This is a genomic window from Streptomyces sp. NPDC026394, from assembly GCF_055567735.1.
This window is the reverse complement of sequence record NZ_JBVHPX010000017.1, coordinates 55,393-113,063: the sequence shown is the minus strand read 5'-3', so window position 1 is coordinate 113,063 and position 57,671 is coordinate 55,393. Positions and strand designations below refer to the sequence as shown.

Here is a 57,671-nt window from a genome sequence, read left to right as displayed (position 1 = left end):
GTGCCGAGGGTGCAGACGTTTTGCCCGATACGCTTCATTCGTCCTGATCGTCAGTCAAGTGCGCGCCCGACGCCACGGAGAGGGGTTCCGCGGTGGACCCGAACGCCCAGCACCCACCCGCCCGGCCGCCGGACACCGAGCCCTCGCGCCAAGCCGGCCCCGCCCCCGGGGGCGTCCCCCCGGACCTGCGTTCCGCATCCCCGGGCGCCCGTTGCGCACCTCAGGGCGCCGACGACCTGGAAGCCGCCGTCGACCGCCTGATGCCCGGCATCCGCGACGACCTCAAGCGGCTCGCGGCGATCCCCTCGGTCGCCTTCCCCGGCCACCCGCCCGAGCCGGTCCTCGCGGCACGCGACGAACTCCTCGCCCTGCTGCGCGCCGCCGGCGTCACCGACCTCGGACAGCTCGACCTGCCCGGCACCGCGCCGGTCGTCACGGGCACCGTTCCGCCGCCTTCCCCGGACGCCCCCACCGTCCTCCTGTACGGCCACTACGACGTCCAGCCCGCGGGCGACCCCGGCCTGTGGACGTCACCGCCCTTCGAACCCACCGACTTCGACGACCCGCACGGCGGCCCCGCCATCCGGGCCCGCGGCATCGCCGACTGCAAGGCGAACCTCCTCGTCCACCTCGGCTCGCTGCGCGCCCACGGCGGCCGTCCCCCGGTCGGCATCAAGATCGTCTTCGAGGGCCAGGAGGAGTACGGCAGCCCCTTCGACGACTACCCGCCCACCGACCCCGGGCGCTTCGCCTGCGACGCGATGGTCATCGCCGACGCGGGCAACCTCCGCGCCGGTACGCCCACGCTCGTCACCGGCCTGCGCGGCGCCGCCGAACTGACCGTCGAGGTGCGCACCCTCGACGAGGCCGTGCACAGCGGCGAATACGGCGGCGCCGCCCCGGACGCGCTGCTCGTCCTCCTCAACGCCCTGGCCACCCTGCACGACGTGCACGGCGACGTCGCCGTCGAAGGGCTGCGCCGCGAACCGTGGACCGGCACGTCCCCCACCGAGGCCGAGTTCCGCGAACTGGCCGGTGTGCGGGCGGGACTGCCGCTCCTCGGCTCCGGCAGCCTCGGCGAACGCCTCTGGAGCGGCTCGGCCATCACGGTCATGGGCCTGGACGCTCCCTCGGTGGACCAGGCCGCCTCGGCGGTCGTGCCCTACGCCCGTGCCAAGCTCAACCTGCGCTGCCACCCGCGCCAGGACCCGAAGGAAGCGCTCGACGCACTCGTACGGCATCTGGAGCGGCTGTGTCCGTTCGGCGTCCCGCTGACCGTGACACCCGGCGACGCGGGCGCCGGCTTCGAGGCCCGTACCGGCGGGCCCGCCTACCGCGCCGCCGAGGCCGCGATGCGCCGGGCGTGGGGCGCCGAACCCGTACACACCGCGGGCGGCGGCTCCATCCCGCTGGTCAACGGCCTCGCGCGCGCCGTACCGGAAGCCGAGGTGCTGATCTTCGGCGCCGAGGACAAGCAGTGCAATCTGCACGCGCCCGACGAACGTGTGCTGCTCTCGGAACTGCGCGCCGCCGTCCTGGCGGAGGCCGTCTTCCTGCGCGAGTACGCCGCCGCCTTCCGTACCGGAGCCGCCGCGTGAACGTCCCGATGCCCGACGAGAACCCCCGGCCCGCCGAGGACTCCCGGACCACCGCTACGGCCGACGCCGGCCACGACGACGGGCCGCGACGCCCCCGGCGCGGGTTCACCTTCCCCAGCGCCCTGACCGTCCTGGTCGTCGTGACCCTGGCCGTCTGGCTCCTGGCCTTCTTCATCCCCTCCGGCACCTACGACCGCGACGGCGACGGCACCCCGCAGCAGGGCACCTACCACCGCACCCCCTCCGGCCAGTCCTTCACCGACCGCCTCAACGACCTCTTCCTCTCGCCGGTCAACGGCCTCTACGGAGTGCAGGACACCAAGACCGGGCAGGTCGGCCCGACCCTGGCGGGCGAACTGTACGGCAGCGCGGGCGTGTTCCTGTTCGTGCTGGCCATCGGCGCGTTCATCACGGTCGTCTTCTCCACCGGGGCCCTGGACCGCGGCATCGGCCGGCTGGCCCACCGCCTCCGCCACCGCGGCGCGCTGCTGATCGCCGGGGTCATGGCGGTCTTCTCGCTGCTCGGCACCGTCGAGGGGTTCGCCGAGGAGACGCTCGGCTTCTACGGCCTGGTCGTACCGCTGATGCTGGCGCTCGGGTACGACCGGATGGTGGCCACCGCGACGATCATCCTCGGGGCCGGCATCGGTGTCCTGTGCTCGACCGTCAACCCCTTCGCCACCGGCGTCGCCTCCTCCGCCGCGGACATCTCGCTCGGCGACGGCATCGCGCTGCGGGTGGTGATGTGGCTGGTGCTGACCGCCGTCACCATCGGCTACGTGGTGCGCTACGCGCGGCGTGTACGGGCCGACCCGGACCGCTCCCTCGTCGGCTTCCTGCCCGGCGACCGGGACCGCGCGCGGGCCGCCGACGACGACGCGGTCGAACCACCCCCGCTGACCGGGCTGCACAAGACCGTGCTGATCACCGTCGCGCTGGTGTTCGCCTTCATGATCTTCTCGGTGATCCCGTGGGCCGGGGCGCTCACCGGGGACGCCGACGCCGCGCCGTACGCCTTCGAACTGGGCTGGTCCTTCCCCCAACTGGCTGCGTTGTTCGTCGCGGCCTCGATCCTCGTCGGGATCATCGCGCGGATGGGCGAACAGAAGCTCAGCTCGACGTTCGTGCAGGGGGTCGCCGAGTTCATCTCACCGGCCCTGGTGATCGTGCTCGCCCGGGGGGTGACGACCATCATGAACAACTCGCGCATCACGGACACCGTCCTGCATGCCGTCGAGGGCGCCGTCTCCGGTACCCCGTCGGCCCTGTTCGGCATCATGGTCTACGTCGTCAACCTGCCGCTGGCCTTCCTCATCCCCTCCACCTCCGGCCACGCCACCCTCGCCATGCCGATCCTGGCCCCGCTGGCCGACTTCGCGCACGTCTCGCGCGCGGTGGTCGTCACGGCCTGGCAGGCGGCCAGCGGGTGGATGAACCTGTGGGTGCCGACCACCGCCGTCATCATGGGCGGCGTCTCGCTGGCCAAGGTCGGCTACGACAAGTACCTGCGTTTCGTCTGGCCCCTGCTCGCCCTCCTCGCCGTTCTCATCTGCGGCTTCGTGGGGCTGGGAGCGGCGATGACCTGAGCCGGCCGGCCCGCGCGTCACAGGAGAGCGGTCGGCTCCGGCGACGCGGGCCGCGGCTTGCAGGTGAAGCCGAGCCGGCGCAGCGCCCGCACCATCTCCCCGGCGCTGAAGTCCCGCGGATCCTGGCCGGTGACGATACGGCCCACCTGCTTGACGGGGTAGGCGACGGATCCGACGAGCACGGAGTCCCCGTGAATGGGCTCCGGTTCGACCGCGCTCATCTTCTGCTCCACCTCGATCGCCTGAAGGTAGAAGAAGACGCCGGCGATGGTGACACGCATGCTGCCTCGACAAGGGTGAGCAGGAATGGAGCCGAGCCCCCACCTTCTCATGTGGCCCGCCCGTCCGGTGGTCCGATCGCCGCCGGTTCCGGGTCACGCCGAACGCGTGTCCCCGTCTTCGGCTCCGCGCACCCGCAGCCCGGCGATCTCGGTGTGCGGCGGCCGGTCCCCGGCCAGCAGCAGGGTGGTGATGCGGTCGGCGGGGCCGGCGGCGAAGTGCACCCGGCCGCCTTCGAGCGGTACGACGGTGCCGCTCGCGTCCACCGGGATGCCGGTGAGCGCGCCGAGCCAGGCGGCGGCACCGTGCGGGTCGGGCGTCTCGACGACGAACCCGGCGAGGTCGAAGGCGCCGCGGTCGACGCGGCCGGACGCCTCGTGCTCGCGGCGCAGCGCGGGGTCGGCGTGGACGGTGATGAAGAACGGCGCCCAGGGCGGGACGCCGGAGCCCGTCAGCATCACCTCCTGGAAGGTGACCCGGCCCGCCAGGAAGGAGAAGTCGTGCACGTCGGTGCCGTGGCCGGCGCGGCGCAGCCGCTCGGCCGTGGCGGTGGAGTCCGCGACGTGCACCGCGAAGTTCAGCGGGCCGCCGCCGGCCGCCAGGAGCGCGTCGATACGGGACTGCCACGGGGCCGTGGCCCGGCCGAACGCGGAACGCGCGTACGTCTCCGGGGCGACGACGGTGAGGATTTCGACGTACCGGTCGTCCAGCCGCCAGGCACCGTTCTGGAAGCCCTCGTGCACCGGATTGGTGTGCGCGGGCAGTCCGGCCGCCGTGTAGTCGCGTACGGCGGCGGCCACGTCGGGCACGCAGTGCAGCAGATGGTCGAAGCGCGGTGCTTCGGTCGGGCGGAGATCCGGGGTGCGGATCGGCTGTGTGGCGGTCATGGACACCCTCCCCGAGTTGGTAAGGGCAGCCTAACCGTACCGGGTTGAGGGATCGTACGGGGGTGCGGACCCCTGGGGGAGGTGGCTGCCTCGCGGGGCAGCCACCTGCGGGGCGACCGGGGTCAGTCCAGCAGTTCGTACGCCGGCAGGGTCAGGAACGCGGCGTAGTCGGTGTCCAGGGCGACCTTCAGGAGGAGGTCGTGGGCCTGCTGCCAGCAACCGGCGGCGAAGGACTCGTCGCCGGTCTCGGCGCGGATCGCGGCCAGTTCCTCGTCGGCGATCCTGCGGACCAGGTCGGCGGTGGCCTTCTCGCCGTTCTCGAACACGACACCCGCGTCCACCCACTGCCAGATCTGCGACCGGGAGATCTCGGCGGTGGCCGCGTCCTCCATCAGCCCGAAGATGGCGACCGCGCCGAGGCCGCGCAGCCATGCCTCGATGTAGCGGGTGCCGACCCGGACCGCGTCCACCAGGCCCTGGTAAGTGGGCTTGGCGTCCAGGGAGTCGACGGCGATGAGGTCGGCGGCCGAGACCGCGACGTCCTCGCGCAGCCGGTCCTTCTGGTGCGGCCGGTCACCGAGCACCGCGTCGAAGGAGGCGCGGGCGACCGGGACCAGATCGGGGTGGGCGACCCAGGAGCCGTCGAAGCCGTCCCCGGCCTCGCGGTCCTTGTCGGCGCGGACCTTGGCCAGTGCCGTCTCGTTGGCCTCGGGGTCGCGGCGGTTGGGGATGAACGCCGCCATGCCGCCGATGGCGTGTGCGCCGCGCTTGTGGCAGGTGCGGACGAGGAGTTCGGTGTACGCGCGCATGAACGGCGCGGTCATGGTGACCGCGTTGCGGTCCGGCAGCACGAACTTCTCGCCGCCGTCGCGGAAGTTCTTCACGATGGAGAACAGGTAGTCCCAGCGGCCGGCGTTCAGCCCCGAGGCGTGGTCGCGCAGCTCGTAGAGGATCTCCTCCATCTCGTACGCGGCGGTGATGGTCTCGATGAGGACGGTGGCGCGAATGGTGCCCTGCGCGATGCCGACGTAGTCCTGCGCGAAGACGAAGATGTCGTTCCAGAGACGCGCCTCCAGGTGCGACTCGGTCTTCGGCAGATAGAAGTACGGGCCCTTGCCGAGGTCCAGCAGGCGCTGGGCGTTGTGGAAGAAGTACAGGCCGAAGTCGACCAGCGCGCCCGGGACCGGCGTGCCGTCGAGCCGGAGGTGCCGCTCGTCGAGGTGCCAGCCGCGCGGGCGGACGACGACGGTCGCCAGTTCCTCGGCGGGCTTCAGGGCGTACGACTTGCCGCTCCCCGGGTCGGTGAAGTCGATCCGGCGCTCGTAGGCGTCGATCAGGTTCACCTGGCCGCCGATGACGTTCGCCCAGGTGGGGGCGGAGGCGTCCTCGAAGTCCGCGAGCCAGACCTTCGCGCCGGAGTTGAGCGCGTTGATGGTCATCTTGCGGTCGGTGGGGCCGGTGATCTCCACCCGGCGGTCGTCCAGCGCGGCAGGCGCCGGGGCGACGCGCCAGCTTTCGTCGTCGCGGACGTGGGCGGTCTCCGGCAGGAAGTCCAGGCTGCTGGTGCGGGCGATCTCGGCGCGGCGCGCGTCGCGGCGGGCGAGCAGTTCGTCGCGGCGCGGGGTGAACCGGCGGTGGAGTTCGGCGACGAAGGCCAGCGCGGCCTCCGTGAGGATCTCGTCCTGGCGGGCGGGGGCCTTGCCGGGGTCGACGTCGGTGATGGCCAGCGGGGACGGCGCTGGTGCGGACATGAGCTGTCACTCCATTCAGCGGCGGAGCCCGGGCGGCCGCCGGGCGGGTGCGCGGCACGGGGTGCCGCGGGCCGCAGCCGGCGGTGGCGGGCGCCGTTCGGGTGCAGGGCGCTTCTGACCAGTGGAGAGTAGTTTCCTTATCGCGGAACTTCAATGGTTTGTTGACGTCGAGATTCTCTCCGTCGACAGAAGCGGGGACCGGATGACTCGGAGCGCCACCACGGTCACTGCCCCTCGCCTGCCCGGGGCGCGCCCGGTGACGCCAGACGGAACAGATCCCGCGGCGTGTCGATGTCGTACGGCTCGGCCACGTCCGCGCACTCGACGAGGGTGAGGGCGGCCGCGTGCTCCTCCAGGTACGCACGCGCCCCGCGGTCGCCCGAGGCGCCCGCCGCGACCGCCGCCCACCGGTCCGCCCCGAACAGCACCGGATGCCCGCGCTTCCCGCCGTACGCGGCCGCGACCAGCCCGGCCCCGCCCTCGTACGCGGCGATCACCCGCGCCACCGCCGCCGCGCCGATGCCCGGCTGGTCCACCAGCGAGACCAGTGCGGCGCCCGCCCCGGAGCCCGCCAGGGCGGCCAGTCCGACGCGCAGCGAGGACCCCATGCCCTGCGTCCAGTCCGGATTCTCGGCCGTCTCGTACGCCGCGAGGTCGGCCCGCTCCCGTACTGTTGCGGCCGCCGCGCCCAGGACGATGTGCACCGGGCCGCAGCCGCCCTCCCGCAGGACCCGGGCCGCGTTCTCGACCAGCGGCCGCCCGCGGAAATCCAGCAGGGCCTTGGGGCGGCCGCCCAGCCGTCGCCCGCCGCCCGCGGCGAGGAGCAGTCCGGCGACCGGGCGGCGTACAGGTGGGGCGTCCGAGGCGGGAGGTGAGATGTGTGCCATGGGGTCTGCTTACCTCATGGCCGGGGCCCGCGGGGTGGTGTGGGGCCGGTCGCGGCGGCGGGGAGCGGGGGCGGGCCGAGAACGGTACCGCACGACGGCCGCCGGTGCGCACCGGAATTCGGTGATCCTGATTTCGCTCTCCGTATGGCGCGGACCGCGCAGGGTGGCGTTAACTGGCCCGCGTCGTGGAGCGGGGCCAACGGCCGTGGAGGGTACCGTCGTTGTGGAGCAGAGGCAGAAGCACAGGCGAGTCGCAGGAGCCGAGGGCGACCCGCGGGCCGTCGCCCTGTGCGGGGCGGTGGCCCGGTTGCGCCGTGAACTGGCCGTTCTCCCGGCGGAGTTGCCCGACCGCGCTGCCGCCGACGACGAACTGGCCGCGCTGCACGCCCTGGTGAGCGCCGGTGACCCCGAGGTGCCCCGGCTGCGCCGTTCCCTGCTGCTGATCGCGGGAGCGGTCGGCTCGGTCAGCGCGCTGGCGCCCGCACTCGCGGACGTGCGCGACCTGATCGGTATGTACGGGGAGGCGCCGCGCCGGTTCTGAGCCCCGGCCGGGGCGGGGAGCCGTACGGCCTGCCCCGCGCCCCGGCCGGAACGTCACGCCGGGTTCTGGTTGGCCAGCGCCACGGACAGTTCGGCCGCGATCTCCTGGAGCACCGGAACGATCGTGCCGATGGACGCCTCGGTCACCCGGCCGGTCGGGCCGGAGATGGAGATGGCCGCCGCGGTGGGGGAGTCGGGCACCGGCACCGCGATGCAGCGGACGCCGATCTCCTGCTCGTTGTCGTCCATCGCGTACCCGAGCCGGCGGACCTCTTCGAGGGCGTCCAGGAAGCTGTCCGGGTCGGTGATGGTCTTCTCGGTCGCGGCCGGCATGCCCGTACGGCCGAGCAGCGCACGCACCTCCTCCGGCGGATGGCCCGCCAGCAGCGCCTTGCCCACGCCCGTGGAGTGCGGCAGCACCCGGCGGCCGACCTCGGTGAACATCCGCACCGCGTGCCGGGACGGCACCTGCGCCACGTACACGATCTCGTCGCCGTCCAGCAGCGCCATGTTGGCGGTCTCGCCGGTCTCCTCGACCGCGCGCGCCAGGTAGGGCCGGGCCCAGGTGCCGAGAAGGCGCGAGGCGCTCTCGCCGAGGCGGATCAGCCGGGGGCCGAGCGCGTACCGGCGGTTCGGCTGCTGGCGGACGTAGCCGCAGGCCACGAGGGTGCGCATCAGCCGGTGGATGGTGGGCAGCGGCAGCCCGCTGCTCGTCGACAGCTCGCTCAGACCGACCTCGCCACCGGCGTCGGCCATCCGCTCCAGCAGGTCGAAGGCGCGCTCAAGGGACTGGACGCCACCGCCGGCGGCTGCGGGTTTGGCGGCGGAAGTGCTGGCGCTGGACGGCGGCACGACGCGTTCCTTTCGGGGCAGGTGGTGGCGGGCTCGGCGCAGGGCTGGGTGTTCGGGTGCCGGGACCGACCCGGAGCAGCCTACCGGTCCCCTCCGGTGGACACACGGTCTGTCGCACACTCGTTCCCGCCGGTCAGGACCCGTCCTCGACCTGCGCCCGGCCGGCATCCGGGCGCTACCGGCCCGCGCCGGTCCGGGCCAGTGGTCGGAGCTACATTCTGCTGACCGAAAGTCCGTATCCATTCCGTGGAATCCTCCAGTCGTCCGCTCGGGGGGGCATGATCGCGCCATGAACCCGCACCCGCCGCTCCCCCCTTCCGGCGCGATCTGTGCCACCGCCCCGTGTCCGGCAGGGTCTTGACGGGCCGCGACGCCGGGGGAAGACTCCTTCAACAGAAAGTTGAATTCCGTGGTGCGGAAGCCCACGGGGACCGCACGAGGAGGGGACCGGGTGTCCGAGATCGATCTGGTGCTGCGCTCCACGCGCGTCGTCACCCCCCGGGGGACACGCGCGGCGACCGTCACCGTCCGGGACGGGAAGATCGTGGAGCTGCTCCCGCACGGCGCCCCCGCCCCGGCCGGGGCGCGGGTCGAGGACTTCGGCGACGACGTCCTGCTGCCCGGCCTGGTCGACACCCACGTCCATGTGAACGACCCCGGCCGCACCGAGTGGGAAGGCTTCTGGACCGCCACCCGCGCGGCCGCGGCCGGCGGCATCACCACCCTCGTCGACATGCCCCTCAACAGCCTGCCGCCCACCACCACCGAGGCGAACCTGCACACCAAGCGCGAGGTCGCGCGCTCCAAGGCGCACATCGACGTCGGCTTCTGGGGCGGCGCCGTCCCCGGCAACATCAAGGACCTGCGGCCGCTGCACGACGCCGGCGTCTTCGGCTTCAAGTGCTTCCTGTCCCCGTCCGGCGTGGAGGAGTTCCCGGAACTGGACCAGGAGCAGTTGGCCGCCGCACTCGGCGAGATCGCCGGCTTCGGCGGCCTGCTCATCGTGCACGCCGAGGACCCGGTCCACCTGGAGGCCGCGCCGCAGCCGCACGGCCCCAAGTACGCCGACTTCCTCGCCTCCCGCCCCCGGGTGTCCGAGAACGACGCGATCGCCGGGCTGATCGCGCTCGCCCGGCGGCTGAGCGCGCGGGTGCACATCCTGCACCTGTCCTCCTCGGACGCCCTGCCGCTGATCGCCGACGCCCGCGCCGAGGGCGTACGGGTCACGGTCGAGACCTGCCCGCACTTCCTCACCCTGACCGCCGAGGAGATACCGGACGGCGCCACCGAGTTCAAGTGCTGCCCGCCGATCCGCGAGGCCGCCAACCAGGACGCCCTCTGGCAGGGCCTCGCCGACGGCACGATCGACTGCGTCGTCTCCGACCACTCCCCCTCCACCGCCGACCTGAAGACCCCCGACTTCGGCGACGCCTGGGGCGGCATCTCCTCCCTCCAGCTCGGCCTGCCCGCCGTCTGGACCGCCGCCCGCGAACGCGGCCACACCCTCGACGACGTCGCCCGCTGGATGGCCACCGCCCCGGCCGCACTGGTGGGCCTGCACCACAAGGGCGCCATCGAACCCGGCCGCGACGCGGACTTCGCCGTGCTCGACCCGGACGCCACGTTCACCGTCGACCCGGCAGGTCTGCAACACCGCAACAAGATCACGGCCTACGCCGGGCGCACCCTGCACGGCGTCGTACGGTCCACCTGGCTGCGCGGCCGGCGGATCAACGACGGCGGGACGCCGGCCGAGCCTGCGGGGCAGTTGCTGGACCGGCCGTAGGCAGTGTCCGGCGCGCCCCTCAGGGGCGCCACCCGGTCTCCGCGGCCCATGCCTCCGCGACCTCGGCCACCAGGTCCACGACCGGGTCCTTGACCTCCGCGTAGCTGCCCAGGTCCGCGGTCCGCTGGGCGAGTTCACGCTTGAAGCGCGCGTACGCCGGTACCGCCTCCGGGTGGGCGCGGAACCAGTCGCGGAACAGCAGCGCCAGCCGCTCGTTGGGCGAACCCGCGCGCCGCACGTGCAGGTTGACGTCCGGCCCGGGGCCGCCCCGCCGCGACCACAGCCGCTTCGCCCACCGGGCCGGATCGTCGTCCCGGCCCGCCGGTACGTGGTCGCTCTCGTACCGTGAGCGGACGAAGCCCCGGGCCGCCAGCGGCGCCTCGAAGGTGTCCGCGGCCTCCGCCAGGTCGGCCACGCTCACCTGGAGGTCGAAAACGGGCTTGGCGGCCATGCCGGGCACGGACGTGCTCCCGATGTGCTCGGCCCGCCGGGCCACCGGGGCGAGCAGCGCCAGCAACTCCTCGGTGAGCGCGTTTCCTGCGGCCGCCCACCCCGGGTGGGCGTCGACCAGCAGGGCCCGCGCCTCATGATCCTCCCCGGACTCCGCCACCACCTCCAGGAACGCGTCGTGCAGCGGCCCGCCCGTGATCAGCACCGTGCCGTCCCCCGCCAGGACGGGCGCTCCGGTGAGGTCCGTGATCCGCCCACCGCCCTCCGCGACGATCACGGGCAGCGGCGCGATGTCCTCGTACCGCATCGCGGGGCCCGCGATCACCCAGGCGTCCGCCCGGCCGGCGAGGACGTCCACCACACCGCCGCCGGTCGGTACGAGCGTCACCCGCCGGTGCAGCGCCGTCAGCAACGACTCCGGCCAGCCCGCGATGTTGTGCGCCTGCGTCCTGGCCCCGCTCAGTTCCGTACGGCCGTGGACGTGCAGCCGTCCGTGCCCCGAGCACAGCGCTTCCAGCGGGTCCGGGTCCTCGCCCAGCAGCAGCCAGCAGCCGAGACCGCGCCCGGCCGCCACCGTCTGCCGGCTCATCGGCAGGTGCACCACGCCGATCGCGGGCCCGTGCTCGTCCTCGTACGCCAGGTCGCAGGAGAAGGTCGGCACCCGGTTGGTGAGCTGCTGGGTGCCGTTGACCGGGTCGATCACCCAGCGCCGCCCGGACGTCCCGGCCCGCAGCCCGGCCTCCTCGCCGAGCACCGCGTCCGCGGGACACGCCGCCGCCAGTTCCTTGCGCACGAGATCCTCGACGGCGAGGTCCACCGAGGTCATCTCGGTGCCGTCCACCTTGCGTCCGGACGACCAGCCGCCGAGGAACCCCTCGGCGCTCAGCCGTCCGGCGCGCGTGGCCAGACGGACGGCGAAGTCGAACAACTCTCGGGAGACGGGCGGGGTGCCGGTGAAGTGATCCATGGGGCGAGCCTGCCACACCCTCTGGCGCGCCCTGGCGGCGGCGGAGGAAGGTGTGCGCACGGTGTCCGTCCGGCACCGGGCAGTGGCCCGGCCGGGGGAGGAGAGCGGTATGGAACACGAGGAGTTGCGACGGCGGTTCGCGGCGCTGACCACGGCTCATCTGGCGGACGCGTGCCTGCGCGCCCGGATGCCGGTGCGCTGTGCGCCGCCGCCGCTGCGGGCGTTGGTGCCGGGTGCCCGGCTGGTCGGTCGGGTGTTGCCTGCCCGGCACGTGGGCAGTGTGGATGTCTTTCTCGAAGCGCTGGAATCTGCCGCTCCCGGCGACGTGCTGGTGGCCGACAACGGCGGCCGGGCCGACGAGAGTTGCGTCGGCGACCTCGTCGCGCTGGAGGCGCAGGCCGCCGGGCTGGACGGCATCGTCATCTGGGGACTGCACCGCGACACGGCCGACCTGCGGGAGATCGGCCTGCCGGTCTTCAGCCTGGGTGCGACACCGACCGGGCCGCGGCGCCTGGACGCCCGTCCGGACGGTGCGCTGGACAGTGCCACGGTAGGGGAATGGACCGTCGGCCGTGCGGACCTGGTGTGCGGTGACGACGACGGGGTGCTCTTCCTGCCCGCCGCGGACGCCGGTGAACTCTTCGCGCTCGCGGAGTCGGTCCGTGCCACCGAACGCCGGCAGGCCGACCGCATCCGGGGCGGCGAGCCGCTGCGCCGGCAGTTGGCGTTCGCCGCCTATCTGGCCGGGCGGCGGCGCGATCCCGCGCTGACCTTCCGCGCGCATCTGCGGGCCGTGGGCGGAGCCGTGGAGGAATGACGGCCCCGCGCCGCAGCACACGGAATGTGTGCGGCGGGGAAGGTCCGCGCGGTCAATTCTTCGGGCACAGATGGGTGTGCACGGCCTGCAGAATCTTCTCCGCCTGCTCCGGCGTGAATTGGGTCGCCCCGGAGAAACGCTGCCGGGTCAGATCCACCTGCTTGGCATGGTCCTTCGGGAAGGAGTGGATCGTGCCGCAGGTGCTTCTGCCACGGCTCACCGCGCGCTCCGGTTTCCCGTTCACGATCTCCCGGGAAATCGCGTCGAGGGCGGCGGTGTAGCGCCGCTGGGTCGCGGCGTCGGGCTTCGGGGGGATGCCCAGCCGCGCTTCCGCGTCGGCGATCGCCTTGGACGGCGCCTGCTCCGACGGAGCACCGGAACCCGACGGCGCGGCGGACGTCCGGCTCTCGCTCTTGGTGCTGCCACCGCACGCGGTGAGTCCCGCGGTGGCGATGAGGGCGGCGGACCAGGCGACGGCGGTGCGGTGTTTCACGATTCTCCCTGACCGGATGACGGAACGGCCGATGACCGATGACCGAATGACCGGTGACCGGAGATCGATGACCGGTGGACATGAGCGGTCATTCTGACAGGGAAAGCGCCTGGTGCTAAGGGGGGTTGGGAAAAAGATTGAAGTTCTCTGTTTCCGGAGCCCCGGTGTGTGCCGCGCGCGGTCATTCCGCGAGCGCCGTCCAGAACATCAGCTCGTACTCCTGGAGCAGCCGACCGTAGCGGTGCGCGAGGCGGGGCGTGACCCGCGAGGCGTCGAGGCCGTGCCGTACCGCGCCGTGGGCCAGGACGGCGAGTTCCGCGGCGGGTTCGGCGAAGAAGTCGAAGAAGGCGCACGCCGCGTCGGGAAAGCCGTAGCGGCTGCGCAGGGCGTGCGCGACGGTGGCGCAGCAGCCGCGCCAGGCCGCGAAGTTGGCGGTCAGGGCGATCACCACGTCGGCGGGCTCCGCCTCCAGCGCCAGCCGCGCCACGTACGAGGGGTACGCCTGGCACCCGGCGCGCGGCTCGTGCTCCCGTAGCGCGTCGGCATCGAGGCCGCAGGTCTCCTCCAGCCCGCTCAGCGCGCCGAGCGCCATCGACTCGCCCTCGGCCACCGCCTCGAAGAAGGCCGCCACCGGCGGGTCGCCGTCGGCACGCCGCGCCAGGTGCCGGAAGCTGCCCCGGTCGGCGGTGATGATCTGGTGCTGTTCCAGGGCGAGCACGGTGAACACCTCGCGCGGCGCCTCGCCCGCGGCGATCCGCGCCACGAGCGGGATGTCCGCCGCGCCGGGAGCCTGCTCCCGTACCGCTGCTGCCAGGATGCCGTCGGCGGTGGGCGTGTCCGCCCGCCCTGGGGCGGACGCGTCGTTCTCACGGGCCATGAGCGTGCCTCCCCGCGTGCGGGCTGGTGGGGCGGATCTGCTGGGGCGCGTACGTACCGGGAGCCTGGAGCCCCGTACGGCCCGCGCGGGGGAGGTCCGCCGGTCAGTGGAGGGGCGCGCTGCCTCGCGTACGGTCCTGCCGGGCGGTCGTGCCGTGTCCGCGTCCCTCGTGTTCGGCGATGGCGTCCGCGACGAAGGTGTCCACCACGCCGTCGGCGACGAGGACCGGTACGCGCTTGCCGTTCATGTCGACATAGACGTACGACTTCGCGACCGCGACCTGTGCCGCGAGCCGGGTGCGCAGCCGCTGGGCCGTCGCGTCGTCACCCGCGCGCGACGCCTGGACCATGCGCAGCGCCGTGCGGGCGGCGCCGCCCCACGCGGCGGTCGCGTCGAGCCAGGGCCCGCTGTCGGCGATGAAGCCGCGGTCCGGGAGGGAGTCGCGCAGCACTCCCGGCGCGCGCTGGAGCGCACGCAGGGTCGCGTCCAGGGACTTCACGCTCCCGCCCTCCCAGAAACGGCCGATGGCAGCGGCCAGTTCGGGCGATTGCTCGGGGTTGAGGGCGGAGCCGTAGTGGGCGTCGGCGAAGGTGCGGAGGGCCCGTTCGGTGCGCGCGGAACCGCCGGAGAGTTCCTTGAGCGCCGCCGCCCAGGAGGTACGGGCGTCGTAGGCGCCGTCGTTCCACGCGTAGTCGGCGACCGTGAACAGGGCGATCTTGGAGGCGGCGGGCTGGATCATCGGGTTGGCGGTGATCCCCGCCAGCCGCCCGGGCAGCCCCTTCTCGCGTCCGTTGAAGGGCCCGAGCAGCAGCCGGTTGGTGACGTAGTCGTTGACGGGATAGTTGTCCCAGGTCAGGATCGGGTGCCCGAAGACCTGCCGGGCCGCGTCCGCCTGGGCGACGGTCATCACCGGCGCGATGACCCCCACGCCGGTCCACTCCACGAGCACGTCCGGGTCGAGCCGTTCCCTCAGCGCCGCCTTGTAGGGCGTCGCCTTCACGTCGTAGTACTCGGTCGGCACCATCTGGAGCGGCTGTGCCCCCGCGTCCCGGTGGGCGGCGATGAACTCGCGGTTCACCCGGTTGAGGAGATGCGCCTGGGCGGTGCCGGCGGCGCCTCCGCCGGTGCCGAACCGTTCCTTGTCGGCGGCGCAGTTCCAGTCCGTGTAGCTGATGTCGTCCAGCGGCACCGCGAAGGTCCGTACGCCGATGTCCCAGAGTGCCTGGAACTTGCCGGTCAGCGCCTTGAGGTCGGCGTCCGAGCTGTAGCAGACGGACAGGCCGGGAGAGAGGGCGTAGCTGAACTCGACGTGCCGGGCCCGCGCGCGGTCCACCAGCTCCTTGAGCTGCGCGAGCTGCTCTGCCGGGTAGGGGGAGCGCCACTTCTCCCGCAGGTACGGGTCGTCCTTCGGTGAGTAGACGTACGTGTTCATCTTGTGCGCGCCGTAGAAGTCGAGCTGGTCCAGGCGCGCGGCGTGCGACCAGGGGGTGCCGTAGAAACCCTCGATGACGCCGCGCAGCGGGGTGGCGGGCCAGTCGCGTACGGCGGTGCCGCGGATGCGGGCGCCGGGGCGGTCGCGGTGCGGGAGGAGCTGGCGCAGCGACTGGGCGGCGTAGTACGTGCCGGTGGCGTCCGCGCCGGCCAGGGCGATCCGGCCGTCGCCGACGGCGAGCGCGTACCCTTCGGCGGGCAGCCCGGCGGTGCCGCGCGCGCCGAGGTCCGCCAGGGTGCGGTCGGCGCCCGGGCCGTCCACGTACACGGTCAGGCCGCGGCCTGCCTTTCCGGCCCGTACGACCCGGTCGGCGCCGGCCCGCTTCAGTGACCGCTCGACGACCTCCAGCGCCGGTCCGTCGGCCTTCGGGCCGGCGACGACCGTGACGGTCGGGGTGATGGTGACCCGGCCGCCGAGGGCGCGGACGGACTGCGGTGCCGGGGTGATGGCGGGCCCGGCGGACGGCGGTCTGTCCCGTCCGCCGTCGTCCTGCCGACCGGCGGCCCCGGCGGGCGGGCCGGTCAGCGGGACGGCGGCCAGGGCCAAGGCGAGGGCGGCGGTGGCGACGGTGCGCGTACGGTGCATCCTTCGAGTCCTCCTCGGTGCCACGAGGTGCGCGGATCAGCCGTGGTGCGTGCGCTGCGAGCGACAGCAGGGTTCACCCGTCGCGGGCGGAGGACAATGGACTTTTGCGCCGGGTGGTGGGACGTTCCGGTGGCGGTGCCCCGCTCGGGGGCGCCGGGCGGCGCCTCTCGGTGGTCCCGGGCGGCGGCGCCTCAGCGGCACCGCGCGGCGGCGCCTCAGCGGTTCTTCGCGATGATGAAGATGATGCTCATGAAGGCCAGCAGGACGTGGGTGGCCACGACGTAGATGAAGACGCGCACGTAGACGCCGCGCGGCGGCTTGTTCTCCACGTACTTGCGCGCGGGGGCGGGGGCGGTTTCGGGGAGGGCCTGGGGGGTCGGGTCGTCGGACATGGCAGAGGTTCCTTCCTCGGTCACAGGCCGCGGCGCGGAACGGCGTCGCCGAGGCACAGCTCGGCCGCGCCGCTCTGCAGCAGCGTGTGGACGAACAGCAGCTCCGTGCCGCCGCGGGTGGCGGCGGCGATGCGGTGCGGGGTCAGCGAGTCGAAGTGGGCGGCGTCGCCGGGGTCGAGGACGTGGGCCGTCTCGCCGAGCGTGAGCCGCAGCCGCCCCTTGAGGACGTAGAGCCACTCCTCGCCCGGGTGCACCCGCACCAGGTCGCCCTGCGCGCGCTGCGGCACGTGCACCCGCAGGGCCTGCATGGCCCGTCCGGCGCCGCCCAGGGTCCAGTACGTCCAGCCGCCCGCCTCGGACGGCTCGGCGCGGCCGGCCCGGACGATCGGGTCCCGTTCCGGCGCCGCCTCGCCCAGCAGATCGGATACCGTTGTCCCGTACATACGTGCCAGGGCGAGCAGCATCGGCAGCGACGGCTGGCGCTGGTTGGTCTCCAGCCGGGACAGGTGCGCGGGCGACAGGCCCACCCGCCGGGCGGCCGTCTCCAGCGTGAGACCGGTACGGCGCCGCAGCTCGCGCAGCCGGGGCGCGACGGAGGGCAGGTCCTCGGGCAGCTCGCCAGGGGCGGGCTCGGCAGCGGTGTCGCTCATGCAACCGGTATAGCCAGGTTTCGCCTCTCGGGCAAAAGTTTTGCCTCACAGGCAAGTGGATCATTTCCGGGCATTGCGCTCACCCGGTCGGGTGGTCTCCGGTGAACTCGCGGGAAACATCCGCCCCTTGGCATTGACAGGTACCTGTCTACGCGCGTCATGCTGGGTCCATGAAGATCCCCCCACGCATCACCCGGTTCGGCGCCGTCGGCGCCCTCGCGTCGGCCCTCCTCGTCGGCGGGCCCGCCATCGCGGCCACACCCACCACGACGGCCGCCGCCCCTGTGGCGCACACGGCCACCGTCCGCCCCGCCGCGCACATCAACGCGGTCGGCGACATCTGCTACTCGAAGCTGCCCTCGCAGGCCCACGACACCTTGGACCTGATCGCCAAGGGCGGCCCTTTCCCGTACCCGAAGGACGGCACGGTCTTCAGCAACCGGGAGGGCGTCCTCCCCAAGCAGCAGAGCGGCTACTACCACGAGTACACCGTGAAGACGCCGGGCTCCCCGGACCGCGGTGCCCGGCGCATCGTGACCGGTGAGAAGAAGAACGAGGACTACTACACCGCCGACCACTACCGGTCGTTCGACCTGGTCGACCGGAGCTGCTGAAACGATCGGTCAGTGGTCGCGGAAACGATCAGCCGGTAGCTGCCGAAGCGACCAGCGGGTAGCTGCGGAAACGATCAGATGGTGGGCGCGGCGGAGGTCGGGGCGGTGTCCCGGTCTCCGCCGTCGTCCGTCCCGCCGACCCGCGCCCCCTTTCCGGCGGGCTGGTTCCACGCGCCCTTCACTTGGCCGTCTGCCGCTGCGCCTTGGTCAAGCGCTGCTCGACGGAGTCCGTGGTGACCGGGCGGCCCGCCGCGGCGTCCGCGAACAGCTCCTTGACCGCCGTGCCGACGAGCGCCTCGAACCGGCTCTCCTCGGGGCCTGGGGGAGCGGCGCGGCATGGCGTCGAGTGCGGCGCGCTGCATGGCCTGCTCGGGCGCGTCGAACGCGGGGCCCTACTGTGCCCCCTCGACCGGTGGCAGCGACCCGGAGGCGGAGTCGGCGCGGCGATCTTCTCCTCCGCGATGAGGCCGGCGTACTGCTTGTCCAGCTCTTCTGGCCGAGACCGCCGAGCACTCGGCGCGGGTCCCCGACCGACCTTCGAGCGCACCGTCATCGAACCGGGGCGGCTCGGGCGGCTCGGCCCGGAAGCCGTCACCGTAGGTGCCGCGGCCCTGCGGCCGGGCCGGTTCCCGGCGTTCGGCAGGCGCCGTGACGTACCCCCGCGAGAGGATTGTCAGCGGTCCCCGGTAGCGTTTCGGTAGAAACGACGAATGGGCGGGCAACGGCGGCAAAGGGACCAGGAGGTGTGGTCACCTGCGACGCGGCACGGCCCAGGAGACGCCGTGTGCCCGGCCGTTCCGCGGGCGTACCGCGACGGGTTTGGCGATAGAGACAAGGAAGGCGGCGAACTGCCGTGTACCGCTGGGAGATCACCCGGGCCGCTCTGGCGCAGCGTGTTTTCGCCGTCGTCCGCAGCGAGACCTACGACGAGGCCAGCGCCACCGCTGACACCCTGCTGTCCGCCGGGATCACCAGCCTGGAGATATCGCTGACCACGCCGTTCGCGCTGGAGGCGGTCACCACCCTCAGCCGCGAGCTGGGCAACGACGCCGTCATCGGCGCCGGCACGGTCCTGGACGCCGTCTCGGCGCGGATGGCGGTGGACGCCGGCGCCCGCTTCCTGGTCTCGCCCAGCCTCGACGCCGAGGTCATCCGCACCGGCCACCGCTACGGCGTACCGGTCTTCCCGGGCGTCGCCACCCCCACCGAGATGGTGCGCGCCCTGGAGCTGGGCGCCGACGCGCTCAAGCTCTTCCCCGCCTCGGCGCACCGCCCGGACTGGCTCCGTGACGTACGCGCCGCCCTGCCGCAGGCACCGGTGCTGCCCACCGGCGGTGTGACGGTCGAGACGGCGCCCGAGTGGATAGCCGCCGGCGCGGTGGCCGTGGGCATGGGCTCGGCGCTCTCGGAAGGCGACCGCGAGACGGTCGCCAAGCGCGCCACCGACCTGCTCGCCCGCCTCGCCGACGCCGCGCCGCAGCCGCCGGCCGGCCCGGGGACGCCGGGCCTCTACGAGGTCTGAGGCCGCCCCGACCGCGGCAGTACCGCAGGCGAAGCACTCCGTACGGAGGATGCCGGGACTCCCGGCTCCTCCGTGGGGCCGATGCCGCCCGCCCCCGGCGAACGTACGGTGACGAAAACGTCTACGAGGGGCGGACAGACCATGCCGGACATCATCGACCTGGGCGCGTACGGCCCGGATTTCGTCGCCGACCCCCACCCGTACTACGCCAAGCTGCGTGCCCAGGCACCGGTCCACCGGGTCCGCGTCCCCGAAGCCGACACCATGGACGTATGGCTCGTGGTCGGGTACGAGGAGGTGCGGGCCGCACTGGCCGACGCCCGGCTCGCCAAGGACTGGACCCGCTCCGCCGCTCCGCTCCTGGGCCCCGACGAGGACGCCGAGTGGCAGCTCATGAACATGCTCGACGCCGACCCGCCGCAGCACACCCGGCTGCGCAAGCTGGTGGCCCGCGAGTTCACCTCCCGCCGCGTCGAGGCGCTGCGCCCGCGCGTCCAGCAGATCACCGACGAACTCCTGGACACCATGCTGGCCGCCCCCGACGGCCGCGCCGACCTCGTCGAGGCGCTCGCCTTCCCGCTCCCGATGACCGTCATCTGCGAACTGCTCGGCGTACCCGACATCGAGCGGGAGACCTTCCGCGTCTGGTCCAACGAACTGGTCTCACCGACCAGCCACGAGGCGACGATGACCGCCGCCCGCGACATGGCCGCGTACCTGGACGGCCTGATCGAGGCCAAGCGGCGGTCACCGGGCGAGGACCTGCTGAGCGCCCTGGTGCGGACGAGCGACGAGGACGGCGACCAGCTCTCCCATCAGGAACTCCTCGGCATGGCTTTCCTTCTCCTGGTGGCCGGCCACGAGACCACCGTCAACCTGATCTCCAACGGTGTGCGCGCACTGCTCCGGCACCCCGCGCAACTGGCCGCCCTGCGCGACGGCTTCTCCCTCCTCGACAACGCCGTGGAGGAAATGCTGCGCTACGACGGCCCCGTGGAGAACTCCACCTGGCGCTTCGCCACCGAGCCCGTCGAGATCGGCGGCAAGGTCATCCCGGCCGGGGACGTCGTCATCGTCGGCCTGGCGGCGGCCGGCCGCGACGCCGAACGCTTCGAGGCCCCCGACACCTTCGACATCACCCGCGAGACGCGCGGCCACGTCGCCTTCGGCCACGGCATCCACTTCTGCCTAGGCGCCCCACTGGCCCGTATGGAAGGCCGCATCGCGATCCGCACCCTCCTGGAACGCTGCCCCGGCCTGGCACTGGACGCCGACAACGACGCGCTGACCTGGCGTCCCGGCATGACGATCCGCGGGCCGCAGCAACTGCCGGTGCGCTGGCGCTAGGTGCGCCGTTCGGGCAGGTGCGGGCCCCGCGGTGAGCGGAGCGGCGGGCCCTGCGCCGGCGCGACCGCTGCGTCTCGATCGGGCCCAGGTACTCCGGCGCCCAGGTCTCCTGGAACTCGGGCTTCGGCGGTACGAGCGTGATCCGCGCGCCGCGGTGCCCGGCACGCAGGGCGAGTCCCTTGTCCGACAGGATCTCGACGCCGCCGATGACGGGTTGAGGCGGTCGGTGATGACGGGAGCACCGTGTTGGACGGCGTACTCGGTGGCCGTCAGCAGGCTGCTGGGACCGATGATGTGCGCGTGCATCTTGTCCTTGCCGGGCTTGGCCGGGATCGGAGCCAGGGACGGACGCCCTCTCCGGCGGAGCGCGCCCTCTCTCACGGAGTGCGTCGAGCGATGACTGCGTACAAACGGCACACGCTTCCCGCCCCTGCCACGCAGCAGCCCGGCACAAAGGGGGGAATGCGGCCAAGCCGACTGCGGCGCGGTCTGGTCGGTCACAGGTGCCCGCGCGGTGGTGTGCTGTCGGGTGTACGGCTGGGCGGCGTCTCGGCCCGGCGTGCCCGCTGCGCCCGTACGCCGGGCCGCAGGCGCGCACCGATCGGGACGGAGAGCGCGATCAGTGCCGCAACGGCCCCGAACGCGCCACCGGGCCCCAGCCAGGGCGCGACCAGCCCGACACCGGCCGAACCGAGTCCGGTGCCGCCGTCGTACGCCGTGTTCCACGCGGTGCCCGCGGCGCCGCTGCCGTGCGGCCCGGCCCGCCGGAACATCAGCACCAGGGTCTCGTTCTGCAGAGCGCCGTCGGCCAGCCCGTACAGCGCCACCATCGCGAGCGCCACCGGTACGGTCGCCTCGTGCCCGGCCGTCAGGGCGAGGACGGCGACGGCCGGTGCGCAGACCGCCGCGGCCGGCAGCACCAGCCGCCCCGGGCCCCGCCGGTCGCTCCACACCCCCGCCGCCCACCGGCCCGCGATCATCGCGACGAAGAGCCCGAGCAGCGCGGTGGGCGCGAGTTCCGGGCGCGCCAGCACGAACGGCAGGAAGGACGTGAGCCCGCCGAGCGCCACCGAAGCGGCGGCCAGCAGGAGCGCCGGGCGGAGCAGTGGACGGTGGCTTTCGGACGCCGGCGGCTCCGGGGGCCGGGACGGCGCCGGAGACGGTCGCAGGGACGCCGCAGGCCGCCCGGACATCGTCGCCACCAGCGGCACCGCCGCCACGCTCAGCGCGCCCGCCGCCGCGAAGACGGCGCCGAAGTGCCCGTCGGCGGCGAGCCACGCCCCCAGCGGCAGCAGCACCACCTGGGGCAGTCCCACCGCGACGCCGTACCAGCCGACGGCCCGCCCGCGCTGCTCCGGCGGCACCAGTTCGGCGACCAGCGCGCTGCCTGTCACCGCCACCACGCCGAAGCCCACACCCCGTACGGCGGAGACCGCCAGCACCCACGCGAGCCCGGACGACAGCACGTAACCGAACGTCGGCAGGCCGAGCAGCAGCGCACCCGCGCCCAGCAGACGGCGCAGGGAGAAGCGCCGCGTCAGCCACCCCATGCACAGTTGGACGGCCACGGTCGTCGCCATCGTGACGGCGGTCGCCGCGCCCGCCACGCCCTCGCCCGCCGCGCCGCGGGCGGTCCACAGCGGGACGACGGTCAGCATGGGCGCGTAGTTCGCGAAGGTGCCGAGGGTCGCGAGCAGCAGGAGCAGGAAGTCCCGGCCGGCCAGACCCGTCGCCGGCCGCCGGTCCCGGTGTGGCGGCCGCTGCCGGCGCCCGGACGGGAAGAGGGAGGTGAACGCAGCCATGCCTGCCGTTCTACGGGCCCCGGAACCATCGCGTCCAACGAATGTTTCCGATCCGGAGCATCGCGGCAGCCGATCGATGGCCCGCCGCCCTGCTGTCCCGCACTCCCGGTCCGGCTCCTGCGGCCCGCCCTACGATCCGCTCATGGAACTGAAGCATCTGACGACCTTCCTGGCGGTGGCCCGGCACCTGAGTTTCACCCGCGCCGCCCAGGAACTCGGCTATGTCCAGTCCAGCGTCACCGCGCAGATCAAAGCGCTGGAGAACGACCTCGGTACGCGCCTCTTCGAACGGCTCGGCCGACGCGTCACCCTCACCGAGGCAGGGCGCGAACTGCGCGGTCACGCCCGCAGGATGCTCGCGTACGCGGACGAGGCCCGGGACGCCGTACGCGGCGCCGGCGACCCGGCGCAGGTCCGCGGCACCCTGCACATCGCCGCCCCCGAGACGCTGTGCGCGTACCGCCTGCCGCCCGTGCTGCGCGCACTCCAGGACCGCTTCCCGCGCCTGCGCGTCGTCTTCGGCCCCGACAGCAGGACGACGCTGCTCGCCAACCTCCGCGACGGCGCCCTGGACGCGGGGTTCCTGCTGGAGGAGTCCGTACGGGACCCGGTGGCGCGCGCGGAACGCCTCACGGACGAACCGATGGTCCTGATCGCCCACCCCGACCACGCGCTGGCGCGCCGTACCCGCGTCCGTACCGCCGACCTGGCCACGCAGACCCTCCTGCTGATGGACCACACCTGTGCCCAACGCGAGCTGATGGAACGGGAATTGCGGTCGGCGGGTGTCCGGCCGGCCGTGATGGAGTTTTTGAGCGTGGAGGCTCTCAAGCGCTGCGCCGCCGCCGGTCTCGGTGTGGCGCTGCTGCCCGCCGTGGCGGTGGCGGACGAGGTGGCGCGTGGCGAGGTGGCCGTTCTGCCGTGGACCTGCCGGCCCGCGCTCGGCGTCCATCTCGTACGGCACAAGGACCGGAGTCCGACCGCGGCCCTCGCCGCCCTGGCCGGCATCGCCCGCGCACACTGGGCCGCCGACGCGCAGTGACGGCCGGTGCCCCGTCCCGCCCACCGGCCCCGCTCTCAACTCCCGTCCCGCCCACCGGCCCCGGCCTTCACTCCCGCCCCGCCCACCAGTCACGCCCTTCACTCCCGACAGCCGATCACGCCCTTCAGCCCCCGTCCCATCAGCCGGTCACGCCCTTCACTCCCGTCCGGCCCTCTGCCACGCTGACGGCCCGATCCGCGTGTTCCGCCCGTCGCCCGCCCCTCGCCGCGTACAGGAGCCGCCCCATGCGCCGCGCCGTAGCCCTCTCCGCCCTGGCCTGCGTCCTCGCCCTCACCATGGCCGCACCGGCGACTGCCCCGCCGATCGCCCCGTCGGCCGCCCCAGCGGCCCAGGCCGCCCGCCCGGACCGGCCGGCCACCGCCGGGCACCCCACGACGCACCCCGCTCCCGGCCCCGCCTCCCTCCTCGACACCGTTCCCCGCCGGGGTGTCCTCCGCGTCTGCACCACCGGCGACTACCGCCCCTTCACCCACCGCGACCCGGCGTCCGGGGCGTACCGCGGTGTGGACATCTCGATGGCCCGCGACCTGGCCCGGAGCCTGGACGCCAAGCCCACGTACGTGCCCACGACCTGGGCGAAACTGGTCGACGACCTGGCGGCGGGGCGCTGCGACATCGCCATGGGCGGCGTGTCGATCACCCTGCCGCGCGCCCGGAAGGCGGCCTTCAGCGAGCCGGTCCGCACCGACGGGAAGACCCCCGTCGTCCGCTGCGCGGACCGGGACAAGTACCGGACGCTGGACGAGATCGACCGTCCGGGCACCACGGTGATCGTCAACCCGGGCGGCACCAACGAACAGTTCACCCGGTCCGTCATCAAGCGCGCGACCATCAAGGCGCACCCCGACAACACCACCATCTTCGACGAGATCATCGCGGGCCGGGCGGACGTGATGATGACCGACGCGAGCGAGACCCGCTACCAGTCCAAGATCCACCCCGAGCTGTGCGCGGTCCACCCCGACCGGCCCTTCACCTTCTCCGAGAAGGCGTACGCCGTACCGCGCGCCGACTTCCCGTTCAAGGCGTACGTCGACCAGTGGGTCCACCTGGCGAAGCACGACGGCACGTACAAGAAGTACGAGGACGCCTGGATGGCGAAGTGAAGGGGACACCGGCCACGGTGCCGGTGATGACGGTGGCTGAAACCGTTGGTACGTACCAGCCCCTGACGTGATTGTCCGGACAATGTGACCTCCGGACTTCCCGTCATCATCGCGGCCGGATACGCTCCCGCCCGTGGGGAAACGCGATACAGACTCCGAGGGAACCGAGAGCCCCGTCCAGTTCAGTGTGGACCGGAGCAGCCCGGTCCCGCTGTACTTCCAGCTGTCCCAGCAACTGGAAGCGGCGATCGAGACCGGCAGGCTGGCTCCGGGCAGCCTGCTCGGCAACGAGATCGAGCTGGCCGGACGCCTCGGGCTGTCCCGGCCCACGGTCCGCCAGGCCATCCAGTCGCTGGTGGACAAGGGGCTGCTGGTGCGGCGCCGCGGCATCGGTACGCAGGTCGTGCACAGCCAGGTCAAGCGCCCGCTGGAGCTGAGCAGCCTCTACGACGACCTGGAGGCCGCCGGGCAGAAGCCCGCCACCCGCGTGCTCCTCAACACCACCACCGAAGCCACCGCCGAGGTCGCCGCCGCGCTCGGGGTCGCGGAGGGGGCCGAGGTCGCGCTCGTCGAGCGGCTGCGGCTCGCGCACGGTGAACCCGTCGCCCACCTGCGCAACCACCTGCCCGCCGGACTGCTCGATCTCGGTACCGAGCGGCTGGAGGAGACCGGCCTGTACCGCCTGATGCGGGCGGCCGGCATCACCCTGCACAGCGCCCGCCAGTCCGTCGGCGCGCGCGCCGCGACGGCCGGGGAGGGGGAGCGCCTGGGGGAGCCCGAGGGTGCCCCGCTGCTGACGATGCAGCGTACGACCTTCGACGACACGGGCCGAGCGGTCGAATTCGGCTCGCACGTCTACCGGGCCTCGCGGTACGCCTTCGAGTTCCAGTTGCTCGTACGGCCCTGAGGGCGCCGCATGCCGGAGTTCCGGTACCTCGTACGGCCCTGTGGGCGCCGGGCGCCGGAAATCCGGCCGCCCGGACACCGCCCGGGTAAGAATGTTCTGACAAACCATTGACGGGGCTCGGTGCGCGCCGCTAGAACTCCTCCAGTCGCCGTCGGGCGGCACGGGAGAGAGGGCGGCCCCATGAGGCGTACCGCGCGCACGGCCCGTACCACCAGCGAGCCCGGTACCACCCAGCCCGGTGTCACCGAGCCTGATACCTCCGTGCCCCGGACCGTCCCCGTCCGCAGGGCCCGGCTCCCGGCGATCCGGCGCTGACCGGCCCGTCCGCGCGGCCACCGGTACGGGCGTACGGTGGCCGGACGTCGGCGTGTCACAGCCGGGGACGGGCGCACCGCAGCCGGCGGAGTACCCCGGGCGCGGGACCCGATGACCCCACGCGGAACAGGCGTAACGGATACTTGGGCGGCCGGGACCGATCATTTTCGGCCCAAACCCGGCACAGCGCCCCAGGCGCGCAGTGACAGCAGCAACAGCAACGAGAAGGGCTCGACCTCGTGGCAAGGGTTCGGACAGGGGTACGCGCGGTGACCGCGGTGCTGGCAGCGGTGCTCGCCGCGTCCCTGGCGGGGTGCAGCAGCACCGGCGGCAAGCGCGCCGAGGAAGCGCGCGCCGCCCAGACCGCGGGCGGCAAGGCGGCCGTCAACACCCCGAGGTGGACCTTCGCCATGGTCACCCACTCGGGCGACGGCGACACCTTCTGGGACATCGTGCAGAACGGCGCCCGGCAGGCCGCCGACAAGGACAACATCAAATTCGTCTACGGGCACGACAAGGAGGCACAGCGGCAGAGCCAGCTGGTGCAGTCCTACATCGACCAGAAGGTGGACGGGCTGATCGTCACGCTGGCCAAGCCCGACGCGATGAAGGACGTGGTCGCCCGGGCCGAGAAGGCCGGCATTCCGGTGATCACCGTGAATTCCGGCGCCGAGGCGTCCAAGGCGTACGGCGCCCTGACCCACATCGGCCAGGACGAGACGGTGGCCGGCGAGGCCGTCGGCGAGGAGCTGAACGAGCGGGGCCGCAAGAAGGCACTGTGCGTCCTGCACGAGCAGGGCAACGTCGGCCACGAGCAGCGCTGCGACGGCGCGAAGAAGACGTTCGAGGGCGAGATGCAGAAGCTGTACGTGGAGGGCACCAACATGCCCGACGTCCAGTCCACCATCGAGGCCAAGCTCCAGTCGGACCGCGGCATCGACGCCGTGGTGACGCTGGGCGCGCCGTTCGCGCCCACCGCCGTCAAGGCCAAGGAGCAGTCCGGCAGCGACGCCGAGATCGACACCTTCGACCTGAACGCCAAGGTCGCCGACGGCCTCAAGGACGGCTCCCTCGGCTTCGCCGTCGACCAGCAGCCGTACCTCCAGGGGTACCAGGCCGTCGACCTGCTGTGGCTCTACAAGTACAACGCCGATGTCCTCGGTGGCGGCAAGCCGGTCTTCACCGGCCCCCAGGTGATCACCAAGAAGGACGCGGCGGCCCTGCAGGAGTACACGAAGCGGGGGACCCGATGAGCACCGCGGAGACCCCTGTGCAGGACAGCGGACCGCAGGACGGCAAGGAGCCGGACGAGCGGCTGGTGCCCCGTTCGCCGGCGCGCCGCCTGATGAGCCGTCCCGAGCTGGGCGCGGTGGTCGGCGCCGCGGCCGTCTTCCTCTTCTTCTCCTTCGCCGCCGACACGTTCCTGCAGGCCTCCAGCCTCTCCACCGTGCTGTACGCGTCGTCCACGATCGGCATCATGGCCGTGCCGGTGGCGCTGCTGATGATCGGCGGCGAGTTCGATCTGTCGGCCGGTGTCATGGTCGTCAGCTCGGCGCTGGTCTCGTCGATGTTCAGCTATCAGATGACGGCGAACGTCTGGGTGGGCGTCGGGGTGTCCTTGCTGGTCACCCTGGCCATCGGAGTCTTCAACGGCTTCCTGCTGACCCGTACGAAGCTGCCCAGCTTCATCATCACGCTCGGTACGTTCTTCATGCTGACCGGCCTCAACCTCGGCTTCACCAAGCTGATCAGCGGCACCGTCTCGACGAAGTCCATCGCCGACATGGAGGGCTTCGACTCGGCCCGGGCGCTCTTCGCGTCCCACCTGAGCGTCGGCGGTGTGGACATCCAGGTCACCATCCTGTGGTGGATCGGCCTGGTCGCGCTCGCCACCTGGGTCCTGCTGCGCACCCGCGTCGGCAACTGGATCTTCGCGGTGGGCGGCGGCTCCGACGCCGCGCGGGCGGTCGGCGTCCCGGTCACCCGGACCAAGATCGGCCTGTACATGGGGGTCGCGCTGGCGGCCTGGATCTCCGGGCAGCACCTGCTGTTCTCGTACGACGCGATCCAGTCCGGCGACGGCGTCGGCAACGAGTTCCTCTACATCATCGCCGCCGCGGTCGGCGGCTGCCTGATGACCGGCGGCTACGGCTCGGCGATCGGCGCCGCCGTCGGCGCCTTCATCTTCGGCATGGCCAGCAAGGGCATCGTGTACGCCCAGTGGAACCCGGACTGGTACAAGTTCTTCCTCGGAGCGATGCTGCTGCTGGCCACGCTCCTGAACGCATGGGTCCGCAAGCGCGCGGAGGCGACAAAATGAGCAATCCGGACGAAGCGCCGGACGGAGTGCCGGGCGACGCCCCGGGCACATCCCCGGGCGAAGCGACGGACGCCTCGCCCGCCCCGGGGACCCCAGCCGCCACGGACGGCCTGCCCGCCACGGGTGACCCGTCCGCCGCTGACACCACCCCGCCCCTCGTCGAGCTGGCGGACGTCAGCAAGTTCTACGGCAACGTCAAGGCCCTGGAAGGCGTCTCGCTGGAGGTGCACGCGGGGGAGATCACCTGTGTGCTCGGTGACAACGGCGCGGGCAAGTCCACCCTTATCAAGATCATCGCGGGGCTGCACCAGCACGACGCGGGCCGCTTCGCGATCGAGGGCGAGGAGACCCGGCTGTCCTCCCCGCGCGAGGCGCTGGACCGCGGCATCGCCACCGTTTACCAGGACCTGGCCGTCGTCCCCCTGATGCCGGTCTGGCGCAACTTCTTCCTCGGCTCCGAGCCCACCAAGGGCGTCGGCCCCTTCAAGCGGCTCGACGTCCAGTTGATGCGCGAGACCACCCGCGCCGAGCTGCTGCGCATGGGCATCGACCTGCGCGACGTGGACCAGCCCATCGGCACCCTCTCCGGTGGCGAGCGGCAGTGCGTGGCCATCGCCCGCGCCGTCTACTTCGGCGCGAAGGTGCTGGTCCTGGACGAGCCGACGGCGGCGCTCGGCGTCAAGCAGTCCGGCGTCGTCCTGAAGTACGTCGCGGCCGCGCGGGACGCCGGGCTCGGCGTGGTGTTGATCACCCACAACCCGCACCACGCCTACCTCGTGGGCAACCGTTTCGTCCTCCTCAAGCGCGGGACGATGGCCGGCCGCCACACCCGGTCGGAGATCGCCCTGGACGAGCTGACGCGCCAGATGGCGGGCGGCAGCGAGCTGGAACAGCTCAGCCACGAGCTGGCCCGCGCGCCCGAGCCCAGCCACCTCGGCGGCCACCCCACGCACTGAGCGGGGCGGTCCACGGGCGGTGGCGCGGGTTCCGACGGGCCCGCGCCGCCATGCGCCGTGTACCGCTGTTAGGGCACAATCGCACCGGACCGTGCACGTCACCGCCGCCGGCACGGCCACCGCGCGCCCTCGGGGCCCGGCCCCGCGAGCGCCCGTACGCGTACGAGACCGTACGAGCAGGACCCGTACGCGTACGACACCGCACGAGCACGAACCCGTACACGCGTACGGCACCGAACGAGCACGACACCGGACCATGCACGCCCGAGGCCCCGGCCTCCCGACACCCGCAGGGACGAGACGACTCTTGCGAGCACGCAGCCGCCGCCACCGCAACGGCGAAGAGGTGGGTCGATGAGCACGTACCGGGACCGGGTGCACCGAGGATCCGCCAGAGCGACCGTGCTGCGCACGGTGGGCACCCGCGAGCGGCGCTCCCATCTGAGCGCGCCCCGCGTGCCGACCGTCGGCATCGACATCGGCGGGACGAAGGTGATGGCCGGCGTCGTCGACGCGGACGGCACGATCCTGGAGAAGGTCCGTACCGAGACGCCCGACAAGTCCAAGAGCCCCAAGGTCGTCGAGGACGTCATCACCGAGCTGGTGCTGGACCTCTCCGACCGGCACGACGTGCACGCCGTGGGCATCGGCGCGGCCGGCTGGGTCGACGCCGAACGCAGCACCGTCCTCTTCGCGCCCCACCTGAACTGGCGCAACGAGCCGCTGCGGGACCGCCTCGCGGGCCGCCTGGCGGTCCCCGTCATGGTCGACAACGACGCCAACACGGCCGCCTGGGCCGAGTGGCGCTTCGGCGCGGGCCGCGGCGAGGACCACCTCGTCATGATCACGCTCGGTACCGGCATCGGCGGTGCGATCCTGGAGGACGGCGCGGTCAAGCGCGGCAAGTACGGGGTGGCCGGCGAGTTCGGCCATATGCAGGTGGTGCCGGCCGGGCACCGCTGCCCGTGCGGCAACCGCGGCTGCTGGGAGCAGTACAGCTCCGGCAACGCCCTGGTCCGTGAGGCCCGCGAGCTGGCCGCCGCGGACTCCCCGGTCGCGTACAACATCATCGACCGGGTCGGCGGGCGCGTCACCGACATCACCGGCCCGCTCATCACCGAGCTGGCCCGCGAGGGCGACGCCATGTGCGTCGAACTGCTCCAGGACATCGGCCAGTGGCTGGGCGTCGGCATCGCCAATCTCGCCGCCGCGCTGGATCCTTCCTGCTTCGTGATCGGCGGCGGCGTCAGCGCCGCCGACGACCTGCTCATCGGCCCGGCCCGGGACGCCTTCCGGCGCACCCTGACCGGCCGCGGCTACCGCCCCGAGGCCCGTATCGCCAAGGCACAGCTGGGCCCCGAGGCCGGCATGGTCGGCGCCGCCGACCTGGCACGCCTGGTGGCCCGCCGCTTCCGGCGCGCCAACCGTCGGCGCGTGGAACGCTATGAGAGGTACGAACGATCGGGCCGGCGATGACGGAGCTGGACAACCCACCCATGACCGAGGAACACGATCCGGCCCCACCCGGGGCGGGGCCGGCCGCGCGCGAGACCCCTGAGCGTCCGGAGGTGCCGTCCGGGTCCTCGGCCGGAGCTCCGAGCGGGCCCCCGCCGGGGCCGCCGCCCGGGTCCTCGGCCGGCGCGTCCGCGGCTGCCCGGCCGAGCCGGCGCCGCCGCTGGCTCACCGCACTGGTGATCTTCCTGCTGATCGCCATCCCGGCGGGCTACATCGTCATCTCCGCCGAGCAGAGCCGGGACAGCGGCCAGAGCAAGGAGGAGGAGGCGGCCTCCACCGGCCTCTACAACGATTACCCCTCCAAGGTGCAGCAGCGCATCTACAACGTCCCGGTCCCGGCCGGTGCCACCCCGGTCTACTACTACGAGTCCAACGCCTGGCACCGCAGCTCCCTGTACGTCCAGTTCCGCACCAACGACTGGGGCCTGGACCACTACCTGAAGTGGATCGGCACCAGCCGTGACGCCCTCAAGGACGGCGAGATCACCATCACCGGGGCTCAGGCGGCGAAGGTCGGCTGGGACCTCAGCGGCGGCCAGTGGGCCGGTACCTCCCTCAAGGCCGAGGACCCCCACCCGAGCCAGAACATCACCGTCAACTTCGACGAACCGGGCCAGCCGGTGGTCTACGTCGTCTCGACGGTCCGCTTCGAACGCTGAGCGGCGTACGGGCGGACCGAGCAGCCCCGCGCGGAGCCGGACGAGGCGGAGACGACGGATCAGCCTCGGTACAGGGTGATCTCCAGACCGCGGGCGCTGCGCCGGTAAGCCGGCCCGGCCCGGCCCGAGCGCCCGGCCGACGGGCGACTCGTCCAGGGTGCCGCGCTCGGCGGCCGGTTCCGCACCTGGCTGCTCACGCCCGGCCAGGGCATGCTTCCCGGCCCCCTAGAACTCCTGATCACTCCCACGGCCCTCGTCGCCGTGGCCCTCCTGGCGGCCCGTCGGCGCGAGGCGCCGCCTCTGACGCTCGCCGTCGGTGTGAAGTGGCCGGTGGTGCCCCCGCTGCTGCTCGCGGCGGCCGGTGCGGCCCGACCGCCTCCGCTCACCCGGAAGTCTTCGCCCGCCTCCCCGCTCTGGGTACGGCGGAGCCGGCGCGACCTCACCCAAGGCGGAGCGCCGGCAGAAGCCGAGGACCAGCAGCGGAACGGCGGCGGCGATGCCCGCGGCCTGCGCTGACACCAGGCGTGCGGCTACGCGGCGACCGGCAGCCCGGCGGTACTCGGGCGCACGCGGCAGCGAGCCCTGGCCTCGTCCTCGCCCCCCAACCCTCCCCTCAACGCCCCGTCACATCCGGTACGAGAAGCGCAACGCGCCGCCCTCCTCCCGGTACACTCCCCGGCCGCGCGCGCTGTACGGGTTGGGGAGCACATGGACGCGCAGCTTTGCCGGGTCGTGGACCGAGGTGACGGAGAGGATGCGCCACCGGTCGCTGCCCGCGTACCGCTGTGCCGCCCTGACCTCGCTGTCCCCCAGCTCGATCTGCCCGCCTTCACCCTGTGTCGCCTTCACCTCGAACAGCAAGGGGTGTTTGCCCGAGCCGACCCTGAAGTCGTAGCCCAGACTGTTGTCCCCCGGGGAGCCGGGGAAGACGCTCTGCCGGTTGGTGGACACCCAGCTGGTCTCGTTCGTCGCCGGGTGGTGCTCACGCAGCCACTGGTACGCGAACCACTCGCCCACGAAACCGATCGCCTGGCGCTGGGCCGCTGAAAGCCCCCGGTCGGCGTGGGCGTACCGGCCCTGACGGGGCGAACCGGGCGAACCGGGTGGCCCCGGCGCTCCGGCACCGCGTGCCCCGAGGGCTTCGAGCTGCGTGAATCCCTTGCGTCCGCGGACGATTCCCGGGTCCGCCGCCAGCGTGCGCAGCAGTTCGCCCACCAGCTCGGTGTAGTCGCCGGACGCGATGTCGAACTCGGTGGCGCCGATCGAGATGACCCGCTGGCGGCGGGCGCGCTCCTCGCGTGCCTTCTCGGCGCCCCGGCGGACGCGGTCCAGGTCCTGTCGGGTGAGCCCATGGGCCCCGGCGTCCAAGGCCGGGGGCATTCCGGCAGGCCACTGCCCCAGCGCCGCCAGCCAGGCCACCACGTCGTCGGCAGTGAGGTCCCGGAAGTCCAGGGCGCCCGCCGCGTCCAGCAGTGACGTGATCTCCCATGCCGGATCGGGCGCGGCGTATGCCTTCGGCGGGGTGCGGCCTGCCGCCTTCATCAGGGTGACGGCATCGGCGGCCACGTCGCGCACCAGCGCGCCGTTGCGGCTGCGCACCTGCTCGGTGCCGGGCAGACGCTCTCCCCGGGTCGGCGCGGTGTGGCCGAGCCGATGGGTGAGCGCTTCTTCGACGTGGGCGCGGAGTGCCGCACCGTCGGCGTGCTCCTTCGTCAGCGACCAGGCGTCGGGAGCCTTGATCCACGCGAGGGAGCGCAGTTCGGGCCAGCCGTGCACCGGCTCGCGCCGGTCGAAGCGTGCCAGGGCCGCCCACCGCAGGCGGTCCAGGAGCCGGGGCCGGTGCAGGTCGACGTACTCACGGACCGACTCCTCGTGCGCCTCGGCCCGGCTGTCCGGCTTGTACGGCTCCCCGAGCCCGGCCAGCGTCCGGTTGAACCCGGCGAAGTCGATGCCCGCCGCGGCACGCAGTTCGCCTGCATCGCGGGCGCCGCGCGCTGCCGCTATCAACTGCTCCGGGGTGAGCGGTAGTTCGCTCGCGTGCGCGGCGAGCAGCGCGGCGAACTCCCGGGTGTCGGACGGTGGTGAGTCGGCCAGTTCACGGGCCCGTGCTTCGCCGAGTACGTGTACCAGTACCGGCAGGCAGCGTTCCAGTACCCCGGCGAGTGCGCCGTCGAGACGCTGGACCGTGTCCTCGAACTGCGTGCCGGAGACCCCCAGCGCCTCGGCGAGGGCCCTCTCCGGCGGCGCCACGGTGTCGGCGTACGCGGTGCGCAGCACGTGAGCGGCGAGTCTGAGGCGTATCGCGAACTCCGGGCGCCCCACGACATGGGCCGTCGCGTCCGCGAGCCGTCCAACGGCGTCCCAGTCGAGCTCCCGGACGGCGGCCCGCGGTGCGAGAATCAGGGGTTGCCGGCTGTCGGGCAGGGGGAGGAACCCGGCCAGGTGTTCCGGCATGGTGATCGGCAGGGCGTCCAGAGTGATGCTCAGGGTCGCATAGCCGTGCAGACGTACCCTGCGGGCCGTCGCGACCAGTTCGGTCAGGGCCGTGTCGGTGGGCCGGATCCCGCCGGTGGTGTGGTCGGCCAGGACGCCGATGGCCACCGGCAGCCAGGGCAGTGCTGCGCGCAGAGGCTGCCCGAGGCCGGGCAGTTCCGCCTCGCCGCCGTCGACCTCCACGGACAGCTCCGCCTCGTCGACCAGCCGGACCGTGCCCGAGGAGAGGTCCCTCAGCAGCCGGGTCGCCTCCCGCGCCGCTCCCGGCACCACGAGCAGGGGGTTGCCGGTCTCCCGGATGAGGCGGGCCGGCAACGTGTCGCGGTCGCCGGTGACGTAGAGGGTCTGATCGCCTTCGCCCAGCGCCTCGATGCCGACCGTGTCCAGTTCCTCCCCCGATTCGACAAGCAAGGACGCGTCCGCCAGCGGCTCGGTCACGGCCCGTGGGAGGACGCGCGCCCTGGCGAGTACGGCCAGGTCCTTCCACGCGCGCTGGTTGGCGCGCTGCAGGGCCGGCCGGTCCTCCGGCCCGGCCGCCCCCGAACCGGCCACCCGCCCGAGGAAGGCGATCAGCCGGGCGCTGTCACGGGGATCGTCCCAGGTGGGGAGCCCGTACTCACGGAGCCGGACGAGGACGTCCCCCGCCTCCAGCAGGCCGCGGAACCCCCTGGCGACGGTCTGGGCGAAGGCGGGCTCCTCCTCCGGAGCGCCGGAGTAGTGCCATGCGTCCCTCGGCCGCGCGAAGGCCGTACCGCGCTCACGCCCGCGCACGGGGATCCACGCCTGTTCGCGTACGAAAGCGGCCAGCGGCGTCAGCACTTCCTGCGGGTCCTTGAACCCTGCCCTGTCCCGGGTCCACAGGCTCGTGAACTTCCTGCTGTCCCAGTGCGACAGTCCGTGGAGGACCAGCCGCGCGTAGGCGTGCCGCCCCGGCTCGCTGAGACTGCCGGCCACTTCCTGGCCCGGCAGGCGGTAGGCGGGTGTGCCGACGTACGGCGTCTGCGGGTACTGCGCCTCGCTGTGGCCACGGTCGATGAACGGCTCCCACTGCTCCCTGACGGCCTGCGGGGGCTTGGCCAGACGGACGAGCCAGTACGTCCGCAGCAGTTGGCCGTCGGTCCGCGTCTCCGCTCCCTTGGAGAGGCAGGGGATGAGTCCGTCGGTGACTCCCAGCGCCCGCAGGAAGTCCCGCCAGTCGTCCAAAGAATCTTTGCGGCCGATGAATTCCGGTGACGGCGTGACGAGCAGGCCCTCCATCCACAGCAGGCCGCCGGAAGCGTCCCGGCCCTCGGCGACGACGGCGGTCAGATCGTCCCCGTGAGTGCCGTGCCAGCCCGCTCCGAACGCCGCGCCGCTCGCCCGGATCATCGGTCCGCCGGCGGCGGACGGCACGTACAGGCCCAGCCCTTCGACGTCCAGGAACTGACCCGGCCTGCGGGACCTGTACAGCCGGAACACGAACCTCAGCGCCTGGACGCGCAGTTTGCGGGCGTTGCTGCCGGCGAGGGCCGACCGGACGTGTTCCAGCAGTCCGTCGACGTCGAAGCGCCGCACCAGCCCGTTGTGCTCCAGGAACAGCTTGGCCTCCGCGCGCCGCGGGCTGCCCTTCTCCTGCCAGGTGAGCCCCGGGTGGAGGGAGAAGAGCCGCTTGCGCAGCGCCTCGGGCACGGCCAGTTCGTCCTTGCCGCCCGCCTCGCCGCGCGACGGCTGGAAGAACGCCTCTCTGCGCGCCTTCTGCCCCGGCTTCGCCGGCGCCCGCCAGGCGCTCGTGTTGCACCGGCCGACCGTACTGTCGTCCGCCAGCAGGAGCTTGCGGCCGCGCAGCACTCTCGCGTCGTCGGCGAAGAGCTGGGCCAGGTCGGTGTACACCCCGTCCCAAGGGCCGACGGGCTCCCCGGAGGCGGGCGTCGGCAAGGCGGCGACGATGCGTTCCACATACTGCGCACGGTCCGGCGCCGACGGCTCCAGCGGGCACTTCAACGAGGCGCACACCCGGGCGAGACGTCTGAGCCTGCCACCGCCCACGCCCGGATCGGCCACCGCCACCCCCACCTGCCCCGCGGCGTCGGCCGTCAGCGTGGTGAGCTCTCCTCCCGGCCAGAGCACCGCGTCCGCGGGCGTGGTCCAGGCATCCGCCGTCCCCGGACTCAGGACCGGTACGAGCGGTACGTCCTCGAAGGCACGGTCGTACACGCGCTGCGCGGCCGTGGCCAGGAGGCCGGCGAACTGCGCTCCCGTCTCCCAGGCGAGAACGTCCACGGCGGCGCTTCGGTGTTCGGCCCCGGGCAGCGTCCGCCACTCCTCGGCCGCCAGCAGACACGTCTCCGCCAGGGCGTCGAACAGCATGGCGTTGAGGGGGTGTTCGCGGTCCAGCGCGGTGCGGTCCATCTTCGTGTAGAACGGCGCGTTCACATGACCGCGCAGCGGCGCGGCCACGTCGTCACCGAGGGGGAGGAAGGTGTAGAGCTGACCGCGCCGGTCGGCTTCGCCCCCGGCCGGCAACGCCACCTCCACCACGGCGGCCTCCCGCCAGTCCAGCCAGGTCTCGTCCAGGTTCTCCGCCGCGACGGCGTGCCTGAGGGTGTCGCGCAGCCGCCGGTCCGGCACGACACCGCGCGCCACCAGGAATTCCCCCAGCGCGCCGAGGTTGACACGGGAGACCGACACGACGGGCGCGGACGGTGCCCCCGCGTCCGCCGCCTGCGTCCGTACGAGGCCCGAGGGCTTCTCCTGACGTACGAGGTCCACCCGGTCGACGGTCCCGTCCGCCTTACGGTGTTCCAGCACCAGCCGGCTCAGGCGGTCGAGAAACAGCATGACCGGGGTCCTGGCCCTGGCCAGCTCCTTCAGGCGCCTGACGGCCTGCTGCCGGGCCGCCTCATTGCGCAACGGCAGTCGCACCACGGTCACATGCCCCGCGGCCCCCAACTCCGCGCACGTCACCGGCAGCTCCGCCACCGGGAAAGGCAGTTGCAGAGGCGGGAACTCCTTGTCGGCCTTCTCGGCCAGCGCCTCGTCCCGCAGCAGGACCCGGAGGTCGTCCTTCACCGCGAAACGGAAGCGGTAGCCGGCCAGTTGCCCGGGATCCGGAGCGCCGGGACGGTCGCTGTAGATCTCAGGCGACTCGGTGATCTCCAGAACGCTGCGGAACCCGAGCCCCTTGTTGCCGATCCCGTCACCGACCCGCTTGTCGCTCCGGGCCAGCTTGCACACCCGGTCCACCTGACGCCACGCGAACGGCTCCCCGGCATTGGCGACGTACAACGTGCCGTACGGCCCCTCACGCTCGTCCAGCAGCACGTGCACATGCCCGTCCGTACGGTCACCGGGGTGGGCGTCGTGACCGTTCTGCAGCAGCTCCAGCAGGAAACGGCCCGCGTAATCCCTGGCGCTCATGTACGAGACCGCACGCAACTGGGAGCCGGGCTGCCATGTGGGCGCCCCCTGCCACTCTCTCAGCACCGTGTCCGCGTACGCACGCAACTCGCGTGCGTACGCACTCTCCGCCCCGCCTCCGACGCCCTGCCCGACCACGGCGCCACCTCCTCCGGCCACGCTCCTGCCGACCCCCACCCCAGAGATCTCCCCCGAAGATATCCGGCCCCACTGACAACGGCCCCGGCCCGCTCCCGCAGGGCCTGGGCCGCCCCTCAGCCGAGCAACGTGCCACCGGTCGCGTCGATGAAGGATCCTGTGATCCAGCGAGAGTCGTCCGAGGCGACGAAGGCCACGATGTCGGCGATGTCGCTGACCCGCCCGACCCGTTGGAACGCCGACAACTTCGACATCTCGCCGACTGCTTCCGCGTCGCCGAACACGGGGTCGCCGTTGTCTGTCACGCCAGGAGCGACGGTATTGATCGTTATGTTCTTCGCTGCGGCAATGGGCGCCATGTGCAGAGTGATCTGCTCCATGGCTCCCTTGCTCATCGCGTAAGCGATCTGGAGCGGGAAGGAAGAGCGTGTGATGCCCGAGGAGATGTTGATGATGCGCCCGCCCGACGGCATGATGTCCAAAACGCGTTGAATGATGAGGAACGGCGCCGCTGCGTTCACCGCGTAGTATTGATCGAGCATGTCGCAAGTTACTGCATCAGGCAGAGAGCCGCCGAACCCCGTGCGGGCCGCGTTGTTCACGAGGATGTCCACCACTTCCTCGCGTGCGTGTGCTGTGAGTTCCTTGGTCAAGGATGTGAATAATTCCTCCACGGCCTCGGGGCGGCCGAGCTGCGCGCGCAGCGGGAAAGCGCGTCCTCCCTCCTTCTCGATCAGATCGACGGTTTCTTGCGCCGCTGCTTCATTGACCGCATAGTGGACGGCGACCAATGCGCCATCGCGCGCCAGACGCAGCGCGATGCCGCGCCCGACCCCGCGACTGGCTCCAGTGACGAGCGCCACCTTGTCCTGCAACTTATCCATTTTTCGGCCTTCTGGGTCGTTCAGCGCTGACAACTCGCGGGTAGGCGGGTGCCGGCTCGTCAGGTATGCCGCTGTCTCGCGGGTACCTGTGCTGCCCTACCAGGGGACGATGCCGGAATTCCCGAAGAATTCCCCTGTGGGGCCGCCGCCACCCTCCATCGCCAGACGCACGATGACCTGCGCCCCTTCCTCGACGGTCTGGATGCCTGTGTGGCCGTTCAGATCCGTGGCGGTCCATCCGGGGTCCACCGCGTTGAACGCTATCCCCGGGAATGCTTTCGCGTACTGCACGGTCAGCATATTGAGCGCTGCCTTCGAGGTGTTGTAGCCGAGGCTGGCGTAGTACACGGGTACGTGGGAGACGTGCTGCTCCGGGTCGGCGGCGATGGCGAGCGATCCCAGCCCGCTGCTCACATTCACCACGGCGGGCGCGCTGCTTTTCTGCAGGAGCGGCAGAAACGCCTGTGTCACGCGCACGGCTCCGAAAAGATTCGGTGTGTACACCGCCTCGATGTCCTCGACCGTGATGTCCGCGGCTTCCTTCCGCGGCCCTGCGACGCCTGCGTTGTTGACCAGAACGTCGAGGTGGCCGGACCGTTCCCGTACGTACTCCGCGGCGGCCAGAACGCAATCGTCGTCGGTGACCTCGAGCAAGACGGACCGGGCACCGATCGCCTCCGCTGCCGCGCGGCCGCGCTCCGGATCGCGCGCCCCCACGTAGACAGTGTGCCCCGCTTCCCTCAGGCGTCGGGCGGTTTCAAAACCAAGCCCTCTGTTCGCGCCAGTGATCAGTGTCGTGGTCAAGGCGTCCTGCTCCTTTTTCGGACATGGATTCACGGAGGAGGCAACCGCTCTTCCGCAGACGGCGCCTCGGGGCGGCCGCCGGCAGCAGACGGACATCCCCTGTGTCAGCCTCTAAGTGTTCGCGTCGCGGGGGCCGTAGGCGCACAGGAACGTGTCGATCGCGGCATGTGCCACGGAGCGCAGTTCGGCGTCGGGTACCTCGCGGCTGCCCAGCCGCGAGCGCAGCTCCATGGGGCCCGTCAGCAGCGCCAGGAGCTGCTCGCTCGCCAACTCCGGTGACCGCAGGCTGAGTCGGCCGGCCAGTGCGAGGCGAGCCAAGCGATCGGCGAGTGTGTCGTGGATGCGCTGCGCCCCTTCCTGCTGGACGAAGTCGAGCAGGTCGGGGAAGTGTGCGGCTTCGGCGCACAGCAGCCCGCGCAGCGCCCGCGATTCCTCGCCGCAGTAGGCGCCCAGGAAGCGGTAACCGGCTTCCTGGAGCAGGGAACACACGTCACCGTCGGTTCTGCGCAGCTGGTCGAGTGCCGCCAGTTGCCGACTGGCTGTACGGAGGAGGGCGGCCCGCATCGACTCGTGGAACAGTGTCTCCTTGTCGCCGAGGTGATTGTAGATGGTGGGCTTGGCCACGCCGGCCTCGGACGCGATCTCTCGCACGCAGGACTGCCCGTATCCCTCGCGAGCGAACGTGCGGAACGCCGCCTCAAGGATGGCCTGCCGCTTGTCGATGCGCCCGCGCGTCTCCCCGCGCCTGCCCGATGCTGTCTTCTTGGCTTCGCTCACCCCGGCATCATACCGACAGTACTCGACGATTGAACCAGGAAGTACAAAAAAAGTCGCTTCCTGGTTGTGCTGCTAAGCGCTGGGGCGTTACGTTGAACCACCTGGTTCAAGTTCCTTTACGCCCGGCGGAGTTGAAGTCATGTCTCACACCAGCGACGACCGGCTGGATCCCGGCCTCTTACGGCTGATCGGTGTCACTCTGCTGGGCGGGATCATGGGGATCCTCGACAGCACCATGGTCACCGTCGCAGCCGACACGCTCGCCGGCGAGTTCGGCAGTTCGCTGAGTTCGATCAGTTGGGCCTCGACGGGCTACCTGCTCGCGCTCACGATCACCATCCCCATCACCAGCTGGGCCATCGGCAGGTTCGGCGTCAAGCGGCTCTGGTTGTTCGGTCTGCTCCTGTTCCTGGTCGGCTCGCTCGCCTCCGCTCTCGCGTGGGATGTGGCGAGTTTGATCGGCTTCCGGGTGGTCCAGGGTGTAGGCGCCGGTGTGGTCGACCCGCTGGTCCTGGTGATCCTGGCGCGGGCGGCCGGGCCCAGCCGGGCTGGGCGTGTCATGGGCATGATGGGAGTGGTGCTGTCCCTGGGACCGGTTCTGGGCCCGGTGCTGGGCGGCATCGTGCTCGAATCCATGGGGTGGCGCTCCATGTTCTACATCAACTTGCCCATCGGCATCATCGCCTTCCTGCTCGCGCTGCGGGTGATCCCGGCCGACCCCCCTGGTGTGCGGTCGTCCGGTGCCCGTCTCGACATTTTCGGCGCCGTGCTCATGGCTCCCGGTTTCGCGGCGCTGGTGCTCGCGCTCACCCAGGCTGGCGAGCACGCCAGTTTCGGCACGCCTTTCGTGCTCATTCCCCTGGTCATCGGCCTCGTGCTGCTTGCCGCGTACATGGTTCACGCGCTGCGCGCCAGGGACACGGAACCGCTGATCGACATCCGGCTCTTCGCCAGCCGCAGCTTTGCCGCGAGCGTCACCGTGCAGGGGCTGGTCGGGCTGGGTACTTATGCGGGACTGTTCGCGCTGCCCCTCTACTACCAGATGGTGCACGGGCACGATGCCCGTGCGGCGGGGCTGCTGGTGGCTCCGCTGGGGCTGGGCTCGGCTCTCGCCATGCCCCTGGCGGGACGGCTCAGTGACCGGCTGGGCCCCCGGAGCCTGGTGCGTGCGGGAGCAGTTCTGGCAGCGGCCGGCGCGGTCGTGCTCGCACGGCTCGGTGCGGACAGCAGCGAGGTGTGGTCGGCAGCGGCCGCGTTCGCCATCGGCGTGGGGCTCGGTGCTGTCGGCGCACCGACCATGGGATCGCTGTACCGGACGCTGCCGCCCGAGAAGGTCCCGCAGGGCAGCTCCATCCTCTACAACCTCAACCAGCTCGGCGGCGCGCTCGGTGTTGCCTGCGTCGCTCTGATCCTCGCAGCCGTCGGCACCGGAACCGCGGCAGGCGGAAAGATCGACGGGTTCCAGGACGCCTACTGGTTCGTACTGGCGGTAGCCGTGGTCATTCTGGTGGCCAGCTCCTTCCTGCCCGGCCGCCCCGAGACCCCGGCTCCGGCCCAGCCGGGCGCCGGCGCCGAGAGTGAGGCCGTCCCGCAGCCGACAGCCGCCCGGCAGTCGGAAGAGCAGAGCGCGCTTGCTGAAGGCGGAGGCCGGGTCGGCGGTTGACGCGTCACCGCGCCTCGGGAAGGCGCCTGTGACAGCAGCGCCGGCAGAGAGCCGGCTCCGTCCCGGTGAGACGGAGCCGGCTCTTCGGGTGTCCGGCTGCCCAAGCCCATGGCTCACAGCGGTGCCGGCAGCGCATGCGGGACGACGGTGTCCGTTTCTTGGCCGGTACCGACGCGGGTGTGCCAGGGGCCCGATTCGATGATTACGTCGGAACGCTTGAGTTTTTCGCCGGTGTGGGTTTCAGCCCGCGCGAAGTTCTTGAGATGGCCACCGTGAACCCCGCAGAGGCTCTCGGCTCGCGGAGCACTGGCGCGCTGGGCCCGGGAATGAGTGCTGACCTCATCGTCACCGACGGCAACCCTCTGACGGATCTGGGTGCCCTGCGCAAGATCCGGCACGTCTTCGCAGCAGGCAGGCGAAGCGCGGCAAGCTGATGCGGCGAAACCTCAGCACAACCACCCCACCCCGTCCCGCCCCTCCCCGCTTCCCCAGCCGGACACGGAAGAGACCGGCGGGACGGAAGTAACAACGGGAACTGCCTGAGGATTCATTGGCCGGGTGGCGGTCTTCCCTTTGCCCGCGGGGCGGCCACAATGGTCCGGAGTCTCGGACGCGGGGACGATATCCGTACGGGTGCACAAACACTGTGTGCGCGGGCCCGCGGGCCGGGCGCGCCGACCGACAGACCTTCCTGGGATCTCCCGAAGGAGTGGTACATGGTCGCTCATCGTGACTACCCCGTCATCGACGCCGACAGCCACATCGTGCTGCCCGACTCCGACGACTGGTGGCGGGGGAGGCTGCCCGAGAAGTATGCCGCCTGGATGCCGTCCTACCGGGACGACCGGCTGACCGCCGAGGGGCGGGTCATCGAACAGCCCTCGTCCACCTTCCACGGCCGGCCCACGCAGGCCGCCTGGTTCGGTGGCAGCCAGGGGGCCACCTACACCCCGGGGAGCTGGAAGTTCGACGATCCGGCCGCCGTGGACGTGCTCGGCGCCCTGCGGCGTGGCGGCCTGGATCCGAAGGACCGGCTCGCCGCCATGGACCGGGAGGGCATCAGCCGCGCCTACATCTTCCCGTCCAAGGTCCTCGGACTGCTTCCGGCCCTGCGCAGCTCCGCCTTCGCGTACGAGGTGGCCAAGGCGTACAACGACTGGGTGCTGGCCTACTGCGCCGAGGACCGGGAGCGGCTGTTCCCGGTGGCCGCGCTGCCGCAGCACGACCTCGTGCTGGCGGTGGACGAGGCGCGCCGGGTCCTGGAACAGGGTGTGCGCACCGTCATCCTGCGGCCCAACACCGTGGCCGGCACCAACATCGACGACCCGGTGTACGACCTGCTGTGGGAGTTCTGTCAGGAACACGATGTGGCGGTGTGTTTCCATGAGGGGTTCGGGGTCGCCCGCATTCCCCGTATCGGCACCGAACGCACCCACGACACCATGCAGGGCCACCTCGTCAGCCACACCTTCGAGCACATGATGGCGGTCATGCTGCTCATCACCGGTGGTGTCCTGGAGCGCTTTCCCGGAGTGCGGTTCGCCTTCATGGAAAGCGGGGCGGGCTGGGCCCCGTTCTGGCTGAACCGGATGGACGACCACGCCGAGCAGTTCGCCAAGGACCGGCCGCCGCTGCCCGAGCGGCCCAGTACGTATTTCAAGCGGCAGTGTTACCTGGGGGTGGAGCCGGAGGACCCGCTGCTGCCCACGCTCATCGAGCAGGGACTGGGGGAGAATCTGCTCTTCGCCAGCGATTTTCCGCACTTCGACGCCAAGTTCCCCGGCGCGGTCACGGCTCTGACCGACCGGAAGGACATCGACGAGGCGGCCAAGCGGCAACTGTTCTGCGACAACGCCCGCCGTTTCTTCGGGATCGGCTGATGGGGCGGGTTCCCGCGGAACCGGACACCCGGTTCACGGCTGTTCTGACGGAGCTGGAGGAACGGTCCCTCAAGGAGCAGCGGGAGCTGGAGGCGTTGCGCGCGCAGGGCGGCACCGCCCTGCGCGCCCGCGCCGGGTCTTTCATGCTCGACGTCGGCCCGGAGGTCGGCCAGTTGCTGAACACCCTGGTCAGGGCGGTGGCCGCGCGCACGGTCGTGGAGGTCGGCGGTTCGGTGGGCTACTCCACGCTCTGGCTCGCCGAGGCGGTACGGGCCACCGGCGGACGCCTGTACTCCATCGAGGTCGACCCCGCGAAACGGGCCGAGCAGCGGGACAACGTGACGCAGGCGGGGCTCGCCGACGTCGTCGAACTGACCGCGCTGGAGGCGCCCGCCCTCGTCCCCACCCTGTCCGGCCCCGTCGACCTCGTCCTCCTGGACCACTGGAAGGAGCTGTACGTACGGGACTTCGACGCCTGCTGGCCGGCGCTGCGTCCCGGCGGCCTGGTGGTGGCCGACAACATCCTGGTCCCGAAGAAGAACGCCGAGGTCATCGCCGCGTACCGGCGGCACGTGGGCGGCATGCCGGACGCGCAGAGCCAGGTACTGAAGATCGGGGACGGGGTCGAGTTCACCGTAAAGCGTGAAGCGCGGCCCGGCGTTCGGCGAGGGCCCGGTTCCGGGCCCTAGCGTGGCCCCGCCACCGCCGCCCCCTCTTCCGACGGAGAGCTTGGAACATGAAGATCGGCATCGAGTCAGAACTGCCCGTGGTCGACCGCCGGGGGGCCGCGGCCGACCGCCCGGCCGTACAGGCCGTCTTCGAACGGCTCGCCGCCCGACCGGACTTCGACCCGTACCACGACGCGACCACCGGCACGCTGGTCGGCGCCCGGTCGGCACGCGACCACGGCACCCTGGACGTGGGCAACGACTACGGTGTCTGCACGGTCGAGGCGGCCCTGCCGCCGGAAGAGGGGTTCGCCGCCGCCAAGGCCGCCTGGCACCGCACGCTCGACGACGTGGTGTTCCCGGCCCTGGCGGCCGAGGGGCTGTCCGCCCTCGCGCACGGCTGCCAGCCGCTGACCGAGACCCTCGGCGGCCCGTACCTGGCCGACAAGGCGCACTACGGCCTGTGGCTGGCACAGGCCGAGCGGTATCCGGGGCACTACGCCAGCGACGCCTGGCCCGGGTTCGCCGCCGTCCAGTTCAACGTCGACGTCCCGCTGCCGCGGGTGATCGACGCCTGCAACACGCTCATCAAGATGACACCGCTGATCTTCGCGTGGGGCGCCAACTCGGCGGTGTTCGGCGGCCGGGTGCAGCCCTGGCACTCCCTGCGGCTGCGCGGCTACACGGAACTGTCCGAGACCAACCCGTTCTTCGCCCACCGTCTGCACTATCCCCGCCACCTGTACGGCAGCCTCGCGGACTACATGCGTGCGGCCTGGGCGCTGCCGATCTTCGAGGTCACCCGGCACGGCGTCCTCCACACCCCGCTGGTGCCCGAGCTGACGACGCGGCAGTTCGCCGAGGCGGGCCACGCCGAATTCGTGGACCCGGACGGCACCAAGCGCATCCTGCACTGCACCACCGCCGACCTGGCGTCCGGCCTCGTCTTCTGCTGGCCGGCCGTACGGGTACGGATGCGGCTGGACGAGTCGTGCACCGTCGCCGAGGTGCTGGAGGCGGTGGCGGCGGGCCGGGGCGAGGCGGTGCTCCGGGACGGCGGACGCGGCACCTTCGTCGAGATCCGCCATCTGCCCACGATGAACCGGGAGGAGACGTTCGCGTGGCTGGCCGTCCTGCTGGGCTGGCTGGGCGACACCGAGGGCTGCCGCGACCTGTTCGGCGGCTGGTCGCTCCAGGACGCCCGTACGGCCGCCGCCGAGGTCCAGACCCGCGGCTGGGCGGCCGAGGTCGCCGGGGTGCCGCTGCCGGAGTGGGGCCGGCGCGCCCTGGACCTGGCGGCCGAGTCGCTGCGCCGGGAGCCGGTGGCGCCCGTCGAGGAGCTGGAACCGCTGGCCCGGCGGCTGCGGGACCGGACGAGCCCGGCGACCGACGCCGTCGCGCAGGTCCGTTCCGAGGGCATCGAGGCGTTCGTGGAGGGGCTGCGGATGTGCTGAGGGGGTGGGGGCGGTGGCCGTACGTGAAGGCGCCCGCGCCGTGCGGAGGGCCTGAGGACGTACAGACGACCGGGAGGGGCGGCGGGATGGGACGGCTGCAGACGCAGGGCAACCGGCGGGGCGCGCCCGGCACGCCGCCGGAGCCCCGGGACGCGTACAACTTCTCCGCGGGACCCGCGACGCTGCCCCGGCCGGTGGCGCGGCGGGTGCGCGAGGAGTTCGCGGCGCACGCGGGCGACGGTGCGTCGATCATCGAGATCAGCCACAAGCATCCCCGCTTCACCGGCGTACTCGACTCCACCGTGGCGCTGTACCGGGAGGTGACCGGGCTCCCGGCGGACCACCAGGTGCTGTTCGTGCACGGCGGCGCCCGGATGCAGTGCGCCGCCGTGCCGCTCAACCTCATCGGCCGGTCACCGACCCGCACCGCCGGGTACGTCGTCACCGGCCTGTTCGCCCAGCAGGCGCAGCGCGAGGGCGCCCGCTACGGCACCGCTGTGACCGTCGCTGGCAGCCAGGACACCGGTTTCGACCGGATACCGGAGGTGACCGTACGGGATTGCCCGCCGGACGCCGCCTTTCTCCACCTCACCAGCAACAACACCGTCCACGGCACCCGCTGGAACGATTTTCCGCAGGACTGCCCCGCCCCGCTGGTGGCCGACGCCACCAGCGACATCCTCTCCCGGCGGCTGGACCACAGCCGGTTCGGCATCGTCTACGCCGGGTTCCAGAAGAACCTGGGGCCCGCCGGCACGGCCCTGGTGACCGTCCGCGACGACCTGCTCGGCCACGCCCTGTCCGAGACGCCCCGGCTGCTGGACTACTCCGTCCACGCGGCGTCCAAGTCCCTCGACAACACCCCGAACACCTTCGCCGTCTTCGTCCTCTCCCTCACGCTGGAGTGGATACGCGACCAAGGCGGCCTCGCGGCGGTCGAGCGGACGAACCTGGCCAAGGCACGGCTGCTCTACGAGGAACTGGACCGTACGGCGTTCTACCGCCCCACCGCCCACCCGGCCCACCGCTCCGTCACCAACATCGTCTTCCGGCTCGCCGACGAATCGCTGACCGGGGAGTTCCTGGACCGCGCGCGGGAGGAGGGGCTTCTCGGGCTGGCCGGGCACCGCCTGGTGGGAGGGGTGCGGGCGTCCGTCTACAACGGGATGCCCCTGGAGGGCGTACGGGCGCTGGCCGATTTCCTCCGGGAGTTCGCGCGAGTACGGGGGTGAGGCGGCGGGCGGGCCGCGCCTGCGGGGAGGGTGGGGTGGGGCCCGGCCCGAGAGGCGGTCCGGCCCCCTCGGAGCGGTTCAGTCGCCGGGCCCCACGGACTCGCTCAGTCTCCGGGCTTGACCACGGTGAACGCGTACCGGCCGAGGCTGAAGAAGTACCGGCCCGCCGCGTCCAGCTCGCGCAGCTCCCGGCCCCAGGCCCTGGTCTCGTCCGGGTCCGCGCGGGGGTGGCCGACGAGGAACGCCTCGATGAAGCCGACCTGCCAGTAGCTGTAGGCGTCGCGGTGGCACCGCCGGTTGAGGAAGGTCAGCGTGGTCAGGCTCTCCTCGGTGAACCCGGCCTCCCGGAGCAGCGGGCCGAGCCGCCGGGGCAGCCGGGGGTCGGCGACATGGTCCTCCCACAGAGTGAGGACGCGCCGCATCCGGGGGCGGTCGGCGGAGTGCCACACCAGGGAGTCCCAGTCGGTGTCGAGCACCACCGCGCGGCCTCCCGGGCGCAGCACCCGGTACAGCTCGGCCAGCGCCTGTTCGATGTCACCGACGTACTCGTACACCTGTGAGGAGACGGCGGCGTCGAACGACGCGTCGGGGAACGGGATCTGCTCGCAGCGCCCTGCCACCAGGCTGACCCGCGCGCCGGCCGGCGCGCACCGTGCCCTCGCCAGGTCCAGCATCGACGCGCTGATGTCGATGCCGTACACCGCGCCGTCCGGGCCGACCGGGTCCACCAGCTCCGAGACCAGGTAGCCGGGGCCGCAGCCGACGTCCAGCACCCGCTGCCCGGATGTCACGGCGAGCTGCCGGAGCAGGTGCCGCCGCTGCCCGCGCATCTCGGGAGTGTGCGCCTCGATGTCGGCCTCGCAGGCCCGTTCGCCGTCGAAGCGCAGGAGCGCGGTCATGAGGGCACCCCCTCCTCCGCGCGATCCGCCCGGGGCACGCCGGGCGTTGCGGGCGGGGGCGGCCGGAGCCGGGCGCGGGCCACCGCCCGGTCGGTCAGGGCGCCGGCCTCGCCCACGTAACGGGCAGGATCGAGCAGATCGTCGAGCGTGGCGGCGGGGATCCGGGAAGTGATGTCCGCGCACTCGCGTACGCAGGCGCGCAGGGGGCGGCCGTCGCTCTGTGCCCGCTGGCTCACCGCGTACACGAGGGTGTGCGCGGTCTGCTTGCCGATGCGTTCGCCCAGCGCCAGCATCAGCGCCTCCGTGCACAGGAACTCCGCCACCGAGGCCGCGTTCGCCGCCATCCGCTCGCGGTGCACCTGGAGCCCGGCGAGGACGTCGTTCAGGATCGCCAGCGCAGCCAGCGTGTAGTGCGACACATCGGCGACGGTGACCCACTCCATCCGCAGGCCCCGCGCGTCGCGCTCGTGCTCCTGCACCATGCCCTCGACGCCGAGCGCGGCGGCGGAGCGGGCCAGCCGGGCCAGCAGGACGACCTGTTCGGAGCGTTCGGGATTGCGCTTGTGCGGCATGGTACTGCTGCCCACCCGCCCGTACTCCCAGCCCTCGGACAGTTCGCCGACCTCGGCGCGCGAGAGGACCCGGATCTCCTCGGCGATCCGGGCCAGCGTCCCCGTCAGCAGGGCCAGGGTGGTGCCGTACTCCGCCACCCGGTCCCGCGCGACATGCCAGCCGACGGCGGGCTCCCCGAGTCCGAGGCGGGCGGCGAAGTCGGTGAGCAGTTCCTGCCCGCGCCCGTGGAACCCGGCCATGGTGCCGACGCCGCCGTGCAACTGGGCCACCAGGGCCCGTTCGCGCAACTGGGCCAGCCGCTCGCCGTGCCGCCCCAGTTCGTCGAGCCAGCTCGCCACTTTGAGACCGAAGGTGATCGGCAGCGCGGGCTGGGCGTGGGTGCGGCCCACCATCAGAGAGTCGCGGTGGGTCCCGGCCAGCGCGATCAGCCGCGTCGTCATGGCGGCGAGTTCCCGGTCCGCCTCGTCGAGCACGTCCCGCATCTCCAGGGACTGTGCGGTGTCCTGGATGTCCTGGGTGGTGGCTCCCAGGTGCACCGTCTCACCCGAGTCCGCCTCGCAGGCCGCCGCCAGGCCGCGCAGCAGCGGTACGAGGGAGTGGCCCGTACGGCGGAACTCCGGCGCCAGGGAGACCAGGTCGATCCGGCCCGGCTCACAGGCCCGCGCCACCTGCGCCGCCGTGCCGGGCGCGAGCATGCCGAGCCGTTCCTGACTGGCCGCCAGGGCCGCCTCCACCCGCAGCCATCGTTGCAGCCGACATCGGTCACAGAAGATCCGGCGGCTGGTGGCCGTGGCGTACCCCTGCCCGTGGAAGAGCGAATCCAGTACGTGTCCCCGCTCGTGCCCGCACTCCGCCACCGTGCGGCCGCCGTCACCCCCGAACACGGGTGGCGCGGGCGCGGGCGCGTCGGGCCCGTGGGGGAGGCCGTCCCCGTACGGGGCGGGTGCCGCGGGTGCCTGCTGGTGCCTGCGAGAAACAGCCATGAATCCTCGCATTCAGTGAGTTGCTTCTAGGTCACTTCGGTCATCCCGGCAGAACTCGCCTCATGGCACCACACGGGGGAGTCGGGGCCAATAGGGTGCGCGGTGGCTGTTCCCGGGGGACCGGTGAGCCTTGCTGTGCGGGGGAGAGGAGCCGGAGCGTCGCGGCGGGCGAGCCGCGGAAGGCAAGTCCCGTCGGCGCGACGCCCCAGCCGTCCCCGGCTCGGTCGGCTCTGCCCGGCATGGCGGGCCGCCCGCGAACCAGTCACCGGCGTGTCTCCTCGCCTGCGACTCACCACCTGTGCCCGCCCCTCGCCGTTCTGTCCATGAGCCTGCGGCGGCTCTCCCGGCGGCGTGCTGGGGCCCTGGCCCGCATGGCCGACGAGTCCCGGAGTTGTCGCCGCCGAGCCGAGAAACCTGCCTCGACGTGAGCGTCGGACTCAGCCTCGCTCGTTCTTGCCGGCATCTCTCAAGAAGCACCCTGATCCTCGTCCGCAACCTCCCGCACGCGGACTGCCGTCGGGCGCATGTCGTCCTCCGCGGCTTCGGCCTGAAGTCCCGCGGAAGCAAGGATGTGAATCATCGCGTCCTGCATATACCGGCCAACTGCCCCGGAATGCCGGATCTCTCGCGCCTGGAGCTGGCCGCTCTGTACTTTTTCAAGCGCGGTACGCGTAAGCGTCGGGTGGGTTTTCCAGGTCACGTAGACCCCTCCCGCTGCGTCGTCCCCGAGGTCGACTTCGACCTCTGCTCCGGGCGGGCCTCCGGCACCGTCCTGCAAGAACGCGGTAAAACCCGCCAGTTCCAGCTCTCGGAGCGCCCGGACAGCCAGCGCATTCCTCTCGTTCAGCACCTCACCGGTCACTTCGCTGTAGTCATACATTTCTGCTCACTCTTCCAGTGCTCGTGGTGTGTGCTGCCCCGAAGGGGGCCCGGCCGGTCTCCCCGTGCTGCTGATTCCCGCCGGGCCCCGAATCAACTGCCCGGCTCAGCCCCTGGCGTCGCGGATCATGTCGCGCAGGGACACTGCGTACAGCTGGTTCAGGTCGTAATCGTCCGTCCAGGGGACGGACCACCTGATGGGCGTACCCGGTTTCAACGCCCCTTCGAGCAGGGGTGCACACGCTCCACAGGGCTGACGTTCACTGTAAAGCTCGGTGATCTGCGTCGGCTTGAAGCCCCGTTCCGCCAGTTGGTCCAGAATATGGTTTTCCGAGTGGTAGCTGTTGCCCTTGCTGAATCCGACCACGATGTCACCGGTTTTGGGGTCGTTCCACCCCGGCACCCGCGCGGCCGCGAAATTCCGTCCGGGCGTCACTCCGGTCCCGATCCTGCCCTGGTAAGCGGCGCGGCTCAGCGCATCGCTATTGTAGGCGATGATCCCTTCGCAGGAGTTCGGCCGGGAAGCGGCGAAGGCGACCGTACGAGAGCGTCTGGTGCAGGACTTGAGAAGGTCGTCGACGGCCTTGATCCCGGTGCCCAGGAGGACTTCCTCCGAGACGCCGAGGGCCCGCAGCCCCTTCCATGCGTCCGCGAATCCGATGCCGGTCCTGGCCGACGCGTCGAGGGCCCGAATTCCGTCGGCGAGGGCGCCCAGCGGCTTTCCGACGGGAGCGAACATGGCCAGTGCCCAGGCGCAACTGGACGAGCTGCCGTGCAGACACCTGACGAAATCACCGAGGATGACCTCGTAGAGCACCGTACCCAGCGCGTCACCGAAGAGGTTCTGCCAGCCCAGACGGAGAATGTCGCTGCCGCTGAAGTGATGGTTCCACTGGCTGGTCTGGTTCTTGAACGTCTGCCGGTCGACGTAGCGCCAGGCCTTTTTGGGGCAGCCCGCGGCGGTGGCGAGGGCGTTCGCGTCGGTGCACAGGTAGAAGTCGGCGACGACGTCCATGTGCAGCGTATAGGTCGCATTGCAGCCGACCAGGGGCGCGTTGGCCGGGCACTCGCCGATCTGGTCCGCGCTGATCAGCTTGGACGCGCTCTCGTCGATGACATAGAACACGCCACCGACACCGGTACCGGCCCCCGTGGAGACCTGCTTGTTGGCCTGCTTCCGTTCGGCCTCGTCCGCTGCGTCCTGGGCCGAGTCGGCATACCTCTGCGCGTCTTTGGCCGCTTCTTCGGCGGCGGTGGCGTCCGCGTCCGCGCGGTCGGCCGCCGCGCGGGCATCACGGGCGGCCTGTTCCGCCGCGTCGGCGGCCGCGTGGGCCGCTTCGGCGTCGAGGGCCGCCGCGTCCGCAGCGGCCCGGGCGCCCTTGGCGTAGCCCTCCGCCCGGCCCGCGGCCGCGTCGGCCGCGGCAGCGTCCACGGTGGCCTGCCGGTCGTACTCGATGGTACGGCTCAACGACTGCGCGGCCTTGGACGCCGCCGCGGCCGCTTCGGCAGCATGGCCGAGCGCCTCATTGGCGTAACCACGGGCCTCCGCCGCGTAATCGGCGGCCCGAGCGGCGCTCTGGTAAGCGGCCTTCGTGTCCGCGGCGGCCTTGTCGGCGAGGCTCTTGGCGAGCTCGGCTTCCTTCTTGGCGTTCTTGGCATGCGCCTCGGCCACCGCGGCCTGCTGCTCGGCGATGGTCTTCGACGCCTGCCCGGTGAGCACGACCAGCGGGGCAGCGGAGTCGGTGGTGGCGTAGCGCGAGCCCAGCTGGATGGCGTCGTTGGCCGGCTTGGCGACCTGTGCCGCCGCCTGGCGGGCGTCCGCGGCCGCCTGCGCGGTGGCATAGGCGAAGCCGGCGGCCTTCGCCGCTGCCGCCCGGGCCTTGACGGTCTCCTTCCCGGCCTCGTCGGCGTGGGCCTTGGCATCCTTGGCGTGCTGCTCGGCCGCCTCGGCGTCCTTGACCGCGGCGTTGGCCTCGGCAGCGGCGTGCTGGGACGCGGCGATGGCGTCAGCGGCGGCGCTGGTGGCCGTCCTGACCGCGGCATCGGCCTTCAGCTTGTCGGCCTGGGCCGCGTCGGAAGCGGCGCGGGACCGGCTCGCGGCGGCTTCGGCACGCGTGGCGGCGGCATCCGCGTCCGCGGCGGCCTGTGAAGCCGCATCGGCCTCGCCACGGGCCGACTTCGCTGCCGATTCGGCAGCGGTGGCCGCCCGATCCGCGTCATCGGCCGCCGCACGGGCCGCCTTGGCGTTGTCGTCGGCCTCGTGCGCGTCGGCGTACGCGCCCTTCGCGTCCGCCTTGGCACGGGCCGCGTCCGCCTTTTGTTCGGCGTCCCAGGCATCGTCCCGCTTGGCCTTGGCACTGTCGCGGGCCGACTCCGCCGCTTTACGCCGGTCGGCGGCAGTGGCGGCCGCGGTATCGGCCTGCTGCTTCGCCCCTTCCGCCGTGGACCGGTAATTCTCGGCGTTGCGCCGGTGCTGCGCGGCATCGGCCTTCTTGGCGTCCGCCTTTTCCTTCTCCGCCTTGGCCGTCTTCTCCTCGGCCTCCGCAAGCAGCCGCTTGGCGTGCGCATCGGCCGCCGCGGTCTTGGCGTCGGCCTCCGCCTTGAGCGTTTCCCGCAGCTTGGCTTCGGCGGTCTCCTTGTCCTTCTTCGCGTTGTCGCGGTGCTCCTTCGCGGAGGCCGCCGAGGCTTTGGCCTGCTGTTCGGCGTACTGTGCTGCCTGCTTACGGAATTCCGCCTTCGACTGCGCCGCCTGGGCCAGCGCGCGCTGCGCGATGGTCGCGCTGTCGGAGGCCGAAGCCCGCGTGGCCGACTCCGCTGTCTGCCCGGCGACGACCATCGCCTCCAGCGCCGCCGCCACCCCATGGGTGACCTGCGCCTTCTGCTGCGCGACCAGCAACCCGCGCCCGCGCGGCGCCCCATTGGTGTCGGCGATGGCGTGGGCGGCCTGCTCGGCGGTGTCGGAGGCGGTGACCGCCCGCTTGGCCGCCGATGCCTGCTGCGTGAGCAGAATCAGTTGCGCCTTCGCCACCGCTCGTGCCTGCCCCAGGCTCTTCTTGGCTTTGGCGAACTGCGCGGCGTCGGGCTTACTGGGCTCTTTGCTGCCGGCGCCACCGGGCGACCAGTACGACTGCCACCGGGCGACATGGTCGGCCACCCAGGAGTTGCCCAGCATATTGCCGAGAATCTTCGCCCCGGAGGCCAGCGCCGTCGTCGCCCCGGTGTTGGCGTCCAGAATCTGGTTGCGCTGTGCGGCCTGTGAGGCGATCTCCTGCTGCCACTCCTGGGCAGCGCTGCTCACCTCGTCGCCGAGCACCTTGCCCGGGTCGATCGGGTCGCGCCACGCGCAAGCGGCGAAGCGGGCTTTGAGATTCTCGACCGCGACGCGGAACTCGGCGCTGTCCGGCTGCGGAGCCGACTTCGGGAATCCGCCCGATTCCAGAAAGATCCGGGCGTTGTCGGCCCCCATCGGCTCGAACACGTCGTCCGTGAGAGATACGTACGCATCGTGTTCGGCGTTGGCCCGGTTCCACTCGTCGGGCGGCAGGCCGGTGTCCGGATCTTTGGAGTACAGCGGACCGCCGAGGTCGGTCACCGCCTTCTTGGTGGCGTCGTCGGCAGTGGGGGTGGGGTCCTTGTAGAACTCCTCCTCGTCCTTCCAGAACTGCCCTGCGTGCCACTGCCAGAGGCCGGTCTGGTAGTAGAAATTCTTCTTTCCGTCACCCGGAGAGCCGGGCGGCCAGTGGAAGCCGGTCTCGGTGAAACCGCCCGGCGTGTCCAGGCCGTCCAGAGGCGCCTTCCACCCCTGAACCAGGGCGTCGAGGGACTCCACCGCCTTGTCCGCGGCACTTTCGTCAGCGGCATACGCCCGGCCGAGGGGAGTGTCCTCCCAGTAATCGCGGTTGGCCAGCACCCGCAGTTTGTCCGGCGGCTGGTTGAGACCGTCCTGGGCTGCCGCGGCCATGGACGCCCCACCCAGCCGCAGCACGTCGTTCATCAGGCACTGGTCTTCGCGCAACTGCTCGGCCGAGGCAACGCTGAGCCGGCCGTAGGAGTCGGCGGCCTTGGCGGTGCGTCCCGCCTGCTTCGCCGTCAGGTCCTCCGGCTGAACAGCAAGACCGGCCAGCAGAGCCAGCGCGGTGACCGGGGTCAGCGCCGGAGCTAAACGGGCAAGTCTTCGCTTTCGGCGCTTGTCCGCCATACCTCTGAGAAACAACTCGACTCCTTCCACGCGGCCCTGGGCAGCGCGAAACATGCGTGTGACGGATCAGGTGAAACCCGCGCCTGCTGCCGGGGGTTGACGCCAGGGCGTCAGCAAATGGGATGGCCGCCCGGTTATGTCAACGGGCGTGTTCTTCGTCGGTAGGGCACGGGTTCTTCACAGTAGGCACGCTGGATGTGCATATGACAAGATCCGCGAGGCGGTCGGCCCCGGATCGTGATCGTTGTGGGATCACGGCCGTGATGTACGGACAGGGGGGTAGGCCAACGCCAGGGCGTCCCGGAGAGGTACGAGGGACGTCGCGGCCGCCGCGCCCAACGACCTGCCCAACGGTCTGGACAGCGCCACCTGACGCTTCACGGGACGACCTTGCACAGGTAGGCGCAACTGCTCTCCAGCGTCCACGTGTTCTGGAAGCCCTGAGTATGGCCGCCCGCGAGGAGGCGGCCGACGTGCTCGGTGGTGTGTCGGCGAGTGGCGTGTGCTGTTCAGGGGTATGGCGGGAAGCAGCGATGACGGGGGAGCGGGTCTCTTCCGGGGGTGCGAGGGGCCGTAGGGGTGCTTCGTGCGTCTGTCGGTCACGCATCTGACGGGGGGCGCGCCTGTGTGGCGCGTCGATGAGAGGGGCGCCGAACGCCATGCAGAGAACGTCTTTCCGTGGCTTCTTCCGTACCGGACTCGTGGTGTCGGCCGTCGCGGTGGCGTCGGTCATGCCGGGTACCGCGGCGAGTGCGGCCGTGCCGGCGGACGTGTCGCACGGCGTTCCGATGGGGGCGCGGACCCCTTCGGCGCGCGGCTGTGCCATCGTCTACTTCGATCTGGGCGAGACTCTGGTGCACACGGCCGCGGACTCCGGCATCCGCTATCTGCCGGGTGCCGCCGCGTACCTGCGCACGTTGCGGGAGCGGCACATCGAGGTCGGGCTGATCACCAACGTGCCGTCCTCGTGGGGCACCACGGATGCCGAGCGCGCTGCCGCCCTGAAGAAGGAGGTCGACGGCGCGTGGAAGGGGCCCGTCCCGTTCGCCTGGGAGGACTTCGGCGACCGGATCCTCACTCCGCGCACCGAGGCGGAGCGTAAGCCGGCACCCGCCCTCTGGAAGCGGGCCAAGGCCGCGGCGCACGGCTGTCGCCTCGTCTACGAGGGGGAGACTGCCGAGGAGACGTACGTGGCGGCTTCGCTCGGTTACGTTGCCTATCGGGTCGGACGGCCCTTCCGTCCCGCCTACCTCCCGGCCCGAGTGATCGAGTGCCTGACGTACGGCTCCCGTCGGCGCGCCTGAGCAGTTGTGTGTGCGCCTGCGCCCGTACGTACGCCCGCACTCCCGCGCCCCGAAGTGGGCGCGGGAGTGCGGGCGTCCTACACGGCGGCCTTGGGATGTGTGTCCGGCGCGCCGGACGCCGCGCCTCCCGGATGCCCTCGACGGGAGCCCGGCTCCTCCGCCGTCTCGGAACCCGGCCCTTCTGTCGCCTCGGGACCCGGTCCCTTTGCCGTCTCGGAATCCGGCCGCTCCGTCGTCTCCAGGACCGCACCCCCCTCCGTCGTCCCCTCCACACCGCGCCGCGTCCGCATGCTTCGCAGGACCAGTTGGAAGGCGCCGAGCAGCACCGCCGTCGCCAGGGCGCTGTGCCAGAGCAGGGCGTCCAGGTGGCCTGCGGAGAGGTAGGCGCCCACGGCGACGGCCGCCAGCGCGCACACCGCGCGGTCCACGATCGACTCGACCGACAGCAGCGTCGCCCGTGGGGCGCCGGCAGGTACGGCATCGTTGACCAGCTTGCGCTGGACGGGATAGGCGAAGCCGGCCGCGGCGGCGAACACGCAGAGGAGAGCGACGACCGTCCAGGGCCCGCCGAGGGTGATGCCCGCCAGGGTGCCCGCGAGGACGAGGCTGAGGACGGAGACCCAGGCCACCGGTGTCAGGCGGCGGCCCAGCCACTGGGGGCGGGCCGAGCCCACGGCCTCCGCCACCGTCATGGCGGCGAGTACCCCGCCGTGCGCGGACTCGCCGATGCCGTGGTCGAGCAGGATCGGCTGGAAGAGGTTGACCTGACAGATCCTGGACAGAGTGAACACGGCCACGCCCTGCACCATGACCAGCGCCAGCCACGGCGAGGAGACGACGCAGCGCAGTGCGGCCTTCGCGTCGCCCAGTGAGGTGCCGCGCTCGCCCCTCGGTGCCCGGGGCTTTCCGGTCCGGCCCGGCGAGGCCGTACCGCGTGCCTCGGCGGACGTCGCCGTTCGTGGCAGGGCGATGACACAGATCAGGGAACCCGCCGCGCTCAGGGCGCTCAGGAGGTACGGGGCCGGGTGGACGAGGACCATCAGCGGCCCGACCAGGGGCCAGCACAGGATCTTCGCGGCGAGTCCCAGGGCCCGGGCGGTCCCCTCCGCCTTGAGGTAGTGCTCCTCGCACCCCTCGGCGCGCAACCCGTCGTACAGGTACGCGCTGGCCGCGCCCGAGGTGAGGGAGCGGCCTGCGGCGATGGCGAGGAAGTGGACGAGGAAACCGGAGTACGAGGAACTGACCACCGGGGCGAGGTTCGCCGCGGTCATCACGACGGCGCCGGCCCGCAGGCAGTTGCGGGTACCGATGCGGTCGGCGATCAGTCCGGTCGGGATCTCGAAGAGGCAGAAGGCCACGTAGTAGATGCTCTGGATACCGAAGATCTGCCCGTCGGAGAGGCCGGCGTCCTTCTGGTAGGCGTAGAACACCGGCATCCACCACAGCAGGTTGAACAGTAGCTGGAAGCCGTAGTTGAGGCGGATGACACGGCGGGCGGTGCCGGTCGGGGGCGTGGCCGCGGGCCGTGCCGCGGAGCGCGGGGGGCGGGGGCTCACAGCGCGTAGGGGCGGATCTGGACCAGGCGGAAGTCGCCCTGGTCGGTCAGCAGCCACTCGATGTCCAGGGGGTCGTCCACCTCGGGGGCGCTGAAGTGGGACTGGAGCAGCCGGCCGGTCAGGGACAGGTCCGCCAGCCGGGCCCGTGCGGTGGCGGGCAGGCCCTCGCTCCAGGAGCCGAGGGCGACGGTGCGCCCGCCGCCCTCGACGGTGTTGTAGAGGTACTGCTGCGGCAGCACCTCGCCCTCGACGACCTGTTCGGGCGAGCCCGGCGAACAGTTGAGGTAGACGTTGCGGAAGTCCTCGCGCCGGGTGGGGTCGCAGGTCACCAGGACGCCGCCGAGCGCGGCGGGGACGTACTCCTGGATGATCACGCCCATGTAGGTGTCGTCCAGGGATATGCCGACCTGGTGGCGCAGCCGCACACTGCGCGGCGAGAGCAGGGAGGCCCACACCTGCCGCACGGCGTCCAGGAGTTCGCCGGTGCCGCGGACGGTGGTGACGGAGTCGTAGACGCCGGCCGCGGAGAAGCCCGGCAGGTCCTCGGCGTTGGAGGAGGAGCGTACGACGAGGCGGCCGCCGGCGGCGAGCGGGGCGGGGAGGGACCGGGTGATCTCCCCGGTGACGGAGTCGGGCATCGCGGTGTGCCGGATCAGGTGCTGGATCTCCAGGCAGAGCGAGTCGAGGACGCCCATGGCGTCGAGTTCGAGCGCCATCTTCAGCTTGCCGATGCCCTGCTGGAGCGCGGGGGAGGAGGTGAGGAAACGGTGCAGGAGGGAGAACGGCAGGGCCATGCCCTCGGGGGCCGCGACGGTGCCGGCCACGAAGGCGGACGCGGCCGCCCGGAGTTCGGTGGCGGAGGGCGCGTCCAGGCC

Annotated in this window: 45 protein-coding genes and 1 pseudogene (1 of these 46 running past the window's edge); 24 read left to right on the top strand and 22 right to left on the bottom strand. The window is 72.0% G+C overall.

Annotated elements, in window-relative coordinates:
- The first annotated feature begins 185 nt into the window (after positions 1 to 185).
- Both ACZ4QV_RS30855 and ACZ4QV_RS30850 read left to right on the top strand, forming a co-directional pair.
- Complete coding sequence (locus tag ACZ4QV_RS30855; protein ID WP_361615346.1) at positions 186 to 1,598, top strand: M20/M25/M40 family metallo-hydrolase; 1,413 nt, start codon at positions 186 to 188, stop codon at positions 1,596 to 1,598.
- Positions 1,599 to 1,606: 8 nt separating this feature from the next.
- Entirely contained in the window at positions 1,607 to 3,184 is a 1,578-nt protein-coding gene (locus ACZ4QV_RS30850; protein WP_361151979.1) for a YfcC family protein, read from the top strand.
- A 17-nt stretch (positions 3,185 to 3,201) separates the two neighbouring features.
- Here the strand turns inward: ACZ4QV_RS30850 and ACZ4QV_RS30845 are convergent, their stop codons facing one another.
- From ACZ4QV_RS30845 to ACZ4QV_RS30830, 4 genes are all read right to left on the bottom strand, one after another.
- The gene (locus ACZ4QV_RS30845) at positions 3,202 to 3,465 is read right to left on the bottom strand and encodes an SCO5918 family protein (protein ID WP_125053272.1); all 264 of its coding nucleotides are present in this window, start codon (positions 3,463 to 3,465) and stop codon (positions 3,202 to 3,204) included.
- A 93-nt stretch (positions 3,466 to 3,558) separates the two neighbouring features.
- On the bottom strand, positions 3,559 to 4,350 hold the full coding sequence (locus tag ACZ4QV_RS30840) for a VOC family protein (RefSeq protein ID WP_361637263.1): 792 nt from the start codon (positions 4,348 to 4,350) through the stop codon (positions 3,559 to 3,561).
- A gap of 122 nt (positions 4,351 to 4,472) precedes the next feature.
- Positions 4,473 to 6,101: a malate synthase A gene (aceB, locus tag ACZ4QV_RS30835; protein ID WP_361615241.1), complete on the bottom strand. Its 1,629-nt coding sequence runs from the start codon at positions 6,099 to 6,101 to the stop codon at positions 4,473 to 4,475.
- Between the two features lie 224 nt (positions 6,102 to 6,325).
- Positions 6,326 to 6,988 carry a nucleotidyltransferase family protein gene (locus ACZ4QV_RS30830; protein WP_361151831.1) on the bottom strand — a complete coding sequence of 221 codons (663 nt, stop codon included), beginning with the start codon at positions 6,986 to 6,988 and terminating at the stop codon, positions 6,326 to 6,328.
- 223 nt (positions 6,989 to 7,211) lie between these two features.
- Between ACZ4QV_RS30830 and ACZ4QV_RS30825 the strand changes: the two genes are divergently transcribed.
- Positions 7,212 to 7,529 carry a DUF5955 family protein gene (locus ACZ4QV_RS30825; RefSeq protein WP_361151834.1) on the top strand — a complete coding sequence of 106 codons (318 nt, stop codon included), beginning with the start codon at positions 7,212 to 7,214 and terminating at the stop codon, positions 7,527 to 7,529.
- A 53-nt stretch (positions 7,530 to 7,582) separates the two neighbouring features.
- Here ACZ4QV_RS30825 and ACZ4QV_RS30820 read toward each other — a convergent pair whose 3' ends face one another.
- The gene (locus tag ACZ4QV_RS30820) at positions 7,583 to 8,380 is read right to left on the bottom strand and encodes an IclR family transcriptional regulator (protein WP_361151836.1); all 798 of its coding nucleotides are present in this window, start codon (positions 8,378 to 8,380) and stop codon (positions 7,583 to 7,585) included.
- A gap of 451 nt (positions 8,381 to 8,831) precedes the next feature.
- Here ACZ4QV_RS30820 and allB point away from each other — a divergent pair, with 451 nt between their 5' ends.
- Positions 8,832 to 10,166, top strand: coding sequence for an allantoinase AllB (allB, locus tag ACZ4QV_RS30815; protein ID WP_361151839.1), 1,335 nt, complete (start codon positions 8,832 to 8,834; stop codon positions 10,164 to 10,166).
- A 19-nt stretch (positions 10,167 to 10,185) separates the two neighbouring features.
- On the opposite strand, the gene ACZ4QV_RS30810 is transcribed toward allB, so the two are convergent.
- A complete protein-coding gene (locus ACZ4QV_RS30810) occupies positions 10,186 to 11,583 on the bottom strand; it encodes an inositol monophosphatase family protein (RefSeq protein ID WP_361583505.1) in 1,398 nt (465 codons plus the stop codon).
- Between the two features lie 109 nt (positions 11,584 to 11,692).
- On the opposite strand from ACZ4QV_RS30810, the gene ACZ4QV_RS30805 reads away from it, so the two are divergent.
- On the top strand, positions 11,693 to 12,400 hold the full coding sequence (locus ACZ4QV_RS30805) for an RraA family protein (protein WP_361151845.1): 708 nt from the start codon (positions 11,693 to 11,695) through the stop codon (positions 12,398 to 12,400).
- Between the two features lie 52 nt (positions 12,401 to 12,452).
- Here the strand turns inward: ACZ4QV_RS30805 and ACZ4QV_RS30800 are convergent, their stop codons facing one another.
- The 5 genes and pseudogenes from ACZ4QV_RS30800 to ACZ4QV_RS30780 form a co-directional block, all read right to left on the bottom strand.
- Positions 12,453 to 12,893 (bottom strand): DUF732 domain-containing protein, encoded by a 441-nt coding sequence (locus ACZ4QV_RS30800; RefSeq protein WP_361151848.1) that lies wholly within the window; start codon positions 12,891 to 12,893, stop codon positions 12,453 to 12,455.
- A 181-nt stretch (positions 12,894 to 13,074) separates the two neighbouring features.
- Positions 13,075 to 13,770, bottom strand: a complete 696-nt coding sequence (locus tag ACZ4QV_RS30795) for a thiaminase II/PqqC family protein (protein ID WP_467763689.1) — start codon at positions 13,768 to 13,770, stop codon at positions 13,075 to 13,077.
- Between the two features lie 166 nt (positions 13,771 to 13,936).
- A pseudogene (locus ACZ4QV_RS30790) lies at positions 13,937 to 15,847 on the bottom strand (beta-N-acetylglucosaminidase domain-containing protein); the annotation flags it as partial.
- A gap of 215 nt (positions 15,848 to 16,062) precedes the next feature.
- The gene (locus ACZ4QV_RS30785; protein WP_361583515.1) at positions 16,063 to 16,239 is read right to left on the bottom strand and encodes a DUF6126 family protein; all 177 of its coding nucleotides are present in this window, start codon (positions 16,237 to 16,239) and stop codon (positions 16,063 to 16,065) included.
- A gap of 20 nt (positions 16,240 to 16,259) precedes the next feature.
- Positions 16,260 to 16,889 carry a helix-turn-helix domain-containing protein gene (locus ACZ4QV_RS30780; RefSeq protein WP_361583518.1) on the bottom strand — a complete coding sequence of 210 codons (630 nt, stop codon included), beginning with the start codon at positions 16,887 to 16,889 and terminating at the stop codon, positions 16,260 to 16,262.
- Between the two features lie 170 nt (positions 16,890 to 17,059).
- Here ACZ4QV_RS30780 and ACZ4QV_RS30775 point away from each other — a divergent pair, with 170 nt between their 5' ends.
- The 3 genes from ACZ4QV_RS30775 (at position 17,060) to ACZ4QV_RS30765 (ending at position 20,372) form a co-directional block, all read left to right on the top strand.
- Complete coding sequence (locus ACZ4QV_RS30775; protein ID WP_361151858.1) at positions 17,060 to 17,503, top strand: ribonuclease; 444 nt, start codon at positions 17,060 to 17,062, stop codon at positions 17,501 to 17,503.
- Between the two features lie 853 nt (positions 17,504 to 18,356).
- The gene (locus ACZ4QV_RS30770) at positions 18,357 to 19,025 is read left to right on the top strand and encodes a bifunctional 4-hydroxy-2-oxoglutarate aldolase/2-dehydro-3-deoxy-phosphogluconate aldolase (protein ID WP_030023706.1); all 669 of its coding nucleotides are present in this window, start codon (positions 18,357 to 18,359) and stop codon (positions 19,023 to 19,025) included.
- A 141-nt stretch (positions 19,026 to 19,166) separates the two neighbouring features.
- On the top strand, positions 19,167 to 20,372 hold the full coding sequence (locus tag ACZ4QV_RS30765; protein WP_361637271.1) for a cytochrome P450 family protein: 1,206 nt from the start codon (positions 19,167 to 19,169) through the stop codon (positions 20,370 to 20,372).
- 497 nt (positions 20,373 to 20,869) lie between these two features.
- Here ACZ4QV_RS30765 and ACZ4QV_RS30760 read toward each other — a convergent pair whose 3' ends face one another.
- Entirely contained in the window at positions 20,870 to 22,174 is a 1,305-nt protein-coding gene (locus ACZ4QV_RS30760) for an MFS transporter (protein WP_361583523.1), read from the bottom strand.
- A 142-nt stretch (positions 22,175 to 22,316) separates the two neighbouring features.
- On the opposite strand from ACZ4QV_RS30760, the gene ACZ4QV_RS30755 reads away from it, so the two are divergent.
- The 9 genes from ACZ4QV_RS30755 to ACZ4QV_RS30715 all read left to right on the top strand — a co-directional run bounded on the left by ACZ4QV_RS30755 (position 22,317) and on the right by ACZ4QV_RS30715 (position 31,531).
- Positions 22,317 to 23,216, top strand: a complete 900-nt coding sequence (locus ACZ4QV_RS30755) for a LysR family transcriptional regulator (RefSeq protein WP_361637274.1) — start codon at positions 22,317 to 22,319, stop codon at positions 23,214 to 23,216.
- Positions 23,217 to 23,461: 245 nt separating this feature from the next.
- On the top strand, positions 23,462 to 24,343 hold the full coding sequence (locus ACZ4QV_RS30750) for a transporter substrate-binding domain-containing protein (RefSeq protein WP_361583529.1): 882 nt from the start codon (positions 23,462 to 23,464) through the stop codon (positions 24,341 to 24,343).
- Between the two features lie 133 nt (positions 24,344 to 24,476).
- On the top strand, positions 24,477 to 25,250 hold the full coding sequence (locus ACZ4QV_RS30745; protein WP_361583532.1) for a GntR family transcriptional regulator: 774 nt from the start codon (positions 24,477 to 24,479) through the stop codon (positions 25,248 to 25,250).
- A gap of 554 nt (positions 25,251 to 25,804) precedes the next feature.
- Complete coding sequence (locus ACZ4QV_RS30740; RefSeq protein ID WP_467763688.1) at positions 25,805 to 26,818, top strand: sugar ABC transporter substrate-binding protein; 1,014 nt, start codon at positions 25,805 to 25,807, stop codon at positions 26,816 to 26,818.
- On the top strand, positions 26,815 to 27,885 hold the full coding sequence (locus ACZ4QV_RS30735) for an ABC transporter permease (RefSeq protein ID WP_361151876.1): 1,071 nt from the start codon (positions 26,815 to 26,817) through the stop codon (positions 27,883 to 27,885). The genes ACZ4QV_RS30740 and ACZ4QV_RS30735 overlap by 4 nt, the downstream gene beginning before the upstream one ends.
- Entirely contained in the window at positions 27,882 to 28,841 is a 960-nt protein-coding gene (locus ACZ4QV_RS30730) for an ATP-binding cassette domain-containing protein (RefSeq protein ID WP_361151879.1), read from the top strand. The genes ACZ4QV_RS30735 and ACZ4QV_RS30730 overlap by 4 nt, the downstream gene beginning before the upstream one ends.
- Positions 28,842 to 29,195: 354 nt before the next feature.
- Positions 29,196 to 30,317, top strand: a complete 1,122-nt coding sequence (locus ACZ4QV_RS30725) for an ROK family glucokinase (RefSeq protein ID WP_030023694.1) — start codon at positions 29,196 to 29,198, stop codon at positions 30,315 to 30,317.
- Complete coding sequence (locus ACZ4QV_RS30720) at positions 30,314 to 31,015, top strand: hypothetical protein (RefSeq protein ID WP_467763687.1); 702 nt, start codon at positions 30,314 to 30,316, stop codon at positions 31,013 to 31,015. Before ACZ4QV_RS30725 ends, ACZ4QV_RS30720 begins: the two co-directional genes overlap by 4 nt.
- A 210-nt stretch (positions 31,016 to 31,225) precedes the next feature.
- A complete protein-coding gene (locus tag ACZ4QV_RS30715) occupies positions 31,226 to 31,531 on the top strand; it encodes a hypothetical protein (RefSeq protein ID WP_361583540.1) in 306 nt (101 codons plus the stop codon).
- Between the two features lie 108 nt (positions 31,532 to 31,639).
- Here ACZ4QV_RS30715 and ACZ4QV_RS30710 read toward each other — a convergent pair whose 3' ends face one another.
- The 4 genes from ACZ4QV_RS30710 to ACZ4QV_RS30695 all read right to left on the bottom strand — a co-directional run bounded on the left by ACZ4QV_RS30710 (position 31,640) and on the right by ACZ4QV_RS30695 (position 39,507).
- Positions 31,640 to 37,042, bottom strand: coding sequence for a sacsin N-terminal ATP-binding-like domain-containing protein (locus ACZ4QV_RS30710; RefSeq protein ID WP_467763686.1), 5,403 nt, complete (start codon positions 37,040 to 37,042; stop codon positions 31,640 to 31,642).
- A gap of 116 nt (positions 37,043 to 37,158) precedes the next feature.
- Positions 37,159 to 37,926, bottom strand: coding sequence for an SDR family NAD(P)-dependent oxidoreductase (locus tag ACZ4QV_RS30705; protein ID WP_361583546.1), 768 nt, complete (start codon positions 37,924 to 37,926; stop codon positions 37,159 to 37,161).
- Positions 37,927 to 38,022: 96 nt separating this feature from the next.
- Positions 38,023 to 38,730, bottom strand: coding sequence for an SDR family oxidoreductase (locus tag ACZ4QV_RS30700; protein WP_361583549.1), 708 nt, complete (start codon positions 38,728 to 38,730; stop codon positions 38,023 to 38,025).
- Between the two features lie 111 nt (positions 38,731 to 38,841).
- Complete coding sequence (locus tag ACZ4QV_RS30695; protein WP_361583552.1) at positions 38,842 to 39,507, bottom strand: TetR/AcrR family transcriptional regulator; 666 nt, start codon at positions 39,505 to 39,507, stop codon at positions 38,842 to 38,844.
- A gap of 139 nt (positions 39,508 to 39,646) precedes the next feature.
- Between ACZ4QV_RS30695 and ACZ4QV_RS30690 the strand changes: the two genes are divergently transcribed.
- From ACZ4QV_RS30690 to serC, 6 genes are all read left to right on the top strand, one after another.
- A complete protein-coding gene (locus tag ACZ4QV_RS30690) occupies positions 39,647 to 41,170 on the top strand; it encodes a DHA2 family efflux MFS transporter permease subunit (protein ID WP_361583555.1) in 1,524 nt (507 codons plus the stop codon).
- A 65-nt stretch (positions 41,171 to 41,235) separates the two neighbouring features.
- Positions 41,236 to 41,604 (top strand): amidohydrolase family protein, encoded by a 369-nt coding sequence (locus ACZ4QV_RS30685; RefSeq protein WP_361583558.1) that lies wholly within the window; start codon positions 41,236 to 41,238, stop codon positions 41,602 to 41,604.
- A gap of 282 nt (positions 41,605 to 41,886) precedes the next feature.
- Positions 41,887 to 43,050 carry an amidohydrolase family protein gene (locus ACZ4QV_RS30680; protein ID WP_361583561.1) on the top strand — a complete coding sequence of 388 codons (1,164 nt, stop codon included), beginning with the start codon at positions 41,887 to 41,889 and terminating at the stop codon, positions 43,048 to 43,050.
- Entirely contained in the window at positions 43,050 to 43,739 is a 690-nt protein-coding gene (locus ACZ4QV_RS30675; protein WP_361583564.1) for an O-methyltransferase, read from the top strand. Before ACZ4QV_RS30680 ends, ACZ4QV_RS30675 begins: the two co-directional genes overlap by 1 nt.
- A gap of 47 nt (positions 43,740 to 43,786) precedes the next feature.
- A complete protein-coding gene (locus tag ACZ4QV_RS30670) occupies positions 43,787 to 45,172 on the top strand; it encodes a glutamate-cysteine ligase family protein (RefSeq protein ID WP_361151891.1) in 1,386 nt (461 codons plus the stop codon).
- An 86-nt stretch (positions 45,173 to 45,258) separates the two neighbouring features.
- On the top strand, positions 45,259 to 46,404 hold the full coding sequence (gene serC / locus ACZ4QV_RS30665) for a 3-phosphoserine/phosphohydroxythreonine transaminase (protein WP_361151894.1): 1,146 nt from the start codon (positions 45,259 to 45,261) through the stop codon (positions 46,402 to 46,404).
- Positions 46,405 to 46,508: 104 nt separating this feature from the next.
- Here the strand turns inward: serC and ACZ4QV_RS30660 are convergent, their stop codons facing one another.
- The 4 genes from ACZ4QV_RS30660 to ACZ4QV_RS30645 all read right to left on the bottom strand — a co-directional run bounded on the left by ACZ4QV_RS30660 (position 46,509) and on the right by ACZ4QV_RS30645 (position 53,951).
- Positions 46,509 to 47,303, bottom strand: coding sequence for a methyltransferase domain-containing protein (locus tag ACZ4QV_RS30660; RefSeq protein WP_361583568.1), 795 nt, complete (start codon positions 47,301 to 47,303; stop codon positions 46,509 to 46,511).
- On the bottom strand, positions 47,300 to 48,859 hold the full coding sequence (locus tag ACZ4QV_RS30655) for a class-II fumarase/aspartase family protein (protein WP_361583571.1): 1,560 nt from the start codon (positions 48,857 to 48,859) through the stop codon (positions 47,300 to 47,302). The genes ACZ4QV_RS30660 and ACZ4QV_RS30655 overlap by 4 nt, the downstream gene beginning before the upstream one ends.
- A gap of 466 nt (positions 48,860 to 49,325) precedes the next feature.
- A complete protein-coding gene (locus ACZ4QV_RS30650; protein ID WP_361615336.1) occupies positions 49,326 to 49,739 on the bottom strand; it encodes a hypothetical protein in 414 nt (137 codons plus the stop codon).
- A gap of 105 nt (positions 49,740 to 49,844) precedes the next feature.
- A complete protein-coding gene (locus ACZ4QV_RS30645) occupies positions 49,845 to 53,951 on the bottom strand; it encodes a nucleic acid/nucleotide deaminase domain-containing protein (RefSeq protein WP_467763685.1) in 4,107 nt (1,368 codons plus the stop codon).
- Between the two features lie 644 nt (positions 53,952 to 54,595).
- On the opposite strand from ACZ4QV_RS30645, the gene ACZ4QV_RS30640 reads away from it, so the two are divergent.
- Positions 54,596 to 55,240 carry a hypothetical protein gene (locus tag ACZ4QV_RS30640; protein ID WP_361151907.1) on the top strand — a complete coding sequence of 215 codons (645 nt, stop codon included), beginning with the start codon at positions 54,596 to 54,598 and terminating at the stop codon, positions 55,238 to 55,240.
- 77 nt (positions 55,241 to 55,317) lie between these two features.
- On the opposite strand, the gene ACZ4QV_RS30635 is transcribed toward ACZ4QV_RS30640, so the two are convergent.
- Positions 55,318 to 56,796: an MFS transporter gene (locus ACZ4QV_RS30635; protein WP_467763684.1), complete on the bottom strand. Its 1,479-nt coding sequence runs from the start codon at positions 56,794 to 56,796 to the stop codon at positions 55,318 to 55,320.
- On the bottom strand, positions 56,793 to 57,671 hold the 3' portion of the coding sequence (locus ACZ4QV_RS30630) for a PEP/pyruvate-binding domain-containing protein (protein WP_361151914.1). 1,143 nt of this gene lie beyond the right edge of the window; only the last 879 of its 2,022 coding nucleotides appear in the window; its start codon lies beyond the right edge, outside the window; the stop codon is at positions 56,793 to 56,795. The genes ACZ4QV_RS30635 and ACZ4QV_RS30630 overlap by 4 nt, the downstream gene beginning before the upstream one ends.

Bases quoted from the DNA above. Each gene is read 5' to 3' on its own strand.
- ACZ4QV_RS30720 (WP_467763687.1), top strand. From the start codon at position 30,314: ATGACGGAGCTGGACAACCCACCCATGACCGAGGAACACGATCCGGCC.
- ACZ4QV_RS30650 (WP_361615336.1), bottom strand. From the start codon at position 49,739: ATGTATGACTACAGCGAAGTGACCGGTGAGGTGCTGAACGAGAGGAAT.
- ACZ4QV_RS30655 (WP_361583571.1), bottom strand. From the start codon at position 48,859: ATGGCTGTTTCTCGCAGGCACCAGCAGGCACCCGCGGCACCCGCCCCG.
- ACZ4QV_RS30840 (WP_361637263.1), bottom strand. From the start codon at position 4,350: ATGACCGCCACACAGCCGATCCGCACCCCGGATCTCCGCCCGACCGAA.
- ACZ4QV_RS30675 (WP_361583564.1), top strand. From the start codon at position 43,050: ATGGGGCGGGTTCCCGCGGAACCGGACACCCGGTTCACGGCTGTTCTG.
- ACZ4QV_RS30780 (WP_361583518.1), bottom strand. From the start codon at position 16,889: ATGAGCGACACCGCTGCCGAGCCCGCCCCTGGCGAGCTGCCCGAGGAC.
- serC (WP_361151894.1), top strand. From the start codon at position 45,259: ATGGGACGGCTGCAGACGCAGGGCAACCGGCGGGGCGCGCCCGGCACG.
- ACZ4QV_RS30640 (WP_361151907.1), top strand. From the start codon at position 54,596: ATGCAGAGAACGTCTTTCCGTGGCTTCTTCCGTACCGGACTCGTGGTG.
- ACZ4QV_RS30845 (WP_125053272.1), bottom strand. From the start codon at position 3,465: ATGCGTGTCACCATCGCCGGCGTCTTCTTCTACCTTCAGGCGATCGAG.
- ACZ4QV_RS30705 (WP_361583546.1), bottom strand. From the start codon at position 37,926: ATGGATAAGTTGCAGGACAAGGTGGCGCTCGTCACTGGAGCCAGTCGC.
- ACZ4QV_RS30690 (WP_361583555.1), top strand. From the start codon at position 39,647: ATGTCTCACACCAGCGACGACCGGCTGGATCCCGGCCTCTTACGGCTG.
- ACZ4QV_RS30765 (WP_361637271.1), top strand. From the start codon at position 19,167: ATGCCGGACATCATCGACCTGGGCGCGTACGGCCCGGATTTCGTCGCC.
- ACZ4QV_RS30850 (WP_361151979.1), top strand. From the start codon at position 1,607: ATGCCCGACGAGAACCCCCGGCCCGCCGAGGACTCCCGGACCACCGCT.
- ACZ4QV_RS30795 (WP_467763689.1), bottom strand. From the start codon at position 13,770: ATGGCCCGTGAGAACGACGCGTCCGCCCCAGGGCGGGCGGACACGCCC.
- ACZ4QV_RS30715 (WP_361583540.1), top strand. From the start codon at position 31,226: ATGCTTCCCGGCCCCCTAGAACTCCTGATCACTCCCACGGCCCTCGTC.
- ACZ4QV_RS30680 (WP_361583561.1), top strand. From the start codon at position 41,887: ATGGTCGCTCATCGTGACTACCCCGTCATCGACGCCGACAGCCACATC.
- ACZ4QV_RS30785 (WP_361583515.1), bottom strand. From the start codon at position 16,239: ATGTCCGACGACCCGACCCCCCAGGCCCTCCCCGAAACCGCCCCCGCC.
- ACZ4QV_RS30810 (WP_361583505.1), bottom strand. From the start codon at position 11,583: ATGGATCACTTCACCGGCACCCCGCCCGTCTCCCGAGAGTTGTTCGAC.
- ACZ4QV_RS30760 (WP_361583523.1), bottom strand. From the start codon at position 22,174: ATGGCTGCGTTCACCTCCCTCTTCCCGTCCGGGCGCCGGCAGCGGCCG.
- ACZ4QV_RS30730 (WP_361151879.1), top strand. From the start codon at position 27,882: ATGAGCAATCCGGACGAAGCGCCGGACGGAGTGCCGGGCGACGCCCCG.
- ACZ4QV_RS30775 (WP_361151858.1), top strand. From the start codon at position 17,060: ATGAAGATCCCCCCACGCATCACCCGGTTCGGCGCCGTCGGCGCCCTC.
- aceB (WP_361615241.1), bottom strand. From the start codon at position 6,101: ATGTCCGCACCAGCGCCGTCCCCGCTGGCCATCACCGACGTCGACCCC.
- ACZ4QV_RS30725 (WP_030023694.1), top strand. From the start codon at position 29,196: ATGAGCACGTACCGGGACCGGGTGCACCGAGGATCCGCCAGAGCGACC.
- ACZ4QV_RS30735 (WP_361151876.1), top strand. From the start codon at position 26,815: ATGAGCACCGCGGAGACCCCTGTGCAGGACAGCGGACCGCAGGACGGC.
- ACZ4QV_RS30830 (WP_361151831.1), bottom strand. From the start codon at position 6,988: ATGGCACACATCTCACCTCCCGCCTCGGACGCCCCACCTGTACGCCGC.
- ACZ4QV_RS30755 (WP_361637274.1), top strand. From the start codon at position 22,317: ATGGAACTGAAGCATCTGACGACCTTCCTGGCGGTGGCCCGGCACCTG.
- ACZ4QV_RS30660 (WP_361583568.1), bottom strand. From the start codon at position 47,303: ATGACCGCGCTCCTGCGCTTCGACGGCGAACGGGCCTGCGAGGCCGAC.
- ACZ4QV_RS30670 (WP_361151891.1), top strand. From the start codon at position 43,787: ATGAAGATCGGCATCGAGTCAGAACTGCCCGTGGTCGACCGCCGGGGG.
- ACZ4QV_RS30750 (WP_361583529.1), top strand. From the start codon at position 23,462: ATGCGCCGCGCCGTAGCCCTCTCCGCCCTGGCCTGCGTCCTCGCCCTC.
- ACZ4QV_RS30805 (WP_361151845.1), top strand. From the start codon at position 11,693: ATGGAACACGAGGAGTTGCGACGGCGGTTCGCGGCGCTGACCACGGCT.